Origin of the sequence: Amycolatopsis rubida (assembly GCF_900115345.1) — a bacterium.
In the GTDB taxonomy this organism is placed as follows: Bacteria; Actinomycetota; Actinomycetes; order Mycobacteriales; family Pseudonocardiaceae; genus Amycolatopsis; species Amycolatopsis rubida.
Genome location: NZ_FOWC01000015.1, coordinates 115,343 through 173,013, shown reverse-complemented (window position 1 = coordinate 173,013; position 57,671 = coordinate 115,343). Strand labels below are relative to the sequence as shown.

At 70.8% G+C, this 57,671-nt stretch carries 49 protein-coding genes and 1 pseudogene (2 of these 50 running past the window's edge); 29 read left to right on the top strand and 21 right to left on the bottom strand.

What is annotated here, in order from left to right:
* Window positions 1-614, bottom strand: the 5' portion of a protein-coding gene (locus BM362_RS37935; RefSeq protein ID WP_067582155.1) for a response regulator. The gene continues 55 nt to the left of window position 1, outside the view; only the first 614 of its 669 coding nucleotides appear in the window; the start codon lies at window positions 612-614; its stop codon lies beyond the left edge, outside the window.
* Window positions 611-2,215, bottom strand: coding sequence for a sensor histidine kinase (locus tag BM362_RS37930; protein ID WP_167545591.1), 1,605 nt, complete (start codon window positions 2,213-2,215; stop codon window positions 611-613). The genes BM362_RS37935 and BM362_RS37930 overlap by 4 nt, the downstream gene beginning before the upstream one ends.
* A gap of 162 nt (window positions 2,216-2,377) precedes the next feature.
* On the opposite strand from BM362_RS37930, the gene BM362_RS37925 reads away from it, so the two are divergent.
* Window positions 2,378-3,724, top strand: coding sequence for a cation:dicarboxylate symporter family transporter (locus tag BM362_RS37925; protein WP_093576429.1), 1,347 nt, complete (start codon window positions 2,378-2,380; stop codon window positions 3,722-3,724).
* A 100-nt stretch (window positions 3,725-3,824) separates the two neighbouring features.
* Here the strand turns inward: BM362_RS37925 and BM362_RS37920 are convergent, their stop codons facing one another.
* On the bottom strand, window positions 3,825-4,226 hold the full coding sequence (locus BM362_RS37920) for a winged helix-turn-helix transcriptional regulator (RefSeq protein ID WP_093576428.1): 402 nt from the start codon (window positions 4,224-4,226) through the stop codon (window positions 3,825-3,827).
* 115 nt (window positions 4,227-4,341) lie between these two features.
* On the opposite strand from BM362_RS37920, the gene BM362_RS37915 reads away from it, so the two are divergent.
* Window positions 4,342-5,769, top strand: coding sequence for an MFS transporter (locus BM362_RS37915; RefSeq protein ID WP_093576455.1), 1,428 nt, complete (start codon window positions 4,342-4,344; stop codon window positions 5,767-5,769).
* A 15-nt stretch (window positions 5,770-5,784) separates the two neighbouring features.
* Here BM362_RS37915 and BM362_RS37910 read toward each other — a convergent pair whose 3' ends face one another.
* Window positions 5,785-6,255: an SRPBCC family protein gene (locus BM362_RS37910; protein ID WP_067582147.1), complete on the bottom strand. Its 471-nt coding sequence runs from the start codon at window positions 6,253-6,255 to the stop codon at window positions 5,785-5,787.
* 115 nt (window positions 6,256-6,370) lie between these two features.
* On the opposite strand from BM362_RS37910, the gene BM362_RS37905 reads away from it, so the two are divergent.
* Window positions 6,371-7,000, top strand: a complete 630-nt coding sequence (locus BM362_RS37905) for a fibronectin type III domain-containing protein (RefSeq protein WP_093576427.1) — start codon at window positions 6,371-6,373, stop codon at window positions 6,998-7,000.
* 77 nt (window positions 7,001-7,077) lie between these two features.
* Here the strand turns inward: BM362_RS37905 and uvrA are convergent, their stop codons facing one another.
* Entirely contained in the window at window positions 7,078-9,939 is a 2,862-nt protein-coding gene (uvrA, locus tag BM362_RS37900; protein ID WP_093576426.1) for an excinuclease ABC subunit UvrA, read from the bottom strand.
* A 340-nt stretch (window positions 9,940-10,279) separates the two neighbouring features.
* Here uvrA and BM362_RS37895 point away from each other — a divergent pair, with 340 nt between their 5' ends.
* Window positions 10,280-10,975, top strand: a complete 696-nt coding sequence (locus BM362_RS37895) for an RNase H family protein (RefSeq protein WP_208865461.1) — start codon at window positions 10,280-10,282, stop codon at window positions 10,973-10,975.
* 4 nt (window positions 10,976-10,979) lie between these two features.
* Here the strand turns inward: BM362_RS37895 and BM362_RS37890 are convergent, their stop codons facing one another.
* Window positions 10,980-11,810 (bottom strand): YwqG family protein, encoded by an 831-nt coding sequence (locus BM362_RS37890; RefSeq protein ID WP_093576424.1) that lies wholly within the window; start codon window positions 11,808-11,810, stop codon window positions 10,980-10,982.
* 78 nt (window positions 11,811-11,888) lie between these two features.
* Between BM362_RS37890 and BM362_RS37885 the strand changes: the two genes are divergently transcribed.
* Complete coding sequence (locus BM362_RS37885) at window positions 11,889-12,566, top strand: MBL fold metallo-hydrolase (protein ID WP_067582133.1); 678 nt, start codon at window positions 11,889-11,891, stop codon at window positions 12,564-12,566.
* A 507-nt stretch (window positions 12,567-13,073) separates the two neighbouring features.
* Complete coding sequence (locus tag BM362_RS37875; protein ID WP_067582130.1) at window positions 13,074-14,078, top strand: amidohydrolase family protein; 1,005 nt, start codon at window positions 13,074-13,076, stop codon at window positions 14,076-14,078.
* Between the two features lie 360 nt (window positions 14,079-14,438).
* Here BM362_RS37875 and BM362_RS37870 read toward each other — a convergent pair whose 3' ends face one another.
* Window positions 14,439-15,224 carry a DUF1684 domain-containing protein gene (locus BM362_RS37870; protein ID WP_093576422.1) on the bottom strand — a complete coding sequence of 262 codons (786 nt, stop codon included), beginning with the start codon at window positions 15,222-15,224 and terminating at the stop codon, window positions 14,439-14,441.
* 92 nt (window positions 15,225-15,316) lie between these two features.
* On the opposite strand from BM362_RS37870, the gene rnhA reads away from it, so the two are divergent.
* The 4 genes from rnhA (at window position 15,317) to BM362_RS37850 (ending at window position 19,591) form a co-directional block, all read left to right on the top strand.
* The gene (rnhA, locus tag BM362_RS37865) at window positions 15,317-15,796 is read left to right on the top strand and encodes a ribonuclease HI (RefSeq protein ID WP_037818141.1); all 480 of its coding nucleotides are present in this window, start codon (window positions 15,317-15,319) and stop codon (window positions 15,794-15,796) included.
* A 273-nt stretch (window positions 15,797-16,069) separates the two neighbouring features.
* Window positions 16,070-16,420, top strand: a complete 351-nt coding sequence (locus tag BM362_RS37860) for a DUF1801 domain-containing protein (protein WP_067582124.1) — start codon at window positions 16,070-16,072, stop codon at window positions 16,418-16,420.
* Window positions 16,417-16,791, top strand: a complete 375-nt coding sequence (locus BM362_RS37855) for a YchJ family protein (RefSeq protein ID WP_067582121.1) — start codon at window positions 16,417-16,419, stop codon at window positions 16,789-16,791. The genes BM362_RS37860 and BM362_RS37855 overlap by 4 nt, the downstream gene beginning before the upstream one ends.
* Window positions 16,792-16,951: 160 nt before the next feature.
* Window positions 16,952-19,591, top strand: a complete 2,640-nt coding sequence (locus BM362_RS37850; RefSeq protein ID WP_093576420.1) for a glycoside hydrolase family 2 protein — start codon at window positions 16,952-16,954, stop codon at window positions 19,589-19,591.
* 43 nt (window positions 19,592-19,634) lie between these two features.
* On the opposite strand, the gene BM362_RS37845 is transcribed toward BM362_RS37850, so the two are convergent.
* Window positions 19,635-21,047, bottom strand: a complete 1,413-nt coding sequence (locus tag BM362_RS37845; RefSeq protein WP_093576419.1) for a carboxylesterase/lipase family protein — start codon at window positions 21,045-21,047, stop codon at window positions 19,635-19,637.
* Between the two features lie 60 nt (window positions 21,048-21,107).
* Here BM362_RS37845 and BM362_RS37840 point away from each other — a divergent pair, with 60 nt between their 5' ends.
* Together BM362_RS37840 and BM362_RS37835 are read left to right on the top strand one after the other, a co-directional pair.
* Entirely contained in the window at window positions 21,108-22,985 is a 1,878-nt protein-coding gene (locus tag BM362_RS37840) for a Na+/H+ antiporter (RefSeq protein WP_244287415.1), read from the top strand.
* Window positions 22,986-23,007: 22 nt separating this feature from the next.
* Window positions 23,008-23,694: a histidine phosphatase family protein gene (locus BM362_RS37835; RefSeq protein WP_093576418.1), complete on the top strand. Its 687-nt coding sequence runs from the start codon at window positions 23,008-23,010 to the stop codon at window positions 23,692-23,694.
* Here BM362_RS37835 and BM362_RS37830 read toward each other — a convergent pair.
* From BM362_RS37830 to BM362_RS37820, 3 genes are all read right to left on the bottom strand, one after another.
* Entirely contained in the window at window positions 23,670-24,440 is a 771-nt protein-coding gene (locus BM362_RS37830; RefSeq protein WP_067582112.1) for an ABC transporter permease, read from the bottom strand. The genes BM362_RS37835 and BM362_RS37830 overlap by 25 nt on opposite strands.
* A 224-nt stretch (window positions 24,441-24,664) precedes the next feature.
* Entirely contained in the window at window positions 24,665-25,153 is a 489-nt protein-coding gene (locus BM362_RS37825) for an MmpS family transport accessory protein (protein WP_167545588.1), read from the bottom strand.
* Between the two features lie 198 nt (window positions 25,154-25,351).
* On the bottom strand, window positions 25,352-25,750 hold the full coding sequence (locus BM362_RS37820; RefSeq protein ID WP_067582106.1) for an NUDIX hydrolase: 399 nt from the start codon (window positions 25,748-25,750) through the stop codon (window positions 25,352-25,354).
* A gap of 39 nt (window positions 25,751-25,789) precedes the next feature.
* Here BM362_RS37820 and BM362_RS37815 point away from each other — a divergent pair, with 39 nt between their 5' ends.
* Window positions 25,790-26,656 carry an AraC family transcriptional regulator gene (locus BM362_RS37815; protein ID WP_093576416.1) on the top strand — a complete coding sequence of 289 codons (867 nt, stop codon included), beginning with the start codon at window positions 25,790-25,792 and terminating at the stop codon, window positions 26,654-26,656.
* A 1-nt stretch (window position 26,657) separates the two neighbouring features.
* Here the strand turns inward: BM362_RS37815 and BM362_RS37810 are convergent, their stop codons facing one another.
* Window positions 26,658-28,136, bottom strand: a complete 1,479-nt coding sequence (locus tag BM362_RS37810; protein ID WP_093576415.1) for an FGGY-family carbohydrate kinase — start codon at window positions 28,134-28,136, stop codon at window positions 26,658-26,660.
* 92 nt (window positions 28,137-28,228) lie between these two features.
* Between BM362_RS37810 and BM362_RS37805 the strand changes: the two genes are divergently transcribed.
* From BM362_RS37805 to BM362_RS37795, 3 genes are all read left to right on the top strand, one after another.
* Window positions 28,229-29,206 carry a LacI family DNA-binding transcriptional regulator gene (locus BM362_RS37805; protein WP_067582095.1) on the top strand — a complete coding sequence of 326 codons (978 nt, stop codon included), beginning with the start codon at window positions 28,229-28,231 and terminating at the stop codon, window positions 29,204-29,206.
* 372 nt (window positions 29,207-29,578) lie between these two features.
* Complete coding sequence (locus BM362_RS37800) at window positions 29,579-30,160, top strand: DNA-binding protein (protein WP_093576414.1); 582 nt, start codon at window positions 29,579-29,581, stop codon at window positions 30,158-30,160.
* Window positions 30,161-30,249: 89 nt separating this feature from the next.
* Window positions 30,250-30,906 (top strand): RES family NAD+ phosphorylase, encoded by a 657-nt coding sequence (locus BM362_RS37795; protein WP_093576413.1) that lies wholly within the window; start codon window positions 30,250-30,252, stop codon window positions 30,904-30,906.
* On the opposite strand, the gene BM362_RS37790 is transcribed toward BM362_RS37795, so the two are convergent.
* Window positions 30,899-32,827, bottom strand: a complete 1,929-nt coding sequence (locus tag BM362_RS37790) for a S9 family peptidase (RefSeq protein ID WP_093576412.1) — start codon at window positions 32,825-32,827, stop codon at window positions 30,899-30,901. The genes BM362_RS37795 and BM362_RS37790 overlap by 8 nt on opposite strands.
* Window positions 32,828-32,865: 38 nt before the next feature.
* Window positions 32,866-33,834 carry a TerC family protein gene (locus tag BM362_RS37785; RefSeq protein WP_067582082.1) on the bottom strand — a complete coding sequence of 323 codons (969 nt, stop codon included), beginning with the start codon at window positions 33,832-33,834 and terminating at the stop codon, window positions 32,866-32,868.
* Between the two features lie 371 nt (window positions 33,835-34,205).
* On the opposite strand from BM362_RS37785, the gene BM362_RS37780 reads away from it, so the two are divergent.
* From BM362_RS37780 to BM362_RS37770, 3 genes are read left to right on the top strand one after another with little or no spacing between them, the layout of a single operon-like run.
* Window positions 34,206-37,073 carry an alpha/beta fold hydrolase gene (locus BM362_RS37780; RefSeq protein ID WP_093576411.1) on the top strand — a complete coding sequence of 956 codons (2,868 nt, stop codon included), beginning with the start codon at window positions 34,206-34,208 and terminating at the stop codon, window positions 37,071-37,073.
* Window positions 37,070-38,008 (top strand): ABC transporter permease, encoded by a 939-nt coding sequence (locus tag BM362_RS37775; RefSeq protein ID WP_067582075.1) that lies wholly within the window; start codon window positions 37,070-37,072, stop codon window positions 38,006-38,008. The genes BM362_RS37780 and BM362_RS37775 overlap by 4 nt, the downstream gene beginning before the upstream one ends.
* Before the next feature lie 25 nt (window positions 38,009-38,033).
* On the top strand, window positions 38,034-38,789 hold the full coding sequence (locus tag BM362_RS37770) for an enoyl-CoA hydratase/isomerase family protein (protein ID WP_425285759.1): 756 nt from the start codon (window positions 38,034-38,036) through the stop codon (window positions 38,787-38,789).
* Between the two features lie 273 nt (window positions 38,790-39,062).
* On the opposite strand, the pseudogene BM362_RS37765 reads toward BM362_RS37770, so the two are convergent.
* The 3 genes and pseudogenes from BM362_RS37765 to BM362_RS37750 form a co-directional block, all read right to left on the bottom strand.
* Window positions 39,063-39,338: pseudogene (locus BM362_RS37765) on the bottom strand (type II toxin-antitoxin system VapC family toxin); the annotation flags it as partial.
* Window positions 39,339-39,660: 322 nt separating this feature from the next.
* Window positions 39,661-41,820 carry an excinuclease ABC subunit UvrB gene (uvrB, locus tag BM362_RS37755; RefSeq protein ID WP_067582068.1) on the bottom strand — a complete coding sequence of 720 codons (2,160 nt, stop codon included), beginning with the start codon at window positions 41,818-41,820 and terminating at the stop codon, window positions 39,661-39,663.
* A 437-nt stretch (window positions 41,821-42,257) separates the two neighbouring features.
* A complete protein-coding gene (locus BM362_RS37750) occupies window positions 42,258-43,586 on the bottom strand; it encodes a DUF5685 family protein (protein WP_093576408.1) in 1,329 nt (442 codons plus the stop codon).
* 112 nt (window positions 43,587-43,698) lie between these two features.
* Between BM362_RS37750 and BM362_RS37745 the strand changes: the two genes are divergently transcribed.
* The 8 genes from BM362_RS37745 to BM362_RS37710 all read left to right on the top strand — a co-directional run bounded on the left by BM362_RS37745 (window position 43,699) and on the right by BM362_RS37710 (window position 51,863).
* Window positions 43,699-44,217, top strand: coding sequence for a ribonuclease FAU-1 family protein (locus BM362_RS37745; RefSeq protein WP_067582066.1), 519 nt, complete (start codon window positions 43,699-43,701; stop codon window positions 44,215-44,217).
* Between the two features lie 80 nt (window positions 44,218-44,297).
* On the top strand, window positions 44,298-45,053 hold the full coding sequence (locus tag BM362_RS37740; protein ID WP_093576407.1) for a class I SAM-dependent methyltransferase: 756 nt from the start codon (window positions 44,298-44,300) through the stop codon (window positions 45,051-45,053).
* 71 nt (window positions 45,054-45,124) lie between these two features.
* Window positions 45,125-46,030, top strand: a complete 906-nt coding sequence (locus BM362_RS37735; protein WP_093576406.1) for an ABC transporter ATP-binding protein — start codon at window positions 45,125-45,127, stop codon at window positions 46,028-46,030.
* 13 nt (window positions 46,031-46,043) lie between these two features.
* Window positions 46,044-46,781, top strand: coding sequence for an ABC transporter permease (locus tag BM362_RS37730; protein WP_093576405.1), 738 nt, complete (start codon window positions 46,044-46,046; stop codon window positions 46,779-46,781).
* Window positions 46,782-46,786: 5 nt separating this feature from the next.
* Entirely contained in the window at window positions 46,787-48,301 is a 1,515-nt protein-coding gene (locus tag BM362_RS37725; RefSeq protein ID WP_167545587.1) for an ArnT family glycosyltransferase, read from the top strand.
* Between the two features lie 96 nt (window positions 48,302-48,397).
* Window positions 48,398-49,915 carry an ArnT family glycosyltransferase gene (locus BM362_RS37720; protein WP_425285758.1) on the top strand — a complete coding sequence of 506 codons (1,518 nt, stop codon included), beginning with the start codon at window positions 48,398-48,400 and terminating at the stop codon, window positions 49,913-49,915.
* A complete protein-coding gene (locus BM362_RS37715) occupies window positions 49,912-51,240 on the top strand; it encodes a sensor histidine kinase (RefSeq protein WP_244287414.1) in 1,329 nt (442 codons plus the stop codon). Before BM362_RS37720 ends, BM362_RS37715 begins: the two co-directional genes overlap by 4 nt.
* On the top strand, window positions 51,237-51,863 hold the full coding sequence (locus tag BM362_RS37710; RefSeq protein WP_037818105.1) for a response regulator: 627 nt from the start codon (window positions 51,237-51,239) through the stop codon (window positions 51,861-51,863). The genes BM362_RS37715 and BM362_RS37710 overlap by 4 nt, the downstream gene beginning before the upstream one ends.
* Window positions 51,864-52,243: 380 nt before the next feature.
* Here BM362_RS37710 and thrS read toward each other — a convergent pair whose 3' ends face one another.
* Both thrS and coaE read right to left on the bottom strand, forming a co-directional pair.
* Complete coding sequence (gene thrS / locus BM362_RS37705; protein ID WP_280142768.1) at window positions 52,244-53,740, bottom strand: threonine--tRNA ligase; 1,497 nt, start codon at window positions 53,738-53,740, stop codon at window positions 52,244-52,246.
* A complete protein-coding gene (coaE, locus tag BM362_RS37700; RefSeq protein WP_093576402.1) occupies window positions 53,631-54,815 on the bottom strand; it encodes a dephospho-CoA kinase in 1,185 nt (394 codons plus the stop codon). Before coaE ends, thrS begins: the two co-directional genes overlap by 110 nt.
* A gap of 317 nt (window positions 54,816-55,132) precedes the next feature.
* Here coaE and BM362_RS37695 point away from each other — a divergent pair, with 317 nt between their 5' ends.
* Window positions 55,133-55,354 carry a hypothetical protein gene (locus BM362_RS37695; protein ID WP_037818102.1) on the top strand — a complete coding sequence of 74 codons (222 nt, stop codon included), beginning with the start codon at window positions 55,133-55,135 and terminating at the stop codon, window positions 55,352-55,354.
* Between the two features lie 70 nt (window positions 55,355-55,424).
* Here BM362_RS37695 and BM362_RS37690 read toward each other — a convergent pair whose 3' ends face one another.
* On the bottom strand, window positions 55,425-55,865 hold the full coding sequence (locus BM362_RS37690; protein WP_067582036.1) for an OsmC family protein: 441 nt from the start codon (window positions 55,863-55,865) through the stop codon (window positions 55,425-55,427).
* 159 nt (window positions 55,866-56,024) lie between these two features.
* On the opposite strand from BM362_RS37690, the gene BM362_RS37685 reads away from it, so the two are divergent.
* Window positions 56,025-56,657: a TetR/AcrR family transcriptional regulator gene (locus BM362_RS37685; protein WP_067582033.1), complete on the top strand. Its 633-nt coding sequence runs from the start codon at window positions 56,025-56,027 to the stop codon at window positions 56,655-56,657.
* A gap of 265 nt (window positions 56,658-56,922) precedes the next feature.
* Here the strand turns inward: BM362_RS37685 and rpsA are convergent, their stop codons facing one another.
* Window positions 56,923-57,671, bottom strand: partial view of a 30S ribosomal protein S1 gene (gene rpsA, locus BM362_RS37675; protein ID WP_037818097.1) — the 3' portion only. The gene runs 745 nt beyond the window's last position; the window shows 749 of its 1,494 coding nt (coding positions 746-1,494); its start codon lies off the right edge, out of view — the gene reads right to left on this strand; it ends in the stop codon at window positions 56,923-56,925.

Here is a 57,671-nt window from a genome sequence, read left to right as displayed (position 1 = left end):
GGTTCGCGCTGGGCCAGTCCGTTGTCCGCCAAGTACTCCAGGTACCGCCGCGCGGTGACCCGGGACGCCCCGATCGCGCTGGCCGCACCGCCCGCGGACAGACCTTCGCCTGCCCCGGCCAGCGCGTCGGTGATCGCGTCCAGCGTCTCCGCGCTCATGCCTTTCGGCAGCGGCGCGGACTCGGTGGTGCGCAGCGTGCCGAGCGCGCGGTCGATCTCCGCCTGCCCGGTGACCTCGCCGGACGCCTCGCGGAACGACGCGTAGCGCTCCAGCTTGTCCCGCAGCGAGGCGAAGGTGAACGGCTTCAGCAGGTACTGCACGACCCCGACCGAGACCGCCGCCTTGACCAGGGCGAGGTCGCGCGCGGACGTCACCGCGATGACGTCGATCGGCAGCCCGGCCGCGCGCAGCGAACGGCAGACAGCGAGGCCGTGCGTGTCGGGCAGGTAGAAGTCCAGCAGGACCAGGTCGACGGGTTCGCGTTCGCAGAACCGCAGCGCCTCGCCGCCGGAATGCACCACTCCGGCGACGACGAACCCCGGCAGCCGCTCGACGTACAGCCGGTGCGCCTCGGCCGCGACCGGCTCGTCTTCCACCACCAGCACCCGGATCACGCCGGCACCTCCTGCCTCGGCAACCGTACGGTGAACACCGCGCCGCCGTCGCGTCCGACGTCGATAGTGCCGCCGTAGCGCCGGACCGCCTGCACCACCAACGCCAACCCGAGACCGTGCTCGTCCCCCGCCTTCGTTGACCAGCCCCGGCGGAACATCTCCCCCACCGCTTCCTCCGGCACGCCCGGACCGTTGTCCGCGACGCGCAGCAGCAGACCGTCCTCTTCGGACCGTGCGGTGACCACCACCGACGGCCGCGTGCCGGATTCCCGCACCACAGCGTCGATTCCGTTGTCGATCAGGTTGCCGAGGATCGTCACCAGGTCCCGCCCGGCGACACCGGGGCCGAGGTCGTCGATCATCGTGTCCGGCGTGATGGTGAACTCCACGCCGCGCTCGCTCGCCTCCGCGGCCTTGCCGAGCAGCAACGCGGCCAGCACCGGTTCGGCGACCGCGGTCATCACCCGGTCGGTGAGTTCCTGCGCCAGCGCGAGTTCGGCGGTCGCGAACTCCACGGCGTCCCCGGGACGGCCGAGTTCCACCAGCGACACGACCGTGTGCAGCCGGTTCGCGGCTTCGTGCGCCTGCGACCGCAGCGCTTCGGCGAGGCTGCGCGCGGTGGTCAACTCGCCGGTGAGAGCCTGAAGTTCGGTGTGGTCGCGCAGGATCACGACGGTGCCCTGCGCGCGGCCGCCGGAGCTGACGAGCGTCGTGCTCACGACCAGCACCCGCGAGTCGGTCAGGTGCAGTTCTTCGGTGCGGTTCTCCGGCGCGGTGAACGCCGCCGCCAGCTCGGGCGACAACCCCAGGTCAGCGAGCGGCCGCCCGACCGGGTCGCCGGTCAGCCCGAGCAGGGTGCGGGCGCCGTCGTTGCACAGCCCGACCCGGCCGTCGCGGTCCACCAGCAGCACGCCCTCGCGGACCGAATGCAGCACCGCTTCGTGGTATTCGAACAGATTGCTCAGCTCCGCGGGCGCGATGCCGCGCGTCTGCCGCTTCAGCCGCGCGCTCACCAGCCAGCCCCCGCAGGCGCCCACCAGCAATACCGCCGCCGCGACGCCGAGCAGCGGCCAGACGCGTTCCTGCACTTCGGCCGAGATCGCCGCGATCGTGATGCCCACCGCGACGAGCGCGACCACCCGGCGGTTCGCGTCGAACACCGGCACCACCACGCGCACCGACGGGCCGAGCGAACCGGTGTAGGTCTCGGATACGACACCGCCCTGCTGCGCCGCCTCGATGTGCCCGAGGAACCGCTGCCCGATCAACGCCGGATTCGGGTGCGTGTAACGGATTCCTTGCGACGACATGATCGTCACGAAGTCCACGCGCGTGTCCACGAGCACCCGCTGCGCGTACGGCTGCAGCTCTGCGGCCGGGTCGGCGGTGGCCGCTGCCCGCGCCACGTCCGGTGCGTCGGCGATGGAACGGGCCACCGCGAGCGACTGCTCCCCGGCCCGGTCGGTCGTCGTGCGGCGGGCGTCGAGATAGGCGATAGTGATCCCGCCGGAGACGAGCACGAGCAGGATCGCCAGCTGCAGCACCAGCAGCTGACGGGCCAGGCTCCAGCGGCTCGTCCGGATCCGAGGTGTCGGGGGCACCCGCTCATACCAGCACACGCGCGGGTCCGGCAGCGCTCCGGCGCCGCTGCCGGGAAGTCCACACCGGACTTCTCCCGCCGCGAACTCAATGAACACAACGGTGACGCCGGTCATATCGCCCCGCATAGTGACCCGCGTCCCCCCACCGAGCTGGAGGCAACGGTGCCGACACCGACCCCCGAAGCAGCCGCGCCCAAGCGCGACCGCACGCGTTACCTGTACCTCGCCGTGATCGCCGCCGTAGTGCTCGGCGTCGCGGTCGGGCTGCTCTGGCCGTCCGTCGGCAAGAGCCTCGCCCCGCTGGGCACCGGCTTCGTCAACCTGATCAAGATGATGATCTCGCCGATCATCTTCTGCACCATCGTGCTGGGCATCGGCTCGGTCGCGAAGGCGGCGAAGGTCGGCAAGGTCGGCATCACCGCACTCGTCTACTTCATCGTGATGTCGACGTTCGCGCTCGCGATCGGGCTCGTCGTCGGCAACCTGCTGCACCCGGGCAGCGGCCTGCACCTCAACCCGGCGGACGTGTCGAAGGTGCACCAGCAGGCCGACGGCGGCGAGGGCACCACCGACTTCCTGCTCGGGATCATCCCGAAGACCTTCGTGTCCGCGTTCACCGAGGGCGAGGTGCTGCAGACGCTGCTGGTGGCGCTGCTGGCCGGGTTCGCGCTGCAGAAGCTCGGCAAGCGCGGCGAGCCGATCCTGCGCGGCATCGAGCACATCCAGCGGCTCGTGTTCCGCGTCCTCGCGATGATCATGTGGGCCGCCCCGGTGGGCGCGTTCGGCGCGATCGCCGCGGTGGTCGGCGCGACCGGCTGGGGCGCGCTGCGCAGCCTGCTGGTGATCATGCTCGGCTTCTACCTGACGTGCCTGGTGTTCGTGTTCGGTGTGCTCGGCGCGGTGCTGTGGCTCGGCGCGCGGGTCAACATCTTCAGCCTGCTGCGGTATCTCGGCCGCGAATTCCTGCTGATCCTGTCGACGTCTTCTTCGGAATCCGCACTGCCGCGGCTGATCGCGAAGATGGAGCACCTCGGCGTCAGCAAGCCGGTCGTCGGCATCACGGTGCCCACCGGGTACTCGTTCAACCTCGACGGCACCGCGATCTACCTGACGATGGCGACGCTGTTCATCGCCACCGCGCAGGACCAGCCGCTCGCGCTCGGCGAGCAGATCACGTTGCTGCTGTTCATGATCATCGCTTCGAAGGGCGCGGCGGGCGTCAGCGGCGCCGGCATCGCGACGCTGGCCAGCGGCCTGCAGTCGCACCGCCCGGAACTCGTCGACGGCGTCGGCTTCGTCCTCGGCATCGACCGGTTCATGTCCGAGGCGCGAGCGCTGACGAACTTCGCGGGCAACGCGGTCGCGACTGTCCTCATCGGATCGTGGATGAAGGAATTCGACCGCGACCGCTCGCGGGAAGTGTTCACCGGCCGGGTTCCGTTCGACGAAGCGACCCTGCTCGACGAAAAACCGGCCGAGCCCGCTCAGCCCGTCCCGGCGAACGCCTGAGACCCAGTCCGCTCCCGGACCCCTTCCCTCCGGGCGCGGACTGTTTCGGCGCCGCGGCCGTGCGCGTCCCCCGTGCGCACGGCCGCGGCGCCTTTCCCGTTCAGCAAGCAGTGCGGCCGTCGTACCCCTGCCGCGAAACCTCGATCGCCTCGCGATGCCGCTCCGCCCAATCGACCAGCCCGGACAGCGAGTCGTACAGTTCGCGCGCCATCTCGGTCGCCTCGTACTCGACCCTCGGCGGCACCGTCGGGTAGACCGTCCGGGTCAGCAGGCCGTCGCGTTCCAGGTTCCGCAGGGTAAGCGTGAGCATGCGGCGGCTGATCCCCCGCACCGAGCGTTCGAGTTCGGTGAACCGCACCGGGCCGCGCGTGGCCTCCAGCAGGATGCCGATCACCCATTTCCCGCTGATCCGGTTCACGACCTCCATCACCGTGCACACCGCGAACTTGGCCGGGTCGAAGTCCGTGGCCTCGCCGGTCACAGCGATGTTCCCCTGGGACATGAAAGTGCCTCCTTCCGCGGTGCTCCATGGTCACACATGATGGGCACTGTAACAAGAGATGCCCTGGCTACGACCAGCGGAAACTCTCCCTGTGCCGGTGATGGAGGACCTTGTCATGCCCGAAACCGCGCGGCATCGCGGCGCGGCGCTCGCCGTGCTGTCCGCCGCCTCGCTGATGGTGGTGCTCGACAGCTCGATCGTCGCGGTCGCCCTGCCGGTGATCCAGACCGACCTCGGCTTCAGCGCACCCGGGCTGGCCTGGGTGGTCAACGCCTACCTGGTCGCGTTCGGCGGCCTGCTCCTGTTCTCCGGGCGCCTCGGCGATCTGGTCGGCCAGCGGCGGGTGTTCCTCGCCGGCATCGTGGTTTTCACCGCCGCTTCGCTGGCTGCCGGCCTTTCGCCCAACGCCACCACGCTGGTGGTCACGCGGTTTGTTCAAGGCGCCGGCGGGGCCCTGACGTCAGCGGTCGTCCTGGGCATGATCGTGACGCTCTATCCCGAACCGCGCGCCCGCGTCCGCGCGATCGGCGTTTACAGCTTCACCCAGGCCGCGGGTGCGTCAATCGGCATGGTCGCGGGCGGCGCGCTCACGCAAGGCCTCGACTGGCACTGGACCTTCTACATCAACCTGCCGATCGGCATCGCCACGCTCGTCCTGACTCCGCTGGTCGTCGTCTCCGACCAGGGTCTCGGCCTGCGCACCGGCATCGACGTCCTGGGCGCGCTCCTGGTCACCGCCGGAGTCATGCTGCTGGTGCTGGGCATCGTGCAGGCAGGCGACGCCGGGCGGAGCTTCCTGACCATCGCGACTCTTGCGGCGGCGGTCGTCCTGCTCCTGTTGTTCCTGCTGCGCCAGGCCCGGACGCGAACCCCGTTGCTGCCACTGCGCTTGCTCCGGGTGCGCGCGATCAGCGGGGCCAACCTGACCATGGTCGTGATGGTCGCCGGATTCTTGGGATTCCAGTTCGTCACCGCCCTGTACCTGCGGCAGGTCCTCGGCTTCGACGCTCTCACCACGGGTTTCGCCTTCGTCCCGGCGCCGGTCATGATCGCCGCGTTCTCGCTCGGCCTGGCCGGCTGGCTGAACAGCCGTTTCTCCCCGCGCGCGGTCCTGGTCGCCGGTCTGCTGACGACGTCGGCCGCCTTCCTGTACCTGACCCAAGCCCAGACCTCCGGCGGCTACGCATCGCACGTGCTGCCGTCGCTGATCCTGATGGGCGCCGGGGCGGGGATGGCGATCCCGGCGCTGATGAGCTTGGCGATGTCCGCCGCGACCCCCGACGACTCCGGCGTGACTTCGGGGTTGATCACCACGACCCAGCAGGTCGGCGGCGCGCTGGGAACCGCCGTGCTGGCCTCCGCCGCCGCGACCCGGACCGCCGGGTCGCTGGGCGCAGGTGCTTCGGAGAAGGAGGCGCTGGCGTCGGGATTCCGGATGGCTTACGGCTTCAGCGCCGGGTTGACCGCTCTCGCCGCGATCCTCGCCGCGGTGCTCCTGGGCCGCCGAGCCGCCGCTGCCGCCGCCGAACCGGTCGCGTCGTGAGCGGCGATGCCGGTCCTAACCGGCATCGCCGCTCACGAGATAACCGGCCAGCCCGTGGCGCCCGCGCCGCATCATCCACGCGTGATTGGCGCGAAAGAACGGCCGGGCGACGACGTCCAGCCTCCGCAGCAATGGTTTCCGCACCTGAACGTGCTGCCTGATCTCCAGCCGGGAACCTCCGTCCTCGGCACGGATCGCCCCGGCGAGCATCCCGTCGAGGTCCCCGCTCAACCGGACGCGCACCCGCAGGCCCGCCGCGTCCTGCTGCTCCCGGCGCATCGCGATGACGATCCGGTACGGCAACCAGGACCGGCAGACGATCTGGGCGGTGTCGTCGTCGAGCTGGCGCACCGACTGGACGTCCGGCCACCACCGCGGGTAGGACTCCAGGTCGACGATCGCGTCGAACACCCGCTCCGGCGGAGTCGGCAGCCACCATTCGCTCCGGAAGGAGTACTCGGCGTCGCTCTTCTTCTCGAAGACCACAGTCCGCCCCCTTTCTCCCGATCAGCGGAACGCGTGCTTGTCGATCTTGACCGCCGTTTCCTAGGCTGACCATCCCTGGGGTACGCCGCCGCCTGAACCATCGAGGAGGCCTGCCGTGCCGACAGCCGCCCGAACCGCCCTCGCCGCACTGCTGACCGCGACGCTAGTCGGCTGCGCCACCCCTTCGCCGCCACCGGCCGCTCCCGCCTTCACCGCGACCCTCACCTCGCCCACGAACGTCGTCCTGCACTGGCCTGCCGACCCGGCCGCGGCGGGCTACCTCCTCGAATACGCCAACGCCGCCGACGGACCGTGGACCGCGCTGCAGTACCTCCCGCCCGGCCGGACTTCTTATACCCACCCGGACCTGATCCCGGAAACGCCGTTCTACTACCGGATCCGGTCCTTCGCCGGTCCGGTGTCGCCGACCGTCACGGCGGGTCGCGCTTCCCGGTCCGGCACCGCCGCCCAGCAGTCCGCCCCGGCCGGCCTCGCCGCTACCCCGGCCCCCGGCCAGAACCTGCACTTCAGCTGGACCGACCGCTCGCCCGACGAAGCCGGTTTCCTGCTGGAGATCCGCCGCCCAGGCACGCCGGACTTCGTCCCGGTCGAGGTCACCGATCCCAACGCGACGCACTGCGCACTCTCGCTCTTGCCCGGCGAACAAGGCTCGGCCTTCCGCCTCCGCGCCCTGTCCTACGGACCGCTCTCCCCCGTCGTCGAGCGCACGACCGGGAAGGACTGACCCTTCGGCCGCGCAGCGAAGAGCCGCCCGGCACGGGGACCGGGCGGCTCTTCGCTGCGACAGATTTCCGCCGCGGATCAGACCGGGTTCAGCACCTGCGCGAGGAACTCGCCGGTGTAGCTCCCCTCCGTGGCCGCGACCTGTTCCGGCGTGCCCTCGGCGATCACGGTTCCGCCGCCGGAGCCGCCTTCCGGACCCATGTCGACGATCCAGTCGGACGTCTTGATCACATCGAGGTTGTGCTCGATCACGATCACCGTGTTGCCCTTGTCCACCAGCCCGTTGATCACGCCGATCAGCTTGCTGATGTCCTCGAAGTGCAGGCCGGTGGTCGGCTCGTCGAGGATGTAGACGGTCTTGCCGGTGGAGCGCTTCTGCAGTTCGCTGGCCAGCTTGACGCGCTGCGCCTCGCCGCCGGACAGGGTCGGCGCGGGCTGGCCGAGGCGGACGTAGCCGAGACCGACGTCGACGAGGGTCTGCAGGTGCCGGTGGATCGCCTTGATCGGCTCGAAGAACCCGGCCGCCTCCTCGATCGGCATGTCCAGCACGTCGGACACGGTCTTGCCCTTGTAGTGCACCTCAAGCGTCTCCCGGTTGTACCGGGCGCCCTTGCACACCTCGCACGGGACGTAGACGTCCGGCAGGAAGTTCATCTCGATCTTGATCGTGCCGTCGCCCGCGCACGCCTCGCAGCGGCCGCCCTTGACGTTGAACGAGAAGCGGCCCTGCTGGTACCCGCGGACCTTCGCCTCGGTGGTGGCCGCGAACAGCTTGCGCACGTGGTCCCACACGCCGGTGTAGGTGGCCGGGTTGGAGCGCGGCGTGCGGCCGATCGGCGACTGGTCGACGCGCACCAGCTTGTCGACGTTGCCGAGGCCGTTGACCCGGGTGTGGCGGCCCGGGACCTGGCGCGCGCCGTTGAGCTTGTTCGCCAGCACCTGCGCGAGGATGTCGTTGACCAGCGTCGATTTGCCGGACCCGGACACGCCGGTGATCGACACCAGGCAGCCGAGCGGGAACGACACGTCGATGCCGCGCAGGTTGTGCTCGCGCGCGCCGACCACGGTGAGCTGCCGCTTCTTGTCGACCGGCCGCCGGATCGCCGGCACCTCGATCTGGCGCCGCCCGGACAGGTACGCGCCGGTGATCGATTCCTTGTTCTTCAGGATCTTCTTGTACGGGCCGCTGTGCACGATGTGCCCGCCGTGCTCGCCCGCGCCCGGGCCGATGTCGACCACCCAGTCGCTGGACCGGATGGTGTCCTCGTCGTGCTCGACCACGATCAGGGTGTTGCCGAGGTTGCGCAGCCGGGTCAGCGTCTCGATGAGCCGGTGGTTGTCGCGCTGGTGCAGCCCGATCGACGGCTCGTCCAGCACGTACAGCACGCCCACCAGTCCGGAGCCGATCTGCGTCGCCAGCCGGATGCGCTGCGCCTCGCCGCCGGAGAGCGTGCCGGAGGCGCGGTCGAGCGACAGGTAGGTGAGCCCGACGTCGAGCAGGAAGCGCAGCCGCGCCTGGATTTCCTTCAGCACCGCGCCCGCGATCATCGCCTCGCGCGGGCCGAGCACCAGTTCGTCGAGGAACTCCGACGCCTCCGCGATGGACAGCGCGCAGACCTCCGCGATCGACCGGTCGCCCTGCGTCGCGTGCTCCAGCGTGACCGCGAGGATCTCCGGCTTGAGCCGCGTGCCCTGGCAGGCCGGGCACGGCACCTCGCGCATGTAGCCCTCGTACCGCTCGCGCATGTACTCCGAGTCGGTCTGCTCGAGGCGCCGCTCCAGGAACGGGATGACTCCCTCGAAGGCCGCGTAGTACGAGCGCTGCCTGCCGTACCGGTTGCGGTAGCGGACGTGCACCTGCTCGTCGACGCCGTGCAGCACCGCCTTCTGCACCCGGGCGGGCAGCCGCCGCCACGGCGTGTCCATGCGGAACCCGACCGCCTCCGACAGCGATTCCAGCAGCCGCAGGAAGTAGTCGGCGCTCTGCCCGCCCGCCCACGGCGCGATGGCGCCTTCGGCGAGGGACAGCTCGTCGTCGGGAACCACCAGTTCCGGGTCGACCTCCTTGCGGATGCCGATGCCGGTGCACTCGGGGCACGCGCCGTAGGGCGAGTTGAACGAGAACGACCGCGGTTCGAGGTCCTCGATCGCCAGCGGGTGGCCGTTGGGGCAGGCCAGGTTCTCGGAGAAGCCGCGCACGCGGTGCGGGTCGTTCTCGCCGAGGTCGACGAACTCCAGTTCGACCAGGCCGTCGGCCAGCCGCAGCGCCGTCTCCACCGAGTCGGTGAGCCGCTGCCGCGCGCTGGTCTTGACCGCGAGCCGGTCGATCACCACGCCGATCTGGTGCTTTTCCTGCTTCTTCAGCTTCGGCGGGTCGGTGAGCGGATGCACCGTGCCGTCGACCACCACGCGCGCGTAGCCCTGCTGCTGCAGGTTCTGGAACAGGTCGAGGTACTCGCCCTTGCGCCCGCGCACCACCGGCGCGAGCACCTGGAACCGGGTGCCCTCGGCCATCTCCAGCACCTGGTCGACGATCTGCTGCGGCGTCTGCTTGCTGATCGCCTCGCCGCACTTCGGGCAGTGCGCCTTGCCGGCGCGGGCGTAGAGCAGCCGCAGGTAGTCGTAGACCTCGGTGATGGTGCCGACGGTCGACCGCGGGTTGCGCGAGGTCGACTTCTGGTCGATCGACACCGCGGGCGAGAGGCCCTCGATGAAGTCGACGTCCGGCTTGTCCATCTGGCCGAGGAACTGCCGCGCGTACGCCGACAGCGACTCCACGTACCGCCGCTGCCCCTCGGCGAAGATCGTGTCGAAGGCAAGGCTCGACTTGCCCGACCCGGACAGGCCGGTGAACACGATCATGCTGTCGCGGGGCAGATCGAGATCCACGCCGCGGAGGTTGTGCTCGCGCGCTCCGCGAACAACGAGGCGATCAGCCACGCCTTCGTCCCTTCCATCGTTCTGCTCGGTGGCCCGCCGGGAGATCCGGTGCCGACGGACGTGCCCAGGGTAGGGACGACCACCGACAAAAACCGGACCGCACGTGTTCTGCCTGGGCTTTTCCGCTCTCCGGGGGCCGGGGGAAGCGGCCCGCGGCGGGGTCGCCGGACGCTGTCGGAGGCCCCGCGCGGCAGAGCGGATGCGCGGGCTGGCCCGGTTCCACGATACAGGTCGGCGCAGGCCGCCCGGCCCGGGTGCACGGCCCCCGGGACCGGGCGCGGGGCAGCGCCTTCCGGCGGGTTTCGCGAAAAGTGCCGCCCCCTGCCGATACGTTCCGGGCGTGGCGAGCGACGAAGCCGGAGCCGTGCGGATCTACGCGGCGGGGAAAGGCGGCGACCACCCGGGACCGGGCGGCTGGTCCGCGCTGCTGGCCTACGGCGACCATCGGAAAACCCTCACCGGCGGGGCGGCGGACACGACTGCCGCCCGGATGGCGCTGACGGCCGCGGTAGAAGCACTCGAAAGCCTGAAAAGACCGGTCCGCGTGCACCTCTACGGCGACAGCGAGCATCTCCGCGCCGCGCTGGACAGCCAGGGGCCCGACGACCTCGTCCCCCGGCTCCGCGCCTGCGCTGCCCGGCACAAGATCACCTGGCGGGCAGCCGGGGACCCGGCCGCCCGCACCCAGCTCGCCGAACTGGCCGGCCTCGCGACGGCAGCCCGCCCCACCGGACGCCCGCCCGCGCAGCCGGAGGACGGCGAATGCCGGCACGGCATGACGAAGGCCTACTGCGCCGACTGCCGCCAGCTCGACGCCGGCGTGCTGCCGACCGGCTACCGCACGGCGGGCGGCAGCGCCTACCACAACGACGACGGCTGCTACTGGCTGCGCAGGGGCCAGCAGCGGCAGGAGCGGATGGGCCGCCACACCCACGAGATCGTCCGGATCGCCTGGGCGTCGGTGCTCCCTGGCGAACTCGAACCGTGCGAGCACTGCTGCACGACGGAATGGCTGCGACGGAATCGGCGCGGCTGAGGACTCAACCGGACTGCATGACGCACCGGACCCGGTCGAACCGGCCCTCGGCGAGGTCGTCCTCGCGGATCAGCCAGTACAGAACGCCGGCGTCGCCCCACGTGAGGCCCGCGTCGCCGTCGCTGTCGATCTGGGCGAGCAGGGCCCAGCGCAGCGCTTCGCCGGCGAGAGCGGACTCCGACGCGTCCTCCGGCAGGACCGCCGCGGCGACCTCGTCCTCCGGCGGCCCCTGCACCGGCCAGGTACAGCCGCCGATCTGGTGGTAGGGCGCGGCTGAGGACTGCCGGAGCAGGTCGAAGAACTCCTCGGACCAGTTGTCCGGATCGGAGAGCGGAAGCCCGTCGCCGGCGAGCGTGCGGCGCAGCACCTCCTGCTGGGAGTTCGGGAAGGTGCCGGCGATTTCCCCGGACAGCTCCAGCCGCGGATAGCCCTCGACGCCCTCCGGCGCGGCCCGTTCCGCGGTCTCGGCGCCGTCCGGGACGACCGCGACCCCGCCGAGAGAAGTCAGGTCGACCGGCCCCTCGGCCTGGAACCAGTCGTCGCAGTAGAAGAACAGCAACGAACCCGAAGCGGGCAGCTCGATACCGCCGGGCACTCGGGGCAGCGCCGCGCAGTCCACCGACGCGACGAAGTTCATCGGCAGCTCGCCGCGCCAGACTGGCCATTCCACGTCCGCGGGCAGCGCGGGGTTGCCGCCGAGGCTGCCGACGCGCACGCCGTTCCCGCGGGTGTTCAGCCGCACCGCGGGCCGGAACACCGTTTCCCACGCCTGCGCCACGTCCGGCGGAAGGTTCTCGCGCGCCAGCTTGGCGAGCGGGTCGATCCAAGAGGTCATGGGGAGATCTTGACAGCAGGCACCGACAAAAACGGCCGTGTGGCCACCGCAGGGGTGATCCCGCTACGGTGGGGACTCGTGAACATCGCCGACACCTACACCGGACACGTCGAACCGGGCGGCGACGCCGCCCGCCGGACGCTGGACGGGCTCGCCATCACCAAGCTCTCCGTTGGCCCGATGGACAACAACGCGTACCTGCTCGTGTGCCGCGAGGAGAACGAAGCGCTGCTGATCGACGCGGCCAACGACCCGGAGCGCATCTCCGACCTGATCGGCCACGGCCCCGACCGCCCCGCGCTGCGCACCGTCGTGACGACCCACCAGCACCCCGACCACTGGCAGGCGCTGGGCGCGGTCGCCGGAGCGAACGGCGCGAACACCGCGGCGCACCCGCTGGACGCGGAACCGCTGCCGGTCCCCCCGGACTTCCTGGTCGAGCACGGAGACACCCTGAAGGTCGGCGCGGTGACGCTGGAGGTGATCCACCTGCGCGGCCACACGCCGGGGTCGATCGCGCTGCTGTACCGGGATCCGTCCGGCCACCCGCACTTGTTCACCGGGGATTCGCTGTTCCCCGGCGGGGTAGGGAAGACTTCGTCGCCGGAGGACTTCGCCTCGCTGCTGGACGACGTGTCGTCGCGGATTTTCGACGAACTGCCGGACGATACGTGGTTCTACCCGGGGCACGGGGACGACTCGACGCTGGGCGAGCAGCGGCCGCACCTGGCGGAGTGGCGCGAACGCGGCTGGTGATCGGAGTTGTCTTGCCCACGCCGGTCGAGCGGCTACGGCGGAGGCATTCCGATCGGCCTGCTGAAGGCCGCAGCTTCGACCGCTCCGGAAGCTTTTCCGCCGACGGCGCGACGCCGGGGAGCGGGAGCTTCCGCTGGGTCGGCGACGCGCCCGCCCCGACGCTCGCGCGGACGGGCGCGAAAGCGGTGATCCGCTTCGAGGAATCCGGCAAGGGCAGCGGTGCGTGGTTCCGCGGCTGTCGTGTCGCTGCCGGTACGTGAGTCCTGAACAGATCCGCGCCAGCGCCTCACGCCGCGCATACGAACGGCGGATCTCACGGCAGCGAACTGCTCCGAGGTCTTCTGCGTCCGCTTCGTGACCAGCCGCTCCGGTGCCGGACAGGAAGCCCTGTTTTCCTTGCGGCACAGGGAAAACGGGGCACTGTCCGGACAGACTCATTCCTCGGCCGCATCGTGCGATGCCGAACGCGACTTGGACATGATCGGCAGCCAGCATTGCAATGGAGACATGAATCTGCCGCGGGTCATCGCCGTCGAGGAACATGTCGCCACCGAGCAGTTCCTCAGCACCGCACACAGTCTCGACGTCCTCCACGGCGACCGGGCCGAAGTCGACCTCATGCGCGTGGTCGAAGCCCGGGAACCGTTTCGGTCGGCGCTCACCGGCCTGGAGCGGCGAATCGCCGCCATGGACGCTGCGGGACAAGCGATGGCGGTGCTCAGCATCAACCCGCCCGGCGTCCAGCCCTACCCCGCGGCCGCCGCCGTTCCGCTGGCCCGGGTGGTGAACGACGCCCTCGCTGACCTAGTGCGGCAACGCCCCGGCCGGTTCGGCGCTCTCGGGACCGTGGCCCCGCAGGATCCGGCCGCCGCCGCGGACGAGATCGAACGGGTCATGGGGTCGCTCGGACTGCACGGAATCATGGTCAACTCCCACACCGAAGGCCGGTACCTCGACGAGCCGCAGTTCGCCCCGCTGCTCGAAGCGGCCGAAGCGGCGAAGGCGCCCGTCTACTTGCACCCGAGGTTCCCGAGCATGCTTGCTCCGTACGACGCGTACGGAATGCAGGCCGCGGTCTGGGGCTATCAGGCCGAAGCCGGCCTGCACGCGATGCGGCTCATCCTGAGCGGCGTGTTCGACCGCCACCCAGGCCTCACGGTCGTGCTCGGCCACCTGGGCGAAGGCATCCCGTACTGGCTCAAGCGCATCGACAACCGCCATGCCTTCGCCGCTCGCGTCCCCGGAGCCGCGGGGACCATGCCGAAGCTCCGGCTCACGCCGAGCGAGTATTTCCGCCGCAACTTCGTCATCACCACCAGCGGCATCGACGACCCAGCCGTCCTCGCACTCGCCTTGGACGCGATCGGGGAGGACAACATCATGTTCGCCATTGACGCGCCTTACGAAGACACGGCTGAAGCCATGGCCTTTCTCCGGTCCGCCCCGTTGTCCGACGCGCAGCGAGCCAAAGTCGGCTGCCTCAACGCGGAGCGCGTTTTCAGCCTCCGGTGATCGCGGTGCCGATGCACTCGCCCAGATTCGAGACCAGCTCGGCAATGCCGGTCACGTCGCCGGAATCGGCGCTGGTACGGTCAGGCGATCTGCGCACCCGTCCCCAGGTCCGGGTCGTCGGTGAGGTCGAACGACATGAACGCTGGCGAGGCGCGCCAGGTACTCCCCTTAACTGCCGGAGTCGTCGATCACGAAGGCAGTGCCTCGTGTCCGATCGACCGGTCAGGCTGATGACCTCGACAATGGCAGCGGTGCTTCGACGATCGCGTGCTTACGTCCACGCGGTAGGCGACTGACTCGGCGAGCGGCATGCTGGCGCCTCGCCGCCCGCCGAGGCGCGCGTGCGCGATCAGCCGGACCTCACTGCCGCTCGTAAGGCAGCTTCTCCCCCGCCTCCACCGCGAACGGCAGGTGATTCCCCTCCGGCGGCAACGGGCACGTTGCGAAATCCGTGAACGCACAAGGCAGATTCACCGCCCGGTTGAAGTCCAAAATCACCGTCCCGTCCTCGGCAGCCTCGGCGACCGGCAAGGAACGGTTGGCGGCATAAGTAGTCACCCCGCTGGTCGCGTCAGTGAAAAGAATGCTGTACCCGCCAGTCTTCCCGTTGAACGCAGTAAGCGTGTACTCGACCCCGTCACGTTCGAAGACGACCCGCCCCGGCGCCGTGTAGACGTGCGACAGTCCCTCCACGACCGCACCCACAGTCGTCGGCCGGGGCTCGTCGAACGGCTCGAACCGGCCAGTCAGGACCCACGCCGGGTCGGGTTCGTAGGCGGGGACGCCGTGGAAGGCTTGCAGCACAGGCGCTTTCGGGTCGTGAACGCGGATCAAGTGACCCGACCGGCGCGCGATTTCGATTTCCACCGAGCCAGCCGTCACCCGGGTGCCCGCGCCGCTGTTCACCAGCTCGAAGCGGTGGACGTCAGTCAGCAACGCGCCTTCGTGCCGCAACTGTCCGCCAGCCGGATCGACATAGGCGGCTTCGGCGTCCTGCCACCATCGGCCGGGCAGGCCGGGGTAGGTCCGCGGCGAATCCTCCAGCCAGTCGAGCGACACCAGCGCCAGCCAGCCGTACGGATCGGCCAGCGTCTTTTCCCGCTCCGCTTTCCAGTCCTGCCACGCCTGCGCGAACTCCACGGCCATATCGGGATCCCTTCAGTGAGTGTCCATCGCACAACACCGTCCCCGGCATGGCATTCCGGCTCCCAGCACGTGGGAACGGTAGGGTCGCCCGGGTGGCGGAGCAGACGGAACAAGCCGTGGAGATCTACACCGACGGCGCGTGCAGCGGCAATCCCGGACCGGGCGGCTGGGGCGCGCTGCTGCGCTACGGCAAGCACGAGCGCGAGCTGTACGGAGCCGAGGACACCGTCACCACCAACAACCGCATGGAGCTGATGGCTCCGATCCGCGCGCTGGAAAGCCTCACCCGCGCGTCCGTGGTGCGGATCTACACCGACAGCACGTACGTCCGCAACGGCATCCTCCAGTGGATGCCGCGCTGGAAGAAGAACGGCTGGCAGACGCAGGCGAAGCAGCCGGTCAAGAACGCCGACCTCTGGCAGCGCCTCGACACCGCCTGCCAGCAGCACGAGGTCGAGTGGCTGTGGGTCAAGGGCCACGCCGGGCTCCCGGAGAACGAGCGCGCGGACAAGCTCGCGGTCAAGGGATCGCAGGAAGCCGCCGCGGCCGGGGTGCGCCGGGCCCGCGGCTGAGCCGTGCGGGTCACCTCGCGAGCTTGGCCTAACCGCTTCGACAGGGTTCCGCGGACCGAGATCGCCGCGCGGTTTCACGAGACGGCGGCGCATCCCTGGTTCCGCCACCTCGCGGACATCGCCGGCGTGCGAAGGCGGCCGCCGCTTGGCAAAGCTGGCGTCGATGCGGGATCTGGTCGTCGCAGCCCGGCCCACCGACAAAATAATTAGTCTTGACAAAAATAAGCATCGGTTGGCAAGCTCGGCAGCATCAGAAAGCCGAGAGGACAAGCCATGCCGAAGTTCACGACCGTCGCCGAGTACGTCGCCGCGCAGCCTGAAGCGCTCCGCGAGGTCTATGCCGCGCTCTTGCCCGTGCTCGACGACGCGATGCCGCACCCGGCCGCGCTCTACCACGGCGCGCCCACCTGGAAGGCAGGCAGGAACCCGGTCTGCCTCGCGAAGGCGTACAGCTCATACGTGACGCTCGCCTTCTGGCGCGGCCAGCTGATCGACGGCGGCCTCGAACCGAGCGCCCGCGAAATGGCGCACGTCAAACTGCGCAGCGCGAAGGACGTCGACGCCAAGCAGATCGCCGCCTGGGTGCAGCAGGCCCTGGCACTGGAGACAGAATCAGCGGCGTGACGAACCCCTGCCCCTGCGGGCTGCCCGAGCCCTACGCCGACTGCTGCGGCCGATTCCACCGCGGCGACCAGAACGCCCCGACGGCCGAACGGCTGATGCGGTCCCGCTACTGCGCGTTCGCCGTCGGGGAGCCCGATTACCTGCTCGACACCTGGCATCCGGACACCCGCCCGAAACGGCTGCGGCTCGATCCCGCACAGGAGTGGACCCGGTTGGAGATCCTCGGCCGGACCGGCGGCTCGCTGCTGCAGAACGAGGGCACGGTCGAGTTCCGCGCGCACTACCGCCACCAGGGCCGCGACGATTCGCAGCACGAGAACAGCCGGTTCGTCCGCGAGGGCGGGCGCTGGTACTACGTCGACGCGCGCTAAGCGGAACCGCCGGGGAAAATCGGGCGAAAAGACCCCGTCGAGGTCTGTCCCCGGATGCTCCGGGCGGCTACTATCACCGGCAATCGTTAAGGAACTTTACTAACAATCGCCGCCGCCAGGAGCCCGAGGAGGACCGCTCGTGACCCCACGCCGGCCAAGAATGCCCGGACGGCTGTTAGCAGTCGCCGCCCTGACCGCAGCGCTGATCCCCGGAGTCGCCGGGGCCGCTTCGGCCGGGCCGGAGCCCGGCCGGGCCGCGATCCCCGGCTATCTGATCCAGTCCTCGGCCAAGGTGTCCGACGACGCCTCGGTGTCGAAGCCCGGCTTCGACGCCAACGGCTGGTACCCGGTCGGCTCGCAGTCGACGGTGTACGCCGGGCTGCTCGCCAACGGCCGCTACTCCGACCCGTTCTACTCCACGAACATGAAGAACGTGCCCGCCGCGGACTTCAAGGTTCCGTGGTGGTACCGCGCCGACATCAAGGTCGCCGACCCGTCCCAGCGCACCTACCTCGACGTCAGCGGCGTGCTGTCCAAGGCCGACGTCTGGGTCAACGGCACCCGCGTCGCGACCAAGGACGAGGTCAACGGGCCCTACACCCGGCACGACCTCGACGTGACCAAGCAGGTGCGCGAGGGCGTCAACAGCGTCGCGTTCAAGGTCTACCCCAACGACCCGAACAACGACCTGTCGATGGGCTGGATCGACTGGGCGCAGACCCCGCCGGACCAGAACATGGGGCTCGCGCGCGAGATCGTCGTCCGGCACAGCGGGCCGGTCGCGCTCCGCGGCGCGCACGTCGTCACGAAGCTGAACGTGCCCGCGCTCGACCACGCCGACCTCACCGCGAAGGCCGACGTCCGCAACGACTCCGACGCGCCGGTCCGCACCACGGTGTCCGGCACCGTCGCGGGCAAGCCGGTGAGCCAGGACGTTTCCCTTGCCGCGCACGAAAAGAAGACCGTCACCTTCCCGGTGATCGGCGTCGACAAGCCGCAGGTGTGGTGGCCCGCCGGCCTGGGCGGGCAGCCGATGCAGGAGCTGGACCTGACCGCGAGCGTCAGCGGGACCGCCTCCGACGCGAGCCGCTCCAGCTTCGGCATCCGCGACGTCAAGGCTCCGCTGAACTCCAGCGGCGGACGGCAGTACGTCGTCAACGGCAAGCCGCTGATGATCAAGGGCGGCGGCTGGTCCCCCAACCTGCTGCTGCGCTGGGACGCGGGCCGGGCGGCGGACAAGCTCGCCTACGTCAAGAACCTCGGCCTCAACACCGTGCGGCTGGAAGGCCACATCGAACCCGACGCGTTCTTCGACCTCGCGGACCGGATGGGCGTGCTGACCATGCCCGGATGGGAATGCTGCGACAAGTGGGAAGGCCAGGTCAACGGCGACGAGAAGGGCGAGCCGTGGACCGAGGCGGACTACCCGATCGCCAAGGCGTCGATGACCGCCGAAGCCGAGCGGCTGCGCGACCACCCGAGCGTGCTGTCCTTCCACATCGGCAGCGACTTCGCGCCCGACGCGCGGATCGAAAAGGGCTACCTCGACGCGCTGTCGGCGGCGGACTGGCCCGCGGCGGTGATCTCCGCGGCTTCGGCCAAGGCGTCGCCGAAGCTCGGCCCGTCCGGGATGAAGATGAACGGCCCGTACGACTACGTCCCGCCGAACTACTGGTACGACAAGGCGCACAAGGACGCGGGCGGCGCGTGGAACTTCAACTCCGAGACCAGCGCCGGGCCGGACATCCCGACGATGGACACGCTCAAGCGGATGATGACGCCCGCCGAGCTGGAAACGCTCTGGAAGAACCCGGCCGCGCCGCAGTACCACCGCTCCGAGTCGGAGACCTTCGCCAACCTGAAGATCTTCGGCGACGCGCTGGGCGGCCGCTACGGCAAGCCGACCAGCCTGGACGATTTCGTCCGCAAGGCGCAGCTGGCGCAGTACGAGAACGTCCGCGCGGAGTTCGAAGCGCACTCCCGCAACTTCACCGACTCCAAGGACCCGTCGACCGGGCTCATCTACTGGATGCTCAACAGCGGCTGGACGTCGCTGCACTGGCAGCTGTTCGACGCCTACCTCGACCAGAACGGCTCGTACTTCGGGGCCAAGAAGGCGAACGAGCCGCTGCACATCCAGTACTCGTACGACACGAAGTCGGCTGAGGTGGTCAACTCCACCGCGAAGAAGGCGTCCGGCCTGACCGCCAGCGTCGAGCTCTACAACACCGACGGCACGAAGAAGTTCTCGAAGACCAAGAAGAACTTGTCGGTCAACGGCGGCGGCGCGCACGCGAAGGCGCTCGACATCGGTAAGGTCAGCGGGCTTTCGTCCGCCTACCTGGCGAAGCTGGTGCTCACCGATTCGGCGGGCAAGGAGGTCAGCCGGAACGTGTACTGGCTGTCCACCAAGGACGACAAGCTGAACTGGAGCAAGTCGGACTGGTACTACACGCCGACGTCCTCCTACGCGGATCTGTCCGGGCTGTCGAAGCTGGGCGCGGCGAAGGTGGGTACCACGGCGACCTCCGCCCCGGGTCCGGACGGCACCACCGTCACCACGGTGAAGCTCACCAACACCTCGCCGGGCAAGACCCCGGCGTTCATGGTCGACACGCACCTGGTGGACAGCGCGGGCGCGCCGGTCCTGCCGGTGAGCTGGTCGGACAACCAGGTCAGCCTGTGGCCGGGCGAATCGGTGACGCTCACCGCCACCTACCGCACCTCCGACCTGCACGGTTCGGCGCCGTCGGTGCGGGTCGCGGGCTGGAACACCGGCACGCGGACCGTCCGCGGCTAGGCGCCTCGTGCGGGGCAATCCCGGCGGGAACCGGGATTGCCCCTCACGAACCCCACAGCCGCCGCTGCTCCGCATCCGGATCGGACACGGTCGTGCTGACGTCGTCGAACACCCGCGTCACCCGGTCCTCCGGCGTATAGGCCGCCCACCCCGGGTCGCCGGTCGTCACGAACCGGACCCACGTCTCGAACATCTCCTTCGCCATCGCCTGCAGCCGTTCCGGATCGGGGCGGGCGATGGCGAACAGGAACCGCCAATTCGGGTTGCGGACGTCGTCGAAGACGAACGGCAGGTCCACCCCGTGCGCCGCGCCGAGGCCCTTCCCGCGCGGCGCGATCCGCCAGTCCAGCCGGTACATCCAGGCCGTGCCGCCCGCCGCGTGCTGGGTTTCGGCGAGCCGGATCGACGGCAGCCACCAGTCCCCCGCCGTGCGGACGCGGTTCACCAGCTGGTCTTCCGGCCAGTCCGGCAGCAGTTCCCGGTACGCCTCGGTCATCCGCGCGATGACGTCCGGTTCGAGCATCGTCGAGCCGGTGCCGAGCAGTTTCGCGCCGCCGGTTTGCAGCCAGGAGAACAGGTCCTGCTCGTCGGCCGTGGTGCCGGCGAGGATCCGGACTTCCCGAGCCGCCCCGTCCGCGACAGCTTCGCCGGGCCGCTGTGGCAGGAGATCTCCGTCGACCACCACCCGATACGGCACCAGGGTGCCGAGCTGAGCCGTGACCCGTTGCTGCGCGGTCAAAATCTCCGTGACCGGCAGCGTGCGCAGATCTCCCTTGCCCAGCTCGGCCAGCACCGCCTCGCCGACAGCTTCCGCCTCCGCCGGGGTGTGCACGACAGAACCGACACCGGTGCCGCTCTGCACGATCGCCTGGCTGAACAGCCCTCGCGCGGCCGGAACCGCCAGCAACGTCCCCACAGTGCGGCCGCCGTTGGACTGCCCGGCGAGCGTGACGCGCCGCGGGTCGCCGCCGAACGCGGCCACGTTGCCGCGGACCCACTCCAGTGCCAGCACTTGGTCGCGCAGCGAGAGATTCCCGTCGGAAACGCCAGGCAGCCGGAGCATGCCGAGCACCCCGAGCCGATACGCGACGGTCACCACGACCACGCCGCGGCGGGCGTACGCGGAGGCGTCGAACTGGTGCGGCGCGCCCAGCACTCCGCCACCGCCGTGGATCCACACGAGCACCGGATACGAACCTGGCGCCTCGGGCGCGTAGACGTTGACGTACAAGCAGTCCTCGCCGCCGACGAAGCGCTTCCCGGTCACGTCGGGCTGTGGAGCTTTGGCCGCGAACTCCGTCGCGTCGCGCACCCCGGTCCAGGACGCCGCCGGCACCGGCGGCCGGAACCGCAGCTCCCCCACTGGCGGCTGCGCGAACGGCACCCCCAGGAAGAACCCGGCTCCGTTCCGCACCTCGCCGCGGACGGCACCGGCCCGCGTCTCCACCGTCGTCACGGACCGCAGCCTAACGCCGGCCCCCGCGCGTGCGCCGGGGCCGCGGGTGATGATTGTCCCGTGGAAATCGCAGCGGAATTGGTGGTGCTCGTCCTGACGGTTCTCCTGGTGACCGTCGTCGCGCGCCGGATGGACTGGCCGGCCCCGCTGTGCCTGGTCGCGGTCGGCGTCGGGGTGTCGTTCATCCCGGGGGTGCCGCAGTACGAACTGGACCCGGAGATCGTCCTCATCGGGCTGCTGCCGCCGTTGCTGTACTCGGCCTCGATCCAGACGTCGCTGATCGCGTTCCGCAAGCTGCGCGGGCCGATCGCGCTGCTGTCGGTCGGGCTGGTGGTGTTCACCGCGTTCGGCGTCGGATTGGCCGCCTGGCTGGTCGTACCCGGGTTGCCGCTGGCCGCCGGGATCGCGCTGGGCGCGGTCGTCGCGCCGCCGGACGCGGTGGCGGCGAGCGTGGTCGCCCGGCGGGTCGGGATGCCGCGCAAGCTCGTCCGGCTGCTGGAGGGCGAGAGTCTCTTCAACGACGCCGCCGCGCTCGTCGCGCTGCGGACCGCGATCGCGGCGATCGCCGGCGCGGTCAGCCTCTGGCAGGTCGGTCTCGACTTCCTCCTCGCCGCGGTCGGCGGGATCGTCGCCGGCTTCCTCGTCGGGCTGATTGTCACGTACGTGCGCGCGAAGCTGGAAGACACGCTCACCGACACCGCGCTGTCGTTCGCGGTCCCCTTCGCGGCGTACTTGCTCGCCGAAGCGGTGCACGGATCCGGCGTGCTGGCCGTGGTCGTCACCGGGCTGATCCAGGGGCACCAGACGCCGCGGATCCAGTCCGGGCCGTCACGGCTGGCGAGCAGGCTGAATTGGGAGACTGTCCAGTTCCTGCTGGAGAACATGGTCTTCCTGCTGATCGGCCTGCAAGTGCGGCGCATCCTGCACGAGGTCGGCAAGAGCGGGCTGTCGCTGGGGCAGCTCGCCGGGATCTGCGCCGCGGTGCTCGCCGCGACGATTCTGACGCGAATGCTCTGGATGGCCGGCATCGGCGTGGTGAAACGCCTCCTGAACACCCTGGGCGTGGAACGCGGCAAGGTGTGGCCGTGGCGCTATTCGGCGGTGATCGCGTGGGCCGGGATGCGCGGCGTGGTCACGCTCGCCGCGGCGTTCGTGCTGCCCGCCGACACCCCGCAGCGCGCGGTGCTCGTGCTGGCCGCGTTCGTCGTGGTGGCCGGGACGCTCGTGGTGCAGGGCATGACGCTGCCGCCGCTGATCCGCCGGTTGCGGCTGCCTCGGCCGGACCCGGCGGAGGACGCGCTCCAGGAAGCCGCCGTGCTGCACGACATGACCCGCGCCGCGCTCACGAAGCTGGAGGAGTTGCGCCGTCCGGAAGACCCGCCCGAGGTGATCGCGCGGCTGCGCGACCGGTTGCAGGGCCGGTCCGACGCCGCGTGGGAACAGCTCGGCCGGCAGAGCGCGCTCGCCGAAACCCCGAGCGACGCCTACCGCCGGCTGCGCGTCCAGCTGCTCGAAGCCGAACGCGACGTGTTCCTCAAGGCACGCGACCGAGGCAGTGCCGACGACGCGGTGCTGCGCCGCGTGCTGGCCCGGCTCGACATCGAAGAATCCATGCTCGACCGCGACGAGGAGGAACCCCCGGTGGCCGAACGCGAACTCAGCACCCCCGCCGCCACGGCCGGGTCCTGCAAGCACCTCAGCCACGAATGGCCGGACCAGGAGCCCAGTTCCCGGGATTCCTGCGCCGAATGCGTCGAGGCCGGGATGACCTGGGTGCACCTGCGCATCTGCCTGAAGTGCGGGCACGTCGCCTGCTGCGACTCGTCGCCGGGCAAGCACGCCTCGCAGCACTTCCACGAAACCCTGCACCCGGTGATGCGCAGCTTCGAGCCGGGCGAGACGTGGCGATGGTGCTTCGTGGACAAGCAACTCGGTTGAGCCGACCGGTTAGGGTCGGGGCATGAGCACGCCCGGACAGGAAGTCGAGTACCGCCAGCACCGCTTCAGCCCGCCCTCGGGCGCCACTGAGATTTTCCTGGTGCGCCACGGGGAATCGATGCCGCAACGGCTCAGCGAGCCGTTCGATCTCGTCGACGGCCAGGCCGACCCGGACCTCGCGCCGGAAGGCCGCGACCACGCCGCCCGCGTCGGCGAGCGGCTGGCGCCGGAACGCATCGAAGCGCTGTACGTGACCACGTTGCGGCGCACCGCGCAGACCGCGGCGCCGCTGGCGGAAAAGCTCGGCCTCACCCCGGCCGTCGAGCCGGATCTGCGCGAGATCTACCTCGGCGAATGGGAAAACGGGCTGTTCCGCAAGCACACCGCCGAGGGGCATCCGCTGGCGCGGAAGCTGTGGGAAGAACAGCGGTGGGACGTCCTGCCCGGCGCGGAATCCGACGAAGCGTTCGGCCTGCGGATCCGGGCCGCGCTCACCCGCGTCGCCGCGGCGCATCCGGATCAGCGGGTCGCGGTGTTCACCCACGGCGGCGTGATCGGCGAGGTGTTCGCCCAGGCCAGCCGTGCGCTGGAGCGGTTCGCGTTCCTGGGCGCGGACAACGGATCGATCTCGCACCTCGTGGTGCACGGCGACAACTGGCTGATCCGCGGCTTCAACGACCGGTCTCATCTGGCGGCCCCGCCCGGCTGAGCCGGCGCGTCGCGGCGGACGAACCCCGCCGCGACGAGCTGCACCGTCACCAGCACGGCGACCGCCTCCGCGGCCAGCAGCCCGATCAGCACCAGCACCTGGGTCGTACCGGCTTGGAGCGGGCTCGCCCCGCCCAGCAGGACACCGACGTACGCGCCCGGCAAGGTCACCAGGCCAACCGTCCGGGTCTGATCGAGCGCCGGGATCAACGCGTGTCCCGCCGACGGACGGCAGATCTCCAGCGCGGCATGCCTCGGCAGGAACCCCAGCGCGAGCGCGGCTTCGTACTCGCCGTGGCGTTGCTTGAGTTCGTCGAGCGCACGGCGGGCCGCCTGCGACGTCGCGGTCATCGAGCCGCCGATCACGATTCCCGCGACCGGTACCACGGAGATCGGCTTCGCCGGGACGACGCCGGACCCGAGGACGAGACCCAGCACCGGAAGCACGCCGGACGCCAGCGAAAGCGCGACCCACCCGATCCGCTTCGGCACCCCGATCCGGCTGGCCGACGTCGCGGCGGCGATGGCGAACATCGCGAGGACGAACAGGCCGGTCAGCCAGCCCGAACGCAGGATGACCGTGATGACCAGGGACACGAGCGCGAGCTGCGCGACGGCGCGGACGGCCGCGACGAGCACCGCCCGCCCTTGCCCGAGCTGCCCGAACCGGACGACGGCCGCACCCGCGAGCGTCAGCACCGCGAGCACGGCGATCAGCGCGGGCCCGAATCCGATCGCACCGTTCACGGGGTGATCCTGCCCCAGCCCGCGGCCCGGGACGAGGAGCCGGGGTGCTTCTCCCTGACCAGCACTGCCCCCGCGGGGTTTCTCAGCACCGCGGGGTGCGCGGGGTGCGCGGGGTGCGCGAGGTGCGCGAGGTGCGCGAGGTGCGCGAGGTACGCTTGCGCGCTGCGCTCGGCGCGCGCTCTGCCGATGCCTGCGCGGGGACAGAGAGCTTCGAGCCGCTCCGGTCAGGCGCTGCAGCTGAGCTGCCGGCCCTCCCCCGCCACCGATTTCTCGGCGACCACGTGCCCGTCCACCCGGATCCGGCACAGCAGCGCCCCGGCGCTCTGCGCGACCAGGCTGCTGAACACCGGCTGCTCGGATGGAGCCTTCCGCCGCACCGTCACCGACCAGGGCAGCCGCACCTCGGCCTGTTGTTCGAGGTCGCCGCCGGTCGCGACGTAGGTGAGGTTGTGCGCGACGTCCCCGCCGGTCAGCTCGTAGACGACCGTGCGGGTCACCTCGCGCACGATCGCCGGTTCGACGGTCACCGACGGCACCGACGGCACCGACGCGGCCGGAGCGGGCCGGTCCGGGGTCGCTTTCGGCATGACATACCACGCGACAGTGACCGCGACGGCGATGACGCCGACCACGACCACCACGCTTCCGAACGGCCGCAGCCTGCCCGATTCCCCCCGGGCCGCCGCGGGCCGGGTCGCGCCAGGAACACCCATGGAGAGGTCTTCTCTTCTCGAGCGCACTTCCCGCGAGTGCGACGTCTGGTTCTTCGCCAGACCGTTACACGGCGTTAGCCAAACCGCGAAAATAGCCCCCATTTCACCCTGATGGGGGTAGGGATCGTTCGCTCACGAGCACGGTCACCACGCACGATGCCGATGACGCTGGCGCAGCCCCTGGTTTACGCAGGGTGATCAGTCGACCAGCCCGGCCTCGGCCAGCATCCGCAGCACGCGCTGTCCGGCGGGCGGGCAGGCGGCGGCGTCCGCGGCGCGCAGCCAGGCGGACTCGGCGATCTCCGCCGACGGCTCCGGCTCGCCTGCGTGGTCGGCGGTGTAGCAGGTCATCCGGACGCGGCGGCCGTCGGCGAATCCGTCGGCCTGCTCGTCGAGCAGCGCGAAGAAGCGGAAGCTGAGCGGGTCGAGCGCGACGCCCAGTTCCTCGCGGATCTCCCGGCACAGCCCCTCGACGTCGCCCTCGCCGGGTTCGCGCTTGCCGCCGGGGAGATAGAACTTCTCCTTGCCGGTCGTGCGGACGGACAGCAGCCGCCGGTCCCGCACGTGAACCCAGGCCAGAGCATCGATCGGGGTCATGGGCGCCATTCTGTCGTACCCGCGAGGGATGATCGCGGGGTGTACTCGGAAAGCCCGCCGCCGGACTCGCTGCGCCGCCTCGTGCGGTGCCGCTGGGAGTCGGCCGAGCCCGGCCCGAAGCGGATCGTCCCGGACGGCTGCGTGGACCTCGTCGCCGGCGCCGGCCAGGTGTTCGTGGCCGGACCGGACACGACGGCGTGGACGTCGGCGTTCCCGCCCGGCACGCGACTGCGCGGCCTGCGCTTCCAGCCGGGAGCGGCGGCCGCGATGCTCGGCGTGGGCGCGGACGAACTGCGCGACAGCCGGGTCCCGCTGCCGGACCTGTGGAACCGCCGCGGCGCGACCCTCGCCGACGAAATCCTCAGCGGCCGCGACCTCGCCGACGCGATGGCCGACGTCGCGGCAGAGCGGACGGCCGCCGCGGATCCGGTGGTGGAGCGGATGCTGGCGCACCTCGCCGCTGAGTTCGCGGGGAACGCCGGAGAGCTGGGCCGAGGCGAGGGAGAAGCCCCCTCCGCGCGATGGCTCGCGGACGGTCGGCCCGCCGGGCCGCCGACGCACCCGGGCGCGCGGCTTTCCTCGAATGCCGCCGAACCGTCCGCGTGGCGTTCGGCAGCTCCGGGCAGGCAACCCGCTCGGCATCCGACCGGCGACCAGGCCGCACAGCCTCCGGCTAACGCAAGCCGAAGCGAACGGCAGGCGCGCCGGCGCTTCACCCTCGCAGTCGGCTACGGACCGGCCACCTACCGGCGGATCCTGCGCCTCCACCGAGCCATCGCACTGGCCCCGGCCGCCGCGACCCTCGCCGACCTGGCCGTCGCCGCCGGGTACGCCGATCAGCCGCACCTCACCCGCGAATGCCGAGCGCTCACCGGCCTCACCCCGGGCGCCTACTTCGCCGGGTAACTCACTCCGCCGCCAAATCCTGTTGCCGCGCGAGGAAATGCGCGGTCTCCACGGTAGCCGGATACAACGCCCGGTAATGCGCGTAAAACTCGTCGTACCGGTCCGCCCGGACCGGATCCGGCTCGATCACCTCGGCGACCGGGTTCCACGCCTCGATATCCGGCTCCAGCCCGACCGCCACCGCCGCCAGGTACGCGTCCCCGAAACACGCCCCGACAGTTTCCGTCGGAAGATGCTGCGGCGTCCGGGTCACGTCGCTGACGATCCCCGTCCACACTCGCCCCTGCGTGCCGCCGCCGACCGCCACCAAGCGGCGCGCGGGGGCGCCCATCGAGGAAAGGTTGTGCCGCACCCCGTAAGCCGTCCCCTCCAACGCCGCGCGGTACAGCTCCGCCCGGCCGTGCGACGTGGTCAGCCCGGCGATCATCCCGCGCGCCAGCGGATCCGGCACCGGAGTCCGTTCGCCCGCGAAGTACGGCAGCATCAGCAATCCGCGGCTTCCGGCCGGAACCTGACCGGCCGAAGCGACCAGTTCGGCGAAATCGCCGTCGAACAGTTCCCGCAGCCAGTCGGTGATCGCGCCGGACGTCGCCATTCCCGCGGCCAGCGAAAAGCTGCCCGGGAAAACGCCGCGCGTCGCCCACAATCCGGACACCGGACGGGCCTCGGCGACAGCCTGGACGAGGAACATCGTGGTGCCGTACATGACCATCGTGTCGCCGGGGTCGCGCACGCCCGCGCTGGTCGCTTCGGCCCAGGCGTCGATCGTGCCGCAGGTGACCGGCACTCCGGCAGGCAACCCGGTCTCGGCGGCCGCCTCGGCGGTGACCGTGCCGGCGACCTCGGTCGGCCAGGCGAGCCGCGGCAGGTCGATTCCGGGCGCGACGAGCGCGGCCCAGTCCTGCGCCCAGCCGCCCGCGCGCAGGTCGTACATCGGGTCGCATTGGCTCGCCGAATGGTGGTCGAGCACGTATTCGCCGGTCAGCCGCTGGACGAGGTACGAACTCGCCATCAGGAACTGCCGGGCCCGCGCGGCGACGTCCGGTTCGTGCCGGTACAGCCACCGCCACTTCGGGCCGACCGCCTGGCTCGACAGCGCGCTCCCGCAGCGTTCCACAATGGACTCTTCGCCGAGTTCGGCGGTCAGCTCGGCGATTTCCGCGCCGGCCCGGGTGTCGACGCCGTAGAGAATCGCCGGGCGCAGCGGACGGCCGCCGGCGCCGGCGGGCAGCAGCACCGGGCCGATGCCGCTCACCGCGAGCCCGGCGGGTTTCCGGCCCTCGGCCAGCAATTCGCGCACCAGGTCGGCGAACGCGGCCCACCACACCGTTTCGGCGTCGTGCTCGAACCAGCCGGGGCGTGGACGGGAGGTGCTGTGCGGGCGGGCGGCGCGCGCCAGTACAGTGCCGTCCGCACCCACGAGGACGCCTTTCGAACTGGACGTGCCGATGTCGATGCCGAGCAACGGGCCCGGTTGCATCGCAGCACCCCCGGCAATCGGACGGTAAACGATTACCGGGACGGTATTCTGCCGTCACCGGGGTGTCAAGGAAGCCAGGACGAGGAGGCTCGGTGGCCACGATCAGCGACGTCGCCGCCAGGGCAGGCGTCTCGACCGCCACGGTGTCGCGGACCCTGAACGGCAAGTCCACAGTGGACCCGGAGCTGGCCGCCCGGGTGCTCCAGGCCGCCGAGGAACTCGGCTATCACCCGAACGGACTGGCGAGAAACCTGCGCCGCCAGGAAACCGCGGTGCTCGCGCTGATCATCTCCGACGTCGAGAACCCGTTCTTCACCTCGATCGCGCGCGGGGTCGAGGATCTCGCGCAGGTGTCGGGGTATTCGGTCGTGCTCTGCAACTCCGACGAGAACGAGGACAAGGAACGCCGGTACCTCGACGTCGCGCTGCAGGAACGCGTCGCGGGCGTGCTGCTCTCCCCCACCGGACCCGCGACGAGCGTCACCCGGCTGCGCCGGCTCGGCACGCCGGTGGTCGCGGTCGACCGGCCGCTGCCCGGCACCGACGGCGACCAGGTGCTCGTCGACACCCGCCGCGCCTCCCGGCAGGCGGCCCGGCATCTCGTCGCGAACGGCTACCGGCGGGTGGCGTGCCTGACCGGGCCGTCCGGCGTGCGCACCGCCGACGACCGGCTGTCGGGCTACTTCGACGCGGTCGGCGAGGAGAACGCGGTCTTCCGCCGCGCCGAATACCGCGCGGAAGGCGCGCGGCACGCCGCCGGGGACCTGCTGGAGCAGCCGGAGCCGCCGGACGCGCTGCTGGTCGCCAACAGCACGATGGCGATCGGGGTCCTGGAGGCGCTCGCGGAGCGGAACCTCCGCGCCGGACGCGACATCGGCATCGTCTCGTTCGACGACGCCCCGTGGACCACGCTCATCGACCCGCCGCTGACGGTCGTGGCGCAGCCCGCGTACGAGATCGGCCGGGTCGCCGCGCAACTGTTGCTGGCGCGCATCGCCGACAGCACCCGCGAGCCGGTCACCACGACCCTGGACGCGCAGCTGATCGACCGGCAAAGCTCGCACCGCTGAGCGGGAGAACCGCGGGCATTCCCGGAGAACCAGCCGGGCCCGGAGGGAAACGACGTGCCTGGCGGCCCGGCGGAGATCCGCCGAGCCGCCAGGCACGCCCCACCCCCTGTCCCCCCAGCTTCCGCCGCGGACGGCGGAGCGCGGGCCGCACCCGAGGGCGGGAAACCGATTACTCGTTCGCAACGTAAATCGGCGGTCCGGGAGTGTCAAGCACTCGAAAGCCTGGACAAGCCACCCGGTGCGGGGCAGACTGTCCCGAACTCGCCTACGCATCGTGTTGACTTCTGTGCGATGAGTGTCGATCTTTGGTGAATTCACCCACAAAAAGGCGAGAAACCGCACGAACCCGCACACACGCGCTAGGCTGAGCGTATGTCGATAGCGCTGGAGAACGTGCTCGCCAGAGCGGGCCTCAAGGCCGACGCGAACGAGTTCCTCACGCTCGTGGAGGACGCGGCCCGCAGGCTGTCGCCGCCCAACCCCGACCCCTCGCACTACTTCTCCCCCGACCAGCGGGCCGCGCTGACCGACGCGGGGCTCGACCTGAGCCCGCGCGACGAGGGCGAACCGGACTTCCGCGCGCGCACCGTCGCCGCGCACGCCGTGCTCGCCGACTCCGCCCTCTCGGTCGGCCAGGCCGCCGAGATGCTGAACGTCGACGACAGCCGGATCCGGCACCGCCTCAAGGAAGGCAGGCTCACCGGCTGGAAGGACCAGGGCTGGCGGCTGCCCGCGTGGCAGTTCAACGGCGCGGGCGTGCTGCCCGGTCTCGAAACCGTGCTGCGCGCCGTCCCCGGGGACCAGCCCGCGCTGGTCGTCGCCGCGTTCATGAACACCCCGCAGTCCGACCTGGTGATCAGCGACCGGCCGGCCACGCCGCGGCAGTGGCTGCTCGCCGGCGGCGACCCCGAGCAGGTGGCCCGGCTCGTCGCCACGCTCGGCTCGCCGTTCTGACCCGCTGACCTTCCCGCCTGCGCACCGCCCGCCCACCCGCGGCGCAGGCCCGCCCCCTGCCCCGACACAGGACGGACAACCACCCCCGCATGGCCCGGCTCCCCTCGCCTCCGGCGCGGTCGGCTCTGGTCAAGGGGCTGGACCGCAGCCACGACGTGGTTTCGGTGCAGCCCGAGACCCGGCTGGTCCGCATCTTCACCGCGCACGGCAACCATCCGCAGCAGTGGAACACTTTCCGCTACACCGGCCCGCTCCCGCACGGCCGGTTCGACCAGCAGCCGCCCGGCCGCGGCGGCCGTCCGGTCACCGACCCGGGCAACGGCGTGCTGTATTTCGGCCTGACCGTGCGCACGAGCGTCGCCGAGGTGTTCCAGACGACCTCCACAGTGGACCGCAGGACGCGCGGCCCGCGCCTGGTCGTGGTGCGCCCGACGCGGGTGCTGCGGCTGCTCGACCTCACCGGGCTGTGGCCGACCAGGGTCGGCGCGTCGCAGGAGATCTCCAGCGGCCCGAAAAAGATCACCCAGGCGTGGGCGCGGGCGATCCGCGGCGCGATGCCGGACCTCGACGGGCTCTGGTACCGCTCGTCGATGGACGCGGGCAAGCCCTCGCTGTGCCTGTGGGACCCGCCCGCGGGCGGGGCGCTGCCGATCGCCCCGGACGTCCTGCTTCCGCTGGACCATCCGGGGCTCGACGTGCCGCTCGGGCGGGTGTGCGAGGAGCTGAACTACACGCTGCTCAGCTGAGCTGCCGGGACCACCAGGCCAGCACCGCCTCGAACCGCTGCACCCGGTGGCGCGGCTTGCCCGAGCGCGTCAGCTCGTGCCCCTCGCCGGGGAACAGCAGGAATTCCGTCTCGACGCCGGCCTGGCGCAGCGCCGCGAACTGCCGCTGCGCCTGCTCCAGCGGGCACCGCCAGTCCTGCTCGGAATGCACGACGGCGAACGGGATCCGCACGTCGGAGGCGTAGCTGAGCGGGCTGCGGCGACGCTGTTCCTCCGGGTCCGCGCCGACATAGCCCTCGGTGAAGTAGTAGCCGATGTCGGAGCTGCCCGCGAAGGAATCCCACGCGTTCACCGCGCGCTCGCTCCACGCCGCGCGGAACCGGTCCGGGTGCTTCGCGGCGACCCAGCTCGTCATGAACCCGCCGTAGGAACCGCCCATGATCCCGGCCCGCGACGCGTCGAGGTCCGGCCGCTCCAGTGCCTTGTCGAGCAGCGCGAGCACGTCGTCGACATCGACCGTGCCCATGTTGTGCACGACCGAAGTACCGTGCGATTGCCCGTATCCGGCCGAACCGCGCGGGTTGCCGAGCACGACCGCGAACCCGGCCGACGCGTACACCTGCGCCTCGTCGAACACCGTCCATTCCTGCTGGGCGAACGGCCCGCCGTGCACCACGCGCAGCACCGGGTGCGGCCCCTCGCCGCCGGGCAGGACGAGCCAGCCGTGCACCGGGTAGCCGTCCGGCGCGGTCGTTTCGAGTTCCACGACCTCGCAAAGGCCCTTGTCCCGCAACGGCTTCGAGTAATCGGTGAGCACACGCGGACCGTCGGAGCCAAGCACCACCAGCTCGCCCGCAGTGTCCAAACCGGCCACTACCGCGACGACAGTGTCGCCGTCCGCCGCGAATCCGTGGACTGCCGAATGCCCGGCATGCAGCACGCGCGAGTCGTCGAGCTTCGCGCCGTCCGCGTCCGCCGGGATCGCGCGCAGTTCCACCGCACCGCGGTTGCGCACGGCGACCAGCACCTCGTCGCCGAGCGGAACCGCCGGACCGGAGCCAGGCTCGATGTCGACGGTCTCCACATCGGTCAGCCGCCGCGGCATCCCGTCCGGCACGACCGCGTACAGCCCGGCGTTGGAAGCGACCACGACACCGTCCTCATGGGACGTGCCGAAGAAGTAGAGCGTGCCGTCCGCCCCGTAGACCGGCTGATCGGCGTACCCGGCGCAGACGGCGAGGACCTCGGGATCGCCACCGTCGACCGGGAACGCGACGAGGTCGTGCTCGCGCGTTTCCGTCCGGTCGAAGTCGTGCGGCACGATTACGACCACACGCTCGCCGTCCGGCGTCCAGACCGGCAGGCTGACGCTGTAGTCGCGCGGCGTCACCGCTTCCGGCTCGCCCGCTTCGAAGGTGTCGAGCACGAACAGCCGCTTCGGCCGGTCGCGCAGGAAACCGACGTTGTCGATGCGATAGTCGAGCCGCGTGATCAGCCGGGGCGCCTCGGCGGCTGGTTCCGGCGTGCGCTCGTCGGCGTCCTCGGTGCCGTAGCGGCCCGGCTCGGCTTCCCGCGCGGTGAACGCGAGCCAGCGCGAATCCGGGGCCCACACCGGCGCGTCCGCGCCCAGATGCAGCGACGTGAGCTTCCGCGATTCGCCGCCGTCGACGGGCATCACGTGCACCTGCGGACTGCCCTCGGCCCCCTTGCCCTCGCCTGCGCGCAGGAACGCGACCCAGCGGCCGTCCGGCGAGATCGCCGGCGACGAGTCGCGCGGGCCCTGGGTCCACGGCGATTCGCCGCCGGAGAGCGCGATCCGCCGGATCGCGCTGCGGTACTGGTCGGTTTCCAGGTCGGGTCTGCTCACCGCGGCGAGCAGGAGATCACCGCGCAGCGCGGGACGGCCGGGGACGGCGAGGACTTCGATGTCGGCAGGACGCATGCCGACGACCGTACCCGATCCTTAGCAAGGCGAACGACCTAGTTGGCCTCGACCGCCCGCCGTTCGTCGCGCCTGGCCTTCGCCAGGCTCAGCACCGTGGTCACGGTGAGGACGACGACGATCACGCCGAGGGACATCCAGTTGCTGATGTCCAGCCAGTCCGGCGCGAGGTGGTACTCGTGCAGCGCGTGCACCACCAGCTTCGCGCCGATGAAGGCGAGGATCACCGCGAGGCCGTAGCTGAGGTAGACGAGCTTCGTGACCAGCCCGCCGAGCAGGAAGTACAGCTGCCGCAGGCCCATCAGCGCGAAGGCGTTGGCGGTGAAGACCAGGAACGCCTCCTGGGTGATGCCGAAGATCGCCGGGATGGAGTCCACCGCGAACAGCAGGTCGGCCGAGCCGATCGCGACGATCACCAGCAGCATCGGGGTGATCTTCCGCTTGCCGTCTTCCTTCACCAGGTACTTGTGGCCGCGGTAGTCGTCGGTGACCGGGAAGAGCTTGCGCACCCAGCGGGTGAGCGCGTTCTCGTGGTACTCCTCCTCGCCGCCGCCGTTGCCGCGCAGCATGCTGATCGCGGTCCACACGAGCACCGCGCCGAAGACGAAGAAGACCCACACGAACTGGTTGATCAACGCCGCGCCGACCGCGATGAACACACTGCGCATGCCGAGCGCGAGCAGGATGCCGACGAGCAGCACGCGGTGCTGGTGGATCACCGGCACCTTGAACGAGGCCATGATGACCATGAAGATGAAGAGGTTGTCCACGCTCAGCGAGTACTCGGTGATGTACCCGGTGAAGAACTGGACCCCGGGGTCGTGCCCGGCGAAAAACCAGACGCCGGCTCCGAACAGGACGGCGCAGGCGATGTAGAAGATCACCCAGCGCGCGGCCTCGCCGGTGGTCACCTCGTGCGGCTTGTGGTCGACGATCACCAGGTCGATGGCGATCAGCGCGAGCAGCCCGCCGACTGTCGCGAACCACAGCCACAGGGGGACAGTCATCTCAGAAACCTCCGGATAGTGCGCAGCAGCAACTAACCGGAGGTCTCTCCCGCCGGTACGAGACCGGCCGGCGGTGCCGGGGACCTCGGCGAAGGACTCGCCGGGTGCACCGTGCTGACGACACCGCCGCGAAGGAATACTCCCCTCACAGCGCGTTCAGTCTGCCGGTTACGGGCTGCGAACGCCAGCGGGGGTTGCCCACGTCACCGGACTGGTCGTGTTTTCTTCGTCACGGGGCATCGGACCCGCCGGGGTCTCGTGAGTGGCAGTGCCGGTGAGAACCGGCATTGCCACTCACGACAAGGTGAACTGTGTCTGATCCGTGTGAGGCCGGATGCCCGTTCTCAGCGAAATCGTCATAACGTCGCATCGTGCCCCGAATCCCGCTTCCCCGCACCCGCGGCTCCCGGCTCGCCGCCGTCGCCGCCGTGGTGCTGGTCGCCGCTGCCGCGGTGACCGTCTGGGCGACTCGCGACCGCGGTCCCGCGCCGATCCGGACCCAGGACGCCTTCGTCTCGATGCCCGCCGCACCAGGTTCCCCCGACCAGGTAAGGATCGACACGACGACCTACTACCCCGAACACTCCCCCGCGCCCGCCGTGCTGCTCGCGCACGGCTTCGGCGGCGACAAGTCCAGTGTGGACCCGCAGGCCCGCGAACTGGCGCAGCGCGGGTTCGTGGTGCTTACCTGGTCCGCGCGCGGATTCGGGCACAGCACCGGCAAAATCGGGCTGAACGACCCCGACGGCGAGGTCGCCGACGCGCGCCGGCTGGTCGACCGGCTGACGGCGAGCCACGACGTGGCGACCGGCTCCGACGGCGCGCCCGAGATCGGCGTGACCGGGGCGTCGTACGGCGGTTCGCTGTCGTTGCTGCTCGCCGGGACCGACCATCGGGTGCGCGCGCTCGCACCGGTGATCACCTACAACGACCTCGGCCAGGCGCTCGTGCCGAACGCCGCGGCGGCGACCGCTCCGCCGGCGAAGACTCCGGCGGCCGGCGCGTTCTCTCCGGACGGCGTCTTCAAGAAGAGCTGGGCGGGCATCTTCTTCTCCGCCGGTTCGGGTGCGGCCGCGGCGAGCACTCCCTCCACCGAAGCGCCGGAAGCGGGCCAGAAGACCAACGACAACGGCAGCACCGCGGGAAACAGCGGCGGTACCGCGCCGCAAGCCGCCGCGCCGCCGGCCGGCGCACGAGCTGAGCGGCCGTCGGCGGATCCGTGCGGCCGGTTCACCGCGGCGGTGTGCAAGGCGTACTCGGAACTCGCGACCACCGGCAGGGCCAGCCCGGAGACGGTCGCGCTGCTGCACCGAGTCTCCCCCTCGTCGGTCACCGGCAAGATCACCGCGCCGACCCTGCTCGTCCAGGGCGAGAGCGACACGCTTTTCGGGCTCGACCAATCCGACGCCACCGCGCGGCAGATCGTCGCGGCGGGCGGGCCGGTGCGCACGATCTGGTACACCGGCGGGCACGACGGCGGCATCCCCGGACCGCAGTTGCGCGCGAAGATCGGCGACTTCCTGTGGTCGTCGCTCACCGGCCAAGGCGACCCCGGCCACGGATTCAGCTACGACGTCCAAGGCACGTTGCGCGCCAACGGAACACCGTCCGTGCGGACGATCAACGCCGCCGCGTACCCCGGGCTCGACGCCGCTGGTACCGAGCGGAAGCAGGTGGCGCTCACCGGTCCGGCGCAGCCGATCGTCCGGCCCGCGGGGGCGAACCCCGCCGCGGTGAGCGGAATTCCGGGGCTCAACGGGCTCGCGGCGGGTACCTCCCGGCTGGCTCCGCTGTTCAGCAGCGACCCGCCGGGGCAGGCCGCGCAGTTCGGCACCGCACCGTTCGACAGCCAGGTGCTGCTGTCCGGTTCGAGCACGGTCCGGTTGCAGGTCGCGACCGACCCGGCGCATCCACAGCCGGAAGCGGTGCTGTTCGCGAAGCTCTACGACGTCGGCCAGGACGGCACTCGCGTGCTGCCCGCGAACGCGGTCGCGCCGTTCCGGGTCACCGGGCTGCCCGCGGACGGCACGCCGGCCGACGTCACAGTGACGCTGCCGGGTGTCGTCCGGCCGATCGACTCCGGGCATTCGCTGCGGCTCGTGGTGGGCACGACCGATCAGGCGTACTCGGCGCCGACGCAGCCGGGGGTGTTCCGGGTCGGGCTCGCACCGGGCGCGACGCTCGCCCTTCCGGTGGTGCCCGGCGCTTCGGTCGGCACTCCCCTGCCGGTCGGGCAGCTGATCGGCATCGGCGCGACGCTGCTGATCGCGCTCGCGGTCGTCGCGGTCGCGGTGATCCGCCGCCGCCGGGCGCACGACGTCGACCCGGAACTCGCGGACACCCCGTTGGTGATCAAGGGGCTGCGCAAGCAGTACGCGGGCGGATTCACCGCGGTGGCGGACCTGTCGTTCCGCGTCGAACCGGGCCAGGTGCTCGGCCTGCTCGGGCCCAACGGCGCGGGCAAGACGACCACGCTGCGGATGCTGATGGGCCTGATCACGCCGACCGCGGGCGAGATCCGCGTGTTCGGCCACCGGATCGCGCCGGGCGCGCCGGTGCTGTCCCGGATCGGGTCGTTCGTCGAGGGCTCCGGGTTCCTGCCGCATCTGTCCGGCAAGGCGAACCTGGAGCTGTACTGGGCGGCGACCGGGCGGCCGGCCGGGAAGGCGCATTTCACCGAGGCGCTGGAGATCGCCGGGCTCGGCGACGCGGTGCACCGGCGGGTGAAGACCTACAGCCAGGGCATGCGGCAGCGGCTCGCGATCGCGCAGGCGATGCTCGGGCTGCCGGAGCTGATGGTGCTCGACGAACCGACCAACGGGCTCGACCCGCCGCAGATCCACCAGATGCGCGAAGTCCTGCGGCGCTACGCCGCCACCGGGCGCACCGTCGTCGTCTCAAGCCATCTCCTGGCCGAGGTCGAGCAGACGTGTTCGCACGTGGTGGTCATGCACCGCGGGAGGCTCGTGGCCTCGGGCGAGGTCGGCGAGCTGGCGGCCTCCGGCGGCGAGGCCACGTTCCGGGTCGGCGACCCGGCGGCAGCCGCGGCGACGCTCAAGAGCGTCGGCGGGGTGTCGGACATCGAGACCGACGGCGATCTGGTGCACGCGAACCTCGACGGGCTGCCGCGCGCCGACGCGGTCGCGGCGCTCGTGCGCGCCGGGATCGCGGTCGAGCAGGCCGGACCGCGCCGACGGCTCGAAGACGCGTTCCTGCAGCTGGTGGGAGAGAATTCATGAGCGAGGGCAACGGTTCCGGCGGCGTGCACACCGACCCGGCCGCGCTGCGGGAACTGAGCGAGCTGGCCACCGCGGAACCGGCCGAGGCCGGCCCGGACGGCGCGGTCGCGGGCTACCGGGCCGGCCGGACGCTGCGGCTGGGCGTGGAGCTGAAACGGCAGCTGCGCCGCAGGCGGACCCAGCTGGTGCTGGCGTTCGTCGCGGTGCTGCCGTTCATCCTCGTGGTGGCGTTCCAGATCGGGCAGTCGAATCCGAACCGCCGCTCCGGCGGGTTCGTGGACCTCGCGACGGCGAGCGCGCCGAACTTCGTGGTGCTCGCGTTCTTCGTGTCCGGCACATTCCTGCTGCCGATGATCGTCGCGTTGTTCTTCGGCGACACGATCGCGAGCGAATCGTCGTGGTCGAGCCTGAAGTACCTGCTGGCGATCCCGGTGCCGCGGCACCGGCTGCTGCGGCAGAAGGCCGCGGTGTCCGGGCTGCTGTCGATCGCGGCGCTGGTGCTGCTGCCGGTGGTTTCGCTGCTGGTCGGCATCATCTTCTACGGCGCGGGCGACGCGATCAGCCCCACCGGCGACGCCGTCGGCTTCGGCGACAGCCTGCTCGCGCTGCTGATGTCCACTGTGTACATCGTGGTGCAGCTGGCCTGGGTCGCCGGGCTCGCACTGCTGCTCAGTGTCTCGACGGAGGCGCCGCTCGGCGCGGTCGGCGGGACGGTGCTGGTGGCGATCCTGTCGCAGATCCTCGACCAGATCACCGCGCTGGAGGGGCTGCGGAACTACCTGCCGACGCATTACTCGTTCGCCTGGATCGACTTGATCTCCACCGACATCGACTGGACGAACCTGGCCAGCGGGGTGCTGTCGTCGGTTATCTACACGACAGTGTTCCTGCTGCTGGCGGGCCGCCGGTTCGCGCGCAAGGACGTCACCAGCTAGGCGGATGTCCGGTACGGTTCGGCGCGTGACGATCCACCTGGAACTCGATGCCGGCGTCGCACTCGTGACCCTCGACCACGGGCGCGGCAACACCCTCGACACCGCCACCTGCAAAGAGCTGGTGATCAGACTCGAAGAGGCCGACGCGGCCGGGGCGCGCGCCGTCGTGCTCACCGGGTCCGGCGACATGTTCTCCGCCGGAGTGGACCTGGTGGCGCTCGACGAAGGCGGCGCGCGCTACGTCGGCGATTTCCTGCCCGCGCTGTCGGACGCGTTCCTGGCCGTTTTCGGCTTCCCGCGCCCGGTAGTGGCGGCGGTGAACGGCCACGCCATCGCGGGCGGCATGGTGCTGGCCGCGGCGTGCGACCACCGGATCGCCGCGGACGGCCCCGGCCGCATCGGCGTGACGGAACTGCTGGTGGGCGTGCCGTTCCCGTTGTCGGCGCTGGAAATCCTGCGCTGCACCTACGGCACGACACCGCTGCCGTCCCTGATCTACAGCGGCGCGACGGTCACCATGGCCGACGCGCTCCCCCGCGGCCTGGTCGACGAGGTCGTGCCCGCCGGGGACGTGCTCGGCCGGGCCCGCGAACTGGCCGCCCGGCTCGGCGAACTGCCCGCGGAGGCCTTCGCGCACACGAAGCAGCAGCTGCGGCAGCCCTACCACCAGCGGATCGCGGAGAACCGCGTGTCCGACGACGCGCAGGTAGAGCGGCTGTGGCAATCCGAACCGGCGCTTGCGGCGGTGCAGGCGTATGTGGAGAAGGTGCTGAAGCACTGACCGTTTTGGTTGCCCGTTGCCCGGGACAGCCCGGGGCTGGGGACTTTCTTGCCTCGGCTCTGCCCTCGCACCCATTGCAACGGCCGCATGTTTCTGTGAAAGTCGAGACGAGGGTCCGGGAACCGGGGGTGCCTCAGCTTGGAGCGCACCCCCGGGCCGGGGGTGCCGTTCGGCTGATCGCCGTCCGTTCTCCTCCAGCGTGACCAGCTCAAGGTCGGTCCGCGGGAAGTCGTCGCCGATGCACAGCAGCGGTTCTCCGGCAATCATCGCGGCCGCGTAGGCGAGGCAGTCACCGAAGTTCAGCGAAGCGGGATGCCGGCCCTTGCCGTACCGCAGGAACGCGGTCTGCCCGGTCCGCCAGTGCGCGTCGCCGAACGTGAGGATGTCGAACCGCCGCCGTTGCAGGAACGAAGCCAGCAACGTGGCGCCTCGCTCGCCTTCCTTGTTCGCCACCACGATCGAGGTCTCCACCAGGATCGGGCCACCCATCCGGCATTCCTCCGCGCCGCCGATCGCCCGGGTGATCGGCACCGCCAGCGGCTCTTCCATGAGCACCGTCACGAGCGCGGAACTGTCGACGATCACACGCCGCCTGGCCCGTATCCGAGGATTTCCTCGCGCTCGGCTTTGCTGATCGGCTTGCCCCGGTTCTCCGGGGAGACCTGTGGCCAGACCTCGTCCTGAAGAACCGCACGAACTCGTCCGCGTTCCGCTCCGCATGCCGTTGCGAGACCAGCCGGTCCCGCATGATCCGCATGCGAATCGCGGACCGCGCCGGTTGTGGTGGTACCGGTCGGCTCGGCCACTTCCGCGGCCAGGCTAATCCTTAATGTTCATCGCCATCGTGTAATGGTACCGAGCAATGGTGTAATCACTTAATTCCCGCCGCGTCCATCCCCCGCAGTTCCTTCTTCAGGTCGGAAACCTCGTCGCGCAGCCGGGCGGCCAGTTCGAACTGCAGGTCGCGGGCGGCCTGCATCATCTGGTCGGTCATCTGCTGGATCAGGTCGGCCAGTTCGGCGCGCGGCATCGACGACACGTTCTTGTCGGTGAGCATGCCCGAGCTGCGCACGCGGTCGCCCTGTTCCGGCTTCTTGCCGCGCGAGGCGTTGCGGCCCGAACCGCCGACCGCGACCGCCTCGTCGGAGTCTTCCGCTTCGGTGTAGACGCGGTCGAGGATGTCGGCGATCTTCTTGCGCAGCGGCTGCGGGTCGAGGCCGCGCTCCTCGTTGTAGGCGACCTGCTTGGCGCGGCGGCGGTCGGTCTCGTCGATCGCGTACTGCATCGAATCGGTGATCTTGTCCGCGTACATGTGGACCTCGCCGGACACGTTCCGCGCCGCGCGGCCGATGGTCTGGATCAGCGAGGTTCCGCTGCGCAGGAAGCCTTCCTTGTCCGCGTCGAGGATCGCGACCAGCGACACCTCGGGCAGGTCGAGGCCCTCGCGCAGCAGGTTGATGCCGACCAGGACGTCGTAGTCGCCCGCGCGCAGCTGGCGCAGCAGCTCGACCCGGCGCAGCGTGTCGACCTCCGAGTGCAGGTACCGGACGCGGATGCCCAGCTCCAGCAGGTAGTCCGTGAGGTCCTCGGCCATCTTCTTGGTGAGCGTGGTGACCAGGACCCGCTCGTCCTTGTCCGCGCGCTCGCGGATCTCGTGCACCAGGTCGTCGATCTGGCCCTCGGTGGGCTTCACGACCACCTTCGGGTCGACCAGGCCGGTGGGCCGGATGACCTGCTCGACGAACTCGCCGCCGGTCTGCCCCATCTCGTACGGGCCCGGCGTCGCCGACAGGTACACCGTCTGCCCGATCCGGTCGGAGAACTCCTCCCAGGTGAGCGGCCGGTTGTCGACCGCGCTCGGCAGCCGGAACCCGTAGTCGACCAGGTTGCGCTTGCGGCTCATGTCGCCCTCGTACATGCCGCCGATCTGCGGCACCGTCTGGTGCGATTCGTCGATGACCAGCAGGAAGTCTTCCGGGAAGTAGTCGATCAGCGTGGCGGGCGCGGAACCCGCGCCGCGGCCGTCGATGTGCCGCGAGTAGTTCTCGATGCCGGAGCAGAAGCCGACCTGGCGCATCATCTCGATGTCGTAGGCGGTGCGCATCCGCAGCCGCTGGGCCTCCAGCAGTTTGCCCTGCTTCTCCAGCTCGGCCAGCCGCTCCTCCAGCTCGGCCTCGATGCCGCGGATCGCCTTCTCCATCCGCTCCGGCCCGGCGACGTAGTGCGTGGCCGGGAAGATCCGGACCTCGTCGACCTCGCGCACGATGTCGCCGGTGAGCGGGTGCAGGTAGTACAGCTTGTCGATCTCGTCGCCGAAGAACTCGACGCGGATCGCCAGCTCCTCGTACGCCGGGATGATCTCCACCGTGTCGCCGCGGACGCGGAACGTGCCGCGCGCGAAGGCGATGTCGTTGCGCGAGTACTGCACGTCGACCAGCGCGCGCAGCAGCACGTCGCGCTCCACCGTGCCGCCGACCTCCAGTTTCGTGGACCGGTCGAGGTACGACTGCGGCGTGCCCAGGCCGTAGATGCAGGACACCGACGCGACCACGATGACGTCGCGGCGCGAGAGCAGGTTCATCGTGGCGGAGTGGCGCAGCCGCTCGACGTCGTCGTTGATCGACGAGTCCTTCTCGATGTAGGTGTCCGTCTGCGCGATGTACGCCTCGGGCTGGTAGTAGTCGTAGTAGCTGACGAAGTATTCGACCGCGTTGTGCGGGAACAGTTCGCGCAGTTCGTTGGCCAGCTGCGCGGCCAGCGTCTTGTTCGGGGCCATCACGAGCGTGGGCCGCTGTACGCGTTCGATCAGCCACGCGGTGGTGGCCGATTTGCCGGTGCCGGTGGCGCCCAGCAGCACGACGTCTTTCTCGCCCGCCCTGATCCGGCGTTCGAGATCGTCGATGGCCGCGGGCTGGTCGCCCGCGGGCTGGTACTCGCTGACGACCTCGAACCGGCCGCCTTCACGAGGCACCTCGGAAACGGGGCGGAAGTCGGACTGGGCGAGGACGGGGTGTTCGGTTGCGAAAGCCACGGGAACCAGGGTAGGCCGGGGCACCGACAATTTCCGCGACCCCCGCCTTGAGCTGGGGATCTATCGCCCTGGCGGGCTACCCGAGCAGCCGTGCGGGAACCCTGGGCCCTGCCAGGGCCTTAACCCGGTGCCGCGGGCGCGGTACGAGGTGCACCCGCCCAAGACCGAGGCCGGTACGCCGGATTTGCCCGTTCGTGAGGGAACCCTGAGGGAATCAGATTCCCTCAGGGTTCCCCTCACGAACCTCAAGACGCGCATCAAGCGGGCAGTTCGGCGGAGCCTTCGCGGGTGTCCAGCCGCGGCGCCCGGGGGTCGCTGACCCAGGCCAGCCCCTTCGACGCGGGCAGACACGCCTCGACCACACCCACAGTGCCGCTGCCAAATTCCAGACATGGGGAATCAGAGCCCCGCGGGGTTCCTCTCACAGACCTTCCGGCTCAGCAGCTGCAGCAGTCGCAACCGTCACAGCAATCACAGCAGTCGCAGTCGCAGGCGTTGTCGTGCGGTTTGCCGCTCCACGGGCCCGGGTACGGGTCGCGGCAGCAGAACTGGCAGGAACAGCACATGTAGGTCGCGATCGCGCAGCCGGCGAAGAAGTTCCGGTTTTTCGGCGGGACCGCGAACTTCGGCGCCCAGCAGCCGCCGCCCCTGCCCTCCGGCGAGCCCCCGTCCGCCGGCGGTTCGGGGCCGTCCGGCCCGCCTGGTCCGCCCGGGCCGGACGGCCCCGCAGGACCGCCCGGCCCGCCGGGACCCGGCATTCCGGCAGGTCCGTAACCCGGCGCCGGAGCGCCGTACCCCGGCGGCGGCCCGTACCCAGGCATCCCCGAAGGCGCACCGGCCCCCGGCCCGTACGGCGACTGCCGCGGCGCGGGCCCCGGCCCGATCCACCCGGGCGGCGGCTGCTGACCGTGCAGATGGTGATGCCCGAACGCCCGCCGCACCGCCTGCCGCAGCTCGTGCACCAGCAGCGCGTGCACCAACGCCGAATCGGCGAACTCCGCCTCGCGCAACGCCAGCTCGACCCCGAGCACCGCGTCCGAGCACAGCCGATGCGCCTCGTCCAGCGCGGTTCCCGTGGCCAGCAACGGATTCCAGGACCCGGACGCGGCGTCGGGAGCCAGGTCCTCCACCGCGTCGAGCAGGTGCGCCACCCGGCCGAACAGCCGTCCGGCCTCGGCGAGCGGCGCTCGGTTGCCGGGACGTCCGGCCAGCACCGCGGTCTGCGCGAACGCCGCGGACGACGCCAGCTCGGCCGGTTCGGTCGCCAGCAGCGGCGAGTCCCCGGCACGAATCGCGCGTTCCAGCTCGCCCTGCCGGCCGACGGCTTCGGTCAGTACCGCGGTGTCGAAGCCGATGCCCGCGCCCGTCCGGCCGCCCTGCGCGGCCCAGCGCCGGGCGAGCAGTCTCGCCGCTCCAGCTACCGGACGCCGGGCGAAAGCGCCGTCCCGGTCGGCGACGTGATCGTCCACCTTCGCCGAGGCCAGCACCAGCGACACCGCCGCGGCGAGCCGGGCGCCGTCGCCGACCGCGACCGACGCCGGGCGCATCGACCGCAGCGGGCACGGTCCCGCGCCGCGCCGGGGTCCGCTCGGCGTCTGTGCCTCGACCAGCGCCGACACGATCAGCGCGTCGTAGTTCGTCACGACCCGGGCGAGCTGCCCGTGCTGGTCGCGCAGCGCGAGGCAGAGGCCGCACAGGTGCGCCGTCCAGTCCGCGTGAAGCCGCCCGGCCAGCCGATGCCGGCAGGGTCTGATGATCCCGAACAAGTGCGTGTCCCCCAGGAGAACCGAATGACCCGGGAACTTTAACCCCTCGGCCAGGCCCCTGACCCGGGTTCCGGCGATTCTCCGAAGGGCCGGGGCAAGGCAGGATGGGCGGATGACCGATCTGCACCCGCCCAAGGTCGAGACGTTCGACCCGGCCGCCCGCGTGAACGTCGACAACAAGGGCATCCGCCGCGACGTGGACGAGTTCCGCGAGGAGCCGTTCGGCCTGTACCTGGCGCGGCCCGCGCCGGGGCGGGCGCAGTTCCACTACCTCGAGTCCTGGCTGCTGCCGGGGCTCGGACTGCGGATCACCGACTTCTGGTTCAGCCCCGGCCACGAACGCGACCAGGACTTCTACCTCGACGTCGTGCGCGTGCACCGCGACGGCCCGCGCTGGGTCGCCACCGACCTCTACCTCGACCTCGTGCTCAAGGACAAGATCTCGGTCCGGGTGATCGACACCGACGAACTGCTCGCCGCCGTCGCCGGGAACCTGCTCTCCCAGGAAGAAGGCGAGTACGCGCTCGAAGCCGCCTACGCCGCCGTCGAGGGTCTCGCCGCGCACGGATACGACCTGGCCGCCTGGCTGTCCACAAAGGACATGACACTCGGCTGGCGCAGGCATCCCTAACCGGAAACGGGGGAATTCCCCACCCCGCCCGGCGGTCAGCAGGATTACCCGGGCCACCTCGCCCGGCCACGATCGGCGGTATGGAACGAACCGCACACCAGGTGACGCTCGACCTCGTCCGCTCGCTGTATCGCGAACACGCCGAAGCGTTGCGCGCCGCGAAAGACGCCCAGCACGCGCACCGCCGCGCGCATCCGGCGATGAAGACGCAACTGGACGACGTCGAGGCAGAGATCACCTACCTGCTCCTGCGGTGCCTGCGCCCGGAGAAAGTCGTGGAAATCGGTTCGCTGCACGGGTGGTCGACGAGCTGGATCCTCCGCGCGCTCGCGGACAACGGTGCCGGCAAGCTGACCACGATCGACCTCATCGGCAACGCCACCAAGACTGTCCCGCACGCACTGGCCACGGGCCGCTGGGAGTTCCGCCAAGGCGACGCGCGCACCCTCGCCGTCGATTTGCTGTCCGATGTGAACTATCTGTTCATCGACGCCGATCACGGCGCGCGCTTCGCGAGGTGGTACCTGTCCGAGGTCTTCCCGAAGATCGATGCCGCGGTGAGCGTGCATGACGTGTTCCACCGCGCCACCCCGCTGCCGTTCACCGAAGGCTCCGAAGTGGTGCGCTGGCTGGAAAAAACGCGGACTCCGTACTTCACCGCGGCCCGTGCCCGCGCGAAACACGCGTACGCTCGCCTCAACGAACTCAGGCGTGAACTCGGCGTCGACAGCACCGTGCACACCGGGCGCGACAACCCGATGATCTACTTCCGCATCCACCGATCGGTGGATGCGCGGCGGACAGCCGGTGGACCGGAAGTCGCGCCGTTCCGCTGATCCGACCGGCCCCTCCGGCCGGGATTCTCGAAGACGGCAACCGCTGCGATTCGAGAGGGGACTCCCAGGCAATGCCGGTCATCGAGGTGCGGAACCTCCAGAAACGCTATCGCCGGAAGACAGCGGTGGAAGATGTCTCGTTCACCGTGGAGCAGGGCGAGATCTTCGGGATCCTCGGCCCCAACGGCGCGGGCAAGACCACCACAGTGGAATGCGTCGAGGGCCTGCGCTCCCCCGACGGCGGCACCGTTTCGGTGCTCGGGCTCGACCCGCGGCGCGACGTCCGCGAGCTGCGTCAGCGCCTCGGCGTCCAGCTGCAGGAAAGCCAGCTGCCCGACCGGTTGCGCGTCGGCGAAGTGCTCGACCTGTTCGCCGCGATGTACCGCTCCCCGGCCGATCCCGGGCGGCTGATGGCGCTGCTCGGGCTCACCGAACAACGGAACACCTTCTACCGCAAGCTTTCCGGCGGCCAGCAGCAGCGCGTGTCGATCGCGCTCGCGCTGGTCGGCAGCCCCGAGGTGGTGGTGCTCGACGAACTGACCACCGGTCTCGACCCGCAGGCCCGCCGCGACACCTGGGACCTCGTCGAAGCCGTCCGCGCGGAAGGCGTGACAGTCGTGCTCGTCACGCACTTCATGGAGGAGGCGGAACGGCTGTGCGACCGGATCGCGGTGATCGACGCCGGGCGCGTCGTCGCGACCGACACCCCGGCGGGACTGGTCGGCCGGGCCGGCGGGGAGCAGCGCATCCGGTTCCGCCCGTCCGCGCCGGTCGACCCGCGGGAGCTGACCGGGCTGCCGAGCGTGCTGAAGGTCGAGCGCAGCGGCGCGCATCTCGTGGTGACCGGAGGCGACGGCGCGCTGCAGGCGGTGACTTCGTTCCTCGCCCGCGCCGACGTAGTCGCGGGCGATCTGCGGGTGGAGCAGGCCAGCCTCGACGACGCGTTCGTCGCGCTGACCGGCCGGAAACTGGACTGAGGGGGAACCGGAAGTGTTGTCGAAGCTGACCGTCGCCGAGGCGAAGATCTTCCTCCGCGATCCGGGCGCGCCCGCCGTGGTGCTCGGGATCCCGCTGGCGCTGGTGCTGGTGTTCGGGCTGATGCCGGGATCGCGCGAACCGAGCGCCGAGCACGGCGGCCAGTCGTCGCTGGCCACTTTGATCGCGCCGATGGCGGTGGCGATCCTGCTCGGGATCCTCGCGCTGAACCTGTTCCCCGGCGCAATGGCCGCGCACCGGGAGAAGGGGGTGTTGAAGCGGCTGGCGGCGAGCCCGGTGCCGCCGTCGCGGCTGCTCGCCGCGCAGCTGCTGGTGAACCTCGCCATCGCCGTGGTCGCGATCGTGCTCGTCGTGGGGGTGGGCACGATCGCGCTCGGCATGGCACTGCCGAAGAACCCCGGCGGATTCGTCGCGGTCATGCTGCTGGGCGCGGTCTCGCTGTTCTCGGTGGGCACGCTGCTCGCCGCGTTCGCACCGACCGGCCGCGCGGCGAACGGGCTCGGTGCGGCCGTGTTCTTCCCGATGCTCGCGCTCGGCGGCGTCTGGGTCCCGAAGGAACAGCTGCCGCCGGTGTTGCAGCACGTCGCCGACATCCTGCCGCTCGGCGCGACGCTCGGCAGCCTGCGCGACACCGCTGCCGGACACGCGCCGCACCTGCTGTCCGTGATCGCGCTCGCGGTGGTCGCCATCGTGTGCTCGACGCTCGCCGCCCGATTCTTCCGCTGGGAGTGAGCACGATGACTGCGACACAGGAAGAGGCCGCGACGGCCCGAGCGATCGAGCCGTTCGCCCGGATGCCCGTGCTCGGCATCGCCGCGCTGATGGCGGTGCCGCTGGCGCTCACCGCGAACAACTACGGCTACTTCGGCGACGAGCTGTACTTCCTCGCCGCGGGCAAGCACCTCGCGTGGGGTTATGTGGACCAGCCGCCGCTGCTGCCGCTGCTCGCCCGCGCGATGGACACGATCGCGCCGGATTCGCTGTTCGTCCTGCGGGTCCCGACGATGCTGGCGATGCTCGCCGGCGTCGTGTTCGCCGCGCTCATCGCCCGCGAGCTCGGCGGCCGCGCCCGCGCGCAGGCGATCACCGCCGCGGCCTTCGCCGCCTGCACGAATTTCGTGGCCGGCGGCCACTACCTGGCGACGTCGACCCTGGACCCGTTCCTCTGGACCGTCCTGCTCTGGCTGATCGTCCGCTGGATCCGCACCCGGCGCGACGGCCTGCTGCTGTGGGCCGGGGTCGTCACCGCGCTCGCGCTGTACGTGAAGTTCCTGATCGGCGGCTTCTGGATCGTCGCCGGGATCGCGCTGCTGATCTGCGGTCCGCGCGAACTGCTGCGCCGCCCGCTGCTGTGGGCGGGCGCGGCGATCGCCGCGCTGGCACTGGTCCCGACGCTGGTGTGGCAGGCGCAGCACGGCTGGCCGCAGCTCGGCATGGGCGCGGCGATCTCGCACGAGGTCGGCGAAAGCTGGGGCGGACGGCTCACCTGGATCCCGCAGGTGCTGCTGCTCGCCGGCGTCCCGGCGGGCATCGTGCTGCTGGGCTACGGCCTGTGGCGGCTGCTGCGTTCGCCGCGGCTCCGCTCCTACCGCTTCCTTGCCTGGACCACGCTCGCGCTCGCCGTGGTGTTCATCGCGGTGAACGGCCGCTCGTACTACATCGCGGGCATGTTCGCGCCGTGCTGGGCGGCCGCGGCGGTGGAACTGGAGAACGGGCGGGCGTCGCGGTGGTGGCGCTGGATCCCGACGTGGCCGGTCTTCGTGCTTTCCGCGCTGCTGATGCTGCCCGCCGCGCTGCCGGTGTGGCCGCATTCCTGGGTCGAGAAGAACCCGTCGCTGCCCACACCTGCCTTTTCGTTCGGCGAGGTCGGCTGGCCGGAAGGCGCGCAGTCGGTCGCCACGGCATTCCATCGCGTGCCCGACCCGGCACACACCGCGATCGTCGGCGAGACCTACTGGACCGCGAGCGCGCTCGACCGCTACGGCCCGGACCTCGGCCTGCCCGAACCGGCCAGCCCGAACCGCGGGTACGCCACGCTGGCCGTCCCGCCCGATTCGGCACGCGACGTCCTGTTCGTCGGAGCCGACCCCCGGCCGTTGCTCGGCCGCTTCGCCCATCTCGAACCGGTCGGCGCGGTCACGACCGGCAGCGCGAAGCCGAGTGTGCTCGACGGCACCCCATTGTGGCTGGCCACCGCGAGGCTGCGGCCGTGGGCGGAAATCTGGCCCGAGCTGGCGAACACCGGGACTTGACCGGCGTCACCCGCAGTAGGACGGGGGCTGGCCTCGCCCGTAGGGTGCGGGCAAGGCCAGCCCCCCGATCCGCCGACAGGGAGCAGGATGGATGCCGTGACCACGGCCACCGCACCGAGCACGCCCGGGCGCGCGCTCGCCGGGTTCGCCCGGCGGCCGGTACTCCTGCTCGCCGCGGGGACCGCCGCCGTACTCCTCGCCACCGCCGGCCGCTACGGCTACTTCGGCGACGAGCTGTACTTCCTCGCCGCGGGCAAGCACCTCGCGTGGGGCTACGCGGACCAGCCGCCGGTGCTGCCGTGGCTCGCCTGGCTGGCGAACTCGATCGCGCCGGGCTCGCTCGTCGTGTTCCGGATCCCGGCGATCCTGGCGACCGCCGCGGGCGTGGTGTTCACCGCGCTCATCGCCCGCGAAATGGGCGGCGAACGCAAGGCGCAGACCCGCGCCGCCGCGGCGTACGCGGTCTGCGGGCAGTTCGTCGGCAGCGGCCACTACCTCGCGACGTCCACTGTGGACCCTCTGCTGTGGACGGTCGTGCTGTGGCTGCTGGTGCGCTGGATCCGCACCCGCGACGACAACCTGCTGCTGTGGCTCGGCGTCGCGACGGCGGCCGGGCTGAACGTGAAGTTCCTGATCGGCGGGTTCTGGGCAGTCACCGCGATCACCGCGCTCGTCTTCGGGCCGCGGGACCTGGTGCGCCGCCCCAAACTGTGGGCCGGCGCGGCGATCGCCGCTGTCGCGTGCGTGCCGACGTTGCTCTGGCAAGCCTCGAACGGCTGGCCGCAGCTGGGCATGGGCGACGCGGTGTCGCGCGAGGTCGAGGAAGCGGGCGGCCGGGCGATGTTCGTGCCCGCGCTGCTCGCCGGAGCCGGTCTGGTCATCGGCGCGCTGGGCGTCCTGTACGGGCTGGCGGTGCTGCTCGGCAGCGCCCGGCTGCGGGCGTACCGGTTCCTCGGCTGGACCGCGCTCGGCGTCTTCGTGATCTTCCTGATCGGCAACGGCCGGTTTTATTACGCCGCTGGCACTTTCGGCATCCTGTGGGCAGCCGCCGCGGTGCATCTGCAGGACCGGCGGCCCGCGTTGTGGTGGCGCTGGGTGCCGACGTGGCCGCTGTTCGTCCTCTCCGCGCTCTACAGCCTGCCCTACGCGCTCCCGGTGTGGCCGGTGCAGTGGCTGGTCGAGCACCCGGCCGCGCCGCGCCCGGCGTACGCGGCGGAGGAATACGGCTGGCCGGATCTGGCCGCGTCCGTCGCCAAGCAGTACCGCGCGCTGCCGCCGGAGGAACGGACCCGCACCGCGCTCGTCACCGGCGGGTACTGGCAAGCCGGCGCGCTCGGCCGGTACGGGCCCGATCAGGGCTTGCCCGAGGCGTACAGCGCCAGCCGCGGATTCTGGTACTTCGGCCGCCCGGGCGACAACGCCGACACCGTGCTGTTCGTCGGCCGCGAACCGGCGAAGCTGGCGGCGCACTTCCGGTCCGCGCGCGTCGTCGGCGAGGTCGGCAACCGGCTCGGCGTCCCGAACTCCAGCCAGCACCTGCCGATCTGGCTGCTCGAAGGCCGGATCGGCGGCTGGGCGCAGATCTGGCCGCAGCTGAAGGACCTCAAGGCGTGAGACTCGACGACGTCCGGGACGTCAAACTCGACTGGCGGGGTTCGATGATGCCGCCGGCCACGCCCGGCCCGAGCGATCCGCCGGTGCGATGGCACCGCTGCTTCAGCTGGGCCGAGACGGTGCTCGCCTGGGTTCTGCTGATCGTCCCGACGCTGCTCAGCGCACTGAGCGATCAGGCAGCCGAACACCGGGACACCACGCTGCTTCTCGCCGGCGGGGCCGCGGTCTGGCTGGGGCTGACGACTGTCGCGCTGCGGGGGAAGCTGCGCGACCACCCGCTCGCCGCGGTCGCGATGTTCGCCGGGGTCGTCACGTTCGGCTCGATCCTCCAGTACCGGGAAGCGTACTTCCTGATCTTCATGGTCTACGGGTTCTTCGCGGCGATGCGGATGAAGCCGATGCTGGTCGCGTTTCTGGGCGTCGGCATCACGTCGCTGCTGATCAACACCATGACGCTCGGCGGGCCGCTTCACGCCCTGTCGGTTTCGCCGGGCATCTGGGGCACCGTGGTGGTCGTGCAGACCGTGGCGATCGGCGGCGGTGGCGCGCTTTTCGCCGCGGTGGGCAGGCAGAGCCAGGAACGCAAGCAGGCGCTTGAGCGGCTGGCGGCGGCCGAGGCGGAGAACCGCGGGCTCCAGCGGCAGCTGCTCGCGCAGGCACGCGAGGCAGGAGTGCTCGACGAGCGGCAGCGCCTGAGCCAGGAAATCCACGACACGCTCGCGCAGGGATTCACCGGGATCATCACCCAGCTCGAAGCCGCCGCCCAAGCCCGCGCCGACGCGGCGGAATGGGAACGCCACCTCGCCGCGGCCACCCAGCTCGCGCGGGAAAACCTCACCGCCGCCCGGCGTTCGGTCGCCGCTTTGCACCCGGAACCGCTCGAAACCGCCACGCTGCCCGAAGCGCTCGCCGAGGTCGCCCGGCTGTGGAGCGAACGCACCGGCGTGCCCGCGGAATTCTCGGCCACCGGGACCGCCGTCCCGCTGCATCCGGAGCTGGAGGCCACCCTGCTGCGGGTCACCCAGGAAGCACTGTCCAATGTGGCCAAACACGCGCGGGCCAGCCGGGCCGGGATCACTCTGTCGTACCTGGGCGACGAAGTGATCCTCGACGCGCGCGACGACGGCGTCGGCTTCGACCCGGCGCATCCGCCCACGCCGCCGTCGGCCGAAGGCGGGCACGGCCTGCCCGGCATGCGGCAGCGTGCGGAGCGGCTCGCCGGCACCCTGCACGTCGAATCCGAGCCGGGCGGCGGCACCGCGATCTCGGCGCGCCTGCCCGCGATCCCGTCTGCGACACTGGATCCGACCGAGGGGGCTTCATGACCATCACGCTGCTCATCGCCGACGACCACCCGATCGTCCGGGACGGGCTGCGCGGCATCTTCACCGGCGAGCGCGGTTTCGAGGTGCTGGGCGAGGCCGCGCACGGAGCCGAGGCGGTCACGCTCGCCGAGGCCCTTCGCCCGGATGTCGTCCTGATGGACCTGCGGATGCCCGGCACCGACGGCGTCGCCGCGATCACCGAACTCGCCCGCCTCGGCAACCCCGCGCGCGTGCTCGTGCTGACCACCTACGACACCGATTCCGACGTGCTGCCCGCGATCGAGGCGGGCGCGACCGGTTACCTGCTGAAGGATTCGCCGCGCGAGGAACTGTTCCGCGCCGTCCGCGCCGCCGCGCGCGGCGAGGCAGTCCTCTCCCCCGCGGTCGCGAGCCGGATCATGGGCCAGATGCGCGCACCGGCCCAGGAACCGTTGTCGCAGCGGGAAATCGAGGTGCTGAACCTCGTCGCGCGCGGGTCGACGAACAAGGAAGCGGCGAAAAAGCTGTTCATCAGCGAGGCGACGGTGAAGACACACCTGCTGCACGCGTACGCGAAGCTCGGCGTGAAGGACCGGGCGGCCGCGGTGGCGGTGGCTTTCGAACGCGGTTTGATCGGGTCCTAGCCCCGGCTCGGCCGTCGCGGTGCGGACCCGGATGGCTTCGGTCTCGTCGAGGTCCGTGAAGGGCCCGTCGACGGGGCGCGAACCCCGCGCACTACTGAGAAACCCCATGCCGCATTGGAGTTTTCTCAGTAGCTGCGGCGATGCGCAGCATCCGGCCGGGTCGGGTCCCGCTCGCCCGAGCCCGACCGGAGCCAGCGGCCAAGGGCGGCTTCGCGCACTGCGCCCGCGCGGGCTCTCGCCCCGGCCGCCGCAGGCCCGGCGTGCGGTGGCGAGGTCTGTGCAGGAGAAAACCGCCCGGCGCGCCGCAGCACCCCGACCAGCACCATTACCGCGAACCCCGCCGCGCACCGCAACCACCGAGAAACCTCAGCGGGCCGCTTTCAGCTCCACAGGACTTCGGAGCGGGATGCTGCCCGGGCGACCACTGCGGCGACGAATTCCCTCCCCGGCAACGGATCCAGCTTCCGACCGTCCCGGAGCCGAGGTGCGATCAGATCCGCGGCGGCCTCTCGCGGGCCGATCACCGCCTGGTACGGCACCAGCCGGCGGTCGCGGATGCGAGAGCCCAGACTCCCCCGGTCCGCCGCGACGACTTCGGCGCGCAACCCGGCGTCCATCGCCTCCTCCGCGACCGCTTCGGCCGCCGGAAGTTCCGCGTCGCCGACCGGAAGCACCGCGACCTGCACCGGGGCCAGCCACGGCGGGAACGCGCCGCCGTGCACCTCGATCAGGTGTGCCAGCACGCGTTCCAGGCTGCCGAGCACCGCGCGGTGCACCAGGACCGGCCGGTGCGCGCGGCCGTCCGGGCCGACGTATTCGAGCCCGAACCGCTTCGGCTGGTGCAGGTCGATCTGGACGGTGGACAGGGTCGATTCGCGGCCGGAACTGTCGGCGATCTGGACGTCGATCTTCGGGCCGTAGAACGCGGCTTCGCCCGGACCGCGTTCGTACTCGATGCCCTCGAGTGCGTCGACGAGCACCTCGGCCGCGCGCTCCCACGCGTCGGCGGCACCGGCGTACTTACCGCGGTTGTCCGGCAAGGAAAGGCGGTAGCGCGCGGGTTTCAGGCCGAGGTCCCGGTACCCGCGGCGGATCAGCGCGAGCGCACCCCGCACCTCCGCGCCGACCTGCTCGGGAAGGCAGAAGATGTGCGCGTCGTTCAACTGGATCGCGCGCACCCGGCTGAGCCCGCCGAGGACGCCGGACAGTTCGGCGCGGTACATCCCGCCGAGTTCGGCCAGCCGCAGCGGCAGTTCGCGGTGGCTGTGCGCGCGGGACCGGTAGATCAGCGCGTGGTGCGGGCACAGGCTCGGCCGCAGCACGACCTGCTCGCCGCCGAGATCCATCGGCGGGAACATGTCGTCGCGGTAATGCGCCCAGTGGCCGGAAAGCTCGTAGAGCTCGCGTTTCCCCAGCACCGGCGACACCACGTGCCGGTAGCCGGCGCGGCGTTCGACCTCGCGGACGTACTCCTCCAGCACGTGCCGCACGGCGGCTCCGCCGGGCAGCAGATACGGCAGTCCGGCCCCGATCAGCGGGTCGCTGCCGAACAGGCCGAGTTCCCGGCCGAGTGTGCGGTGGTCAGGCATGGCGGTCTCCTCACGGAAGGCGAGGCGAGCGCACAACAGAGCCCGGGGCGCTCGCCCCGGGCTCGAAATGGCAGTGTTCAGCGCGCCGGGACGGGATCCGGCGTCGTCGTGGACGGGGCGCGCTTCATACCGCGAACGGTAACCCCGCGCCCGGCGGGCCCGCACCTGGTTTTCCGGCTCAGGGCTTCCAGCCGCTTTGCCCGGCCCACTTCTCCGCGCGCACGAACGCCTCGTTGACCCAGCCCTGCTTCTCTTCCGCGTACTGCTCGACCGTGCCGTCCGCGGCATGCTTGCGCGCCAGTTCTTCCTTCACCCGCGCGTAGCTGTCGCGCTCGTCCGGATGCGCGCGGATCCAGTCGCGGAACATCAGCGCGAGCCGCCACGCCGGGGTTTCGGTGGACCGGACGTGCAGGTTGACCGGCCGCTTCGGGTCGGCGCTCTGGTGGAACCGCTTGACCCACTTCCCGTCGCCGCCCTGCGGGTCGTCCCACCATTCGCCTTCGCGGCGCGGGAAACCGGCGTCGGCGAGATCCTCGGCGATCGCGTCCGCATCGTCCAAAGAGGACACTGTGAGCTGGAGGTCGAGGATGTCCTTGGCGGGCAGCCCCGGCACCGCGGTGGACCCGATGTGGTCCGCGCGCACCAGCCGCGAACCCGCGATCTGCCGCAGCCGCGCCAGCCGGCGTTCGGCCTGCAAGGGCCAGCCCGAGTCGTACGGCGAGATCACCGGCGAGGCGGGCGGACGCGGTTTGCGCAGCCGGAGGTTCGCCTCGAACGGAATCAGCCGGTCCGCCCACAACGCGTCCACCTCGGCGAGCACAACGTCCGGCGTGCCGCCGTTGTCGAGCCAGACGTCCGCGACGGCGCGACGCTGTTCCTCCGCGGCCTGCGCCCGGATCCGCGCCCGCGCGTCGGCTTCGGGCATGCCGCGCACCTCGACGAGCCGGCGCACTCGCACCTCCACCGGCGCGTCGACCACCAGGACCAGGTGATACGCGGGCGCGAGGTCGTTCTCCACCAGCAGCGGCACGTCGTGCACCACGATCGCGTCGTCGGCCGCCCCGGCCATCAGCTCGCCGGTGCGCTGCCCGACCAGCGGATGCACGATCGAGTTCAGCCGGTTGCGCGATTCGTCGTCCGCGAACGCGCGCGCGGCGAGCGCGGGACGGTCCAGCGAACCGTCCTCCGCGAGGATTTCCTCGCCGAACGCTTCGGCCAGCGCGGCCAGCCCGGGCGTGCCCGGCTCCACGACCTCGCGCGCGATGCGGTCGGAGTCGATGACGACGGCCCCGTGTTCGGCCAGCCGGTTCGCCACCGTCGACTTCCCCGCACCGATCCCGCCCGTCAGGCCCACTCGCAGCATGGCCACACCTTACTTGTGCCGATGGCCGCTCATCCGGCCACAGCCACGGCCGAACGACGTCGCGGCAACCGTCACGTTCCCCAGCAGGGTCGGCCTGCTTGTGGTCGGTTGGGCAACGAGCCCGCCGTCACCCGCTCAGGCGACGCCGGACCCCCTGCACGTGCAGCCGCACACGTACCCGCACACCCTCCGCGCAAACGCAAGCACATTTTCGGGCGTAGCCGAACTGATGTGGGTGACACGCCGCGCGCTTGCGCTGTTTTCGCGGGTCGAGTGCGTACCGTGCGCGGCGGAAGGGTCGCCCACACGGAGGAACAATGGCGGAGAAGCACGTCGGGAAGCACCGGCTCGGCACCCCGGGTCTGGTGCACTGCGTCTCCTATCGCCAGGTCTCGGACGCATTGGCGGAGTACCGGCGCACGTGGTTCAGCGCGCTGCTCGTGCCCGCGAAGCACAGTCTGGCCGGCCTCCGCCGTCGTGCCCGCGAAGCCGCACTGGAACGCGCCTGGGTCCCCTCGGTTTCGCTGGAACGCGCCTGACCCTCCCCGCCTGGTTTCTCCGCCGCCGCGACGAAGATCGGTGAAGGACTCCTTCACCGGCCAGCCAGGATCAGATGGCGTGGGTTTCGATCGCGATCTCGTGGCTCAGCGTGCGGTGCACCGGGCATTTGTCCGCGATGTCCAGCAATCGCGCGCGCTGGGCGTCGTCGAGGTCGCCTTCCAGGGAGATTTCCCGGGTGATCCGGCTGATCAGCCCGGCCTCGGTCTCGCAGCGTTCGCAGTCGCGGGCGTGCACCCGGTCGTGCCGGAGCCGGACGGTCGTGCGGGCCAGCGGGATTCCCTTGCGGTCGGCGTACATCCGCAGCGTCATCGACGTGCAGGCGCCGAGCGCGGACAGCAAAAGATCGTACGGCGTGGGACCGGCGTCCGCGCCGCCCGCGCCCGTCGGTTCGTCGGCGAGGAATTCGTGGCCTGCGGTCGTGACTCGCTGGGTGTAGCGGCCGCTCCCGGCATCGGTGACGACGACAGTGCCGGGTTCCGGCTGGGTCATGGGGGACGGATTCCTTCCGCTCGGCACTGCCCGCCCGCTCCGGGCGGTCGCCTGTGGACGGTCCGGGAACGACGTTCCCAAGAAGCCGTGAATATCGTATCTTCTGCTTGCGAGAAGCGGACGCGCTTGCCGCGGAGCACGGGCAAAAGGGGGTGGGAGATGGCCACCCGGCATCTCTCGACACGGCCGGCGGAGCAGCACAACCGCGGCCGGTTCCTCGACGCGGCGCTGACCGTCCTCAGCGAGCGAGGCGTCGCCGGGTTGACGGTGCGCGCGGTGGCCGAACAGGCCGGGGCGTCCACGATCACGGTGTACACGCGCTTCGGCGGCCGCACCGGCCTGCTGGACGCCTTGTACGAACGGGCTTTCGACCTGCTGGGCGAGGAACTGCGCGCCGCTCCGCAGTCCGGCGGCGACGGAATCGCCGACCTGGTCGAGGTCGCACTCGCCTACCGCCGGTTCGCGCTGGAAAGCCCGGCCCGCTACGGCTTGATGTTCGAGCGTTCGGTGCACGACTACGACCCGGACCCGGCGTTGCGGTCGGGAGTGCTGCGCACCAGTTTCGCCGAGTTCGTCGCGAAGATCGACCGGGTCTGCCCGCCGGGAGTCCTCGCGCAGGAATGCGGTTATCTGCTCTGGACCTCCATGCACGGGCTGGTGAGCGTCGAGCTGACGATCCGCTCGCAAAGCCCGCTCGACGACTGGTTCCTCAGCTCCGACGAATCCGCGCACGAAACCATCTACCGCCGGGGAGTGCACGCGACGATCGACGGACTCGGCCTGCGCACCTGACCCGCGCACGGCACGGGCAACAGCTCGGCCCGGTGTTCGAGCCTTCCGTGCACGACTACGACCCGGACCCGGCGTTGCGGTCGGGGGGTGCCGCGCACGAGTTCGTCGCGAGAACCGACCGGGTCTGCCCGCCCGACGTCCTCGCACAGCCGCGCGGCGACCGCCGGTTGCGCGGCCGACCAGCGCGAAAAGACCCGGAAAACAGTTCGGCCCCGGTCCAGGTGAACCGGGGCCGAACGTGTCAGAGACTCAGCGAGTCAGTCGCTCACGCGCCGCCCGACAGCTTCTCGCGCAGAGCCGCGAGCTGCTCGTCGCTGGCGAGCGTGCCGCCGCTCTTCGCCTCGACCGGGGCGGACGAGGTGTAGCTCTGGTCGCCGCCCTCGATGCCGGTGGCAGCGTCGGCAGCGGCTTCGGCGTCGGCCTCGGCGGCCTTCTTGACCTGGGCCATGTGCGCCTCGTAGCGCGTGTGGGCCTCGGCGTACTGCCGCTCCCACTCCTCGCGCTGCTTGTCGAAGCCTTCCTGCCACTCCTGCGTGTCCGGGTCGAAGCCTTCGGGGTAGATGTAGTTGCCCTCGGCGTCGTACTCGGCGGCCATGCCGTACTGGGTGGGGTCGAACTCGGTCTCCGGCGTGACGCCCTCGTTCGCCTGCTTCAGCGACAGCGAGATGCGACGGCGCTCGAGGTCGATGTCGATGACCTTGACCATGACGTCGCCGTTGACCTGCACGACCTGCTCCGGGATCTCCACGTGGCGCTCGGCCAGCTCGGAGATGTGCACCAGGCCCTCGATGCCCTCCTCGACGCGGACGAACGCGCCGAACGGGACGAGCTTGGTGACCTTGCCCGGCACGATCTGGCCGATCGCGTGGGTGCGGGCGAACTGGCGCCACGGGTCTTCCTGGGTCGCCTTCAGCGACAGCGAGACGCGCTCGCGGTCCATGTCGACGTCCAGGACCTCGACCGTGACCTCCTGGCCGACCTCGACGACCTCGGACGGGTGGTCGATGTGCTTCC

Coding starts and splice junctions, on each gene's coding strand:
- BM362_RS37850 (WP_093576420.1), top strand. CDS start 16,952: ATGCCCGGACGGCTGTTAGCAGTCGCCGCCCTGACCGCAGCGCTGATC.
- BM362_RS37920 (WP_093576428.1), bottom strand. CDS start 4,226: ATGTCCCAGGGGAACATCGCTGTGACCGGCGAGGCCACGGACTTCGAC.
- BM362_RS37795 (WP_093576413.1), top strand. CDS start 30,250: ATGGCCCGGCTCCCCTCGCCTCCGGCGCGGTCGGCTCTGGTCAAGGGG.
- BM362_RS37745 (WP_067582066.1), top strand. CDS start 43,699: ATGACCGATCTGCACCCGCCCAAGGTCGAGACGTTCGACCCGGCCGCC.
- BM362_RS37860 (WP_067582124.1), top strand. CDS start 16,070: ATGCCGAAGTTCACGACCGTCGCCGAGTACGTCGCCGCGCAGCCTGAA.
- BM362_RS37790 (WP_093576412.1), bottom strand. CDS start 32,827: ATGCGTCCTGCCGACATCGAAGTCCTCGCCGTCCCCGGCCGTCCCGCG.
- thrS (WP_280142768.1), bottom strand. CDS start 53,740: ATGCCGCGGACGGCACGGTCGAGCAGTACGCGGAAGAGAAGCAGGGCT.
- BM362_RS37890 (WP_093576424.1), bottom strand. CDS start 11,810: ATGACCTCTTGGATCGACCCGCTCGCCAAGCTGGCGCGCGAGAACCTT.
- BM362_RS37820 (WP_067582106.1), bottom strand. CDS start 25,750: ATGACCCCGATCGATGCTCTGGCCTGGGTTCACGTGCGGGACCGGCGG.
- BM362_RS37875 (WP_067582130.1), top strand. CDS start 13,074: ATGAATCTGCCGCGGGTCATCGCCGTCGAGGAACATGTCGCCACCGAG.
- BM362_RS37785 (WP_067582082.1), bottom strand. CDS start 33,834: ATGACTGTCCCCCTGTGGCTGTGGTTCGCGACAGTCGGCGGGCTGCTC.
- BM362_RS37695 (WP_037818102.1), top strand. CDS start 55,133: ATGGCGGAGAAGCACGTCGGGAAGCACCGGCTCGGCACCCCGGGTCTG.
- BM362_RS37775 (WP_067582075.1), top strand. CDS start 37,070: ATGAGCGAGGGCAACGGTTCCGGCGGCGTGCACACCGACCCGGCCGCG.
- BM362_RS37735 (WP_093576406.1), top strand. CDS start 45,125: ATGCCGGTCATCGAGGTGCGGAACCTCCAGAAACGCTATCGCCGGAAG.
- BM362_RS37835 (WP_093576418.1), top strand. CDS start 23,008: ATGAGCACGCCCGGACAGGAAGTCGAGTACCGCCAGCACCGCTTCAGC.
- BM362_RS37825 (WP_167545588.1), bottom strand. CDS start 25,153: ATGGGTGTTCCTGGCGCGACCCGGCCCGCGGCGGCCCGGGGGGAATCG.
- BM362_RS37685 (WP_067582033.1), top strand. CDS start 56,025: ATGGCCACCCGGCATCTCTCGACACGGCCGGCGGAGCAGCACAACCGC.
- BM362_RS37740 (WP_093576407.1), top strand. CDS start 44,298: ATGGAACGAACCGCACACCAGGTGACGCTCGACCTCGTCCGCTCGCTG.
- BM362_RS37800 (WP_093576414.1), top strand. CDS start 29,579: ATGTCGATAGCGCTGGAGAACGTGCTCGCCAGAGCGGGCCTCAAGGCC.
- BM362_RS37870 (WP_093576422.1), bottom strand. CDS start 15,224: ATGGCCGTGGAGTTCGCGCAGGCGTGGCAGGACTGGAAAGCGGAGCGG.
- BM362_RS37810 (WP_093576415.1), bottom strand. CDS start 28,136: ATGCAACCGGGCCCGTTGCTCGGCATCGACATCGGCACGTCCAGTTCG.
- BM362_RS37915 (WP_093576455.1), top strand. CDS start 4,342: ATGCCCGAAACCGCGCGGCATCGCGGCGCGGCGCTCGCCGTGCTGTCC.
- coaE (WP_093576402.1), bottom strand. CDS start 54,815: ATGCTGCGAGTGGGCCTGACGGGCGGGATCGGTGCGGGGAAGTCGACG.
- BM362_RS37690 (WP_067582036.1), bottom strand. CDS start 55,865: ATGACCCAGCCGGAACCCGGCACTGTCGTCGTCACCGATGCCGGGAGC.
- BM362_RS37725 (WP_167545587.1), top strand. CDS start 46,787: ATGACTGCGACACAGGAAGAGGCCGCGACGGCCCGAGCGATCGAGCCG.
- BM362_RS37710 (WP_037818105.1), top strand. CDS start 51,237: ATGACCATCACGCTGCTCATCGCCGACGACCACCCGATCGTCCGGGAC.